This window comes from Ruegeria atlantica (genome assembly GCF_013033965.1).
Classification (GTDB): Bacteria; Pseudomonadota; Alphaproteobacteria; order Rhodobacterales; family Rhodobacteraceae; genus Ruegeria; species Ruegeria atlantica_D.
Genome location: NZ_WQFE01000001.1, coordinates 741,016 through 796,987 on the forward strand (window position 1 = coordinate 741,016; position 55,972 = coordinate 796,987).

Sequence of the window (55,972 nt, forward strand, 5' to 3'; positions counted from 1 at the left end):
GAGAAGATACTGCGTAGATATCGACAACGGTGATGGTCGCAACCAGTGGGGTTGCCTTCAATTGCAGGATGGTTTCACCACCCAGCGTGGGCAATACGTTTCGAATTGCCTGCGGCAACCAGATGCGTCGGAACATCGTCAGCCTTGGCATTCCAAATGATTTGGCTGCCTCAAGCTGCCCCTTGGCAACCCCCTTGAAGGCACCACGCATGACCTCACCCTCGTAGCCGGCATAAGACAGCGTCAGAGCCAGCACCGCATAGGGCCAGGCCTGACGAAGGTAGGGCCAGAGCTCGGATGAGCGTATCCACGGGAATTGGGGGAAGAGCGATCCAAGCCCATAATACAACAACCAAAGTTGCAGCAGCAGCGGCGTGCCACGGATGATGGTACAAAATGCCTTTGCAGGTGCGGCAAGATACCAGGGACCGACCGCCTGTGCCAATCCAAGCGGTACTGCGAGAAGGAAACCGAGAACGACTGTGACGACAAGCAGCCAGATTGTCGTCCAGATGCCCTGAAGGGCCAGCGGGCCGTATTTCGGTATCCAGTCCCACTGCAGCGATACTGCACACCAGATAACGATCCCGGTGAAGATCAGCATCATCACGATGCGATGAGGCTGCATCAATGATTTGAAATCGATCATCTGCTCCCTCCCTTCAGAGAGGGTTGGCCGCGACGGGCCCATTTCTCAATCCGTGCGAAAATACCGCCAGAAAAGAGCGTGACCATGAGATAGAGAAAACCCGCCGCCAGAAAGAAAGTGAAATAGGCGCGCGTACTACTGGCGGCCTGTCGCGTTTCCAATGTCAGCTCGTTGAAACCTACGACTGCAAGCAGTGCCGTGTCTTTGGTCGCAATCAGCCACAGGTTAGCCAAACCGGGTACGGCGAAGCTCATCATGGCCGGAATTGTGACACGCCGCATGGTCATAAAGGCGGGCATCCCAAAAGACTTAGCGGCCTCGATTTGACCGGGTGGAACCGCCTGAATGGCACCGCGAAGAACCTCGGTCGCATATGCGCCCTGAACAATGCCCAGCACCCATATGCCTGCGCCAACGCCACTAACCTCGACGCGACCACCACCCATGGCGGCAGAAATTTTGTTGATAATATCCGATCCCACGTAATACAGGATCAGGATCAGGACCAGTTCCGGCACGGCCCGGATCACCGTCGTATAAATGGCGAGAAGATCGCGCGTGACCTTCCCGCCATAAAGTTTGCCATAGGCTCCGAACAGTCCGATCACCAGACCGAGCGCATAAGCGCCAAAGGCGATCTGCAGCGAGTGGGACAATCCGCGCAGCAAATTGCCGCCCCATCCCGGCGGCGAGAGCGACAGAAGCTCTGCGCTCTGCGCCAATCCAAGTGAATCCAGAAGTCCGGTCACAACAGCGGCTTAGTAGATGCTGGCCGAGAAATAATTCGAAGTGATCTTCTCGTGCGTGCCATCGGCAAGAATTGCGGCGATGCCTTTGTTCAACGCCTCGAGCAAATCATCCTGCCCTTTGCGGACACCCGCACCAACACCCCGGCCCAGAATGACCGGATCATCGGCAACAGCGCCTTTGATTTCGCAACAGGCCCCAGCGTCTGAGTTCACAAAGTCAGCCATGGCAATACTGTCGGCCTGAGTGGCATCAATTCGGCCCGCGAACAGGTCCTGATTGGCCTCATCTTGGGTTTGGTAGACACGCAGTTCGGAATCCTTGAAGTATTCCTGCGCATAGGCCTGGTGGATGGTCGAGGCCTGAATGCCAACAACTTTGCCAGCCAGCGACTCTGGGGTCGCTTCAATATCCATCGACTTGTCTGCGACGATGACGGCGGGGGTGTTGTAGTAAGGATCACTGAAATCAATAGTTTTCAGCCGCTCTTCGGTGATCGACATCGAGGCCATGATTGCGTCGATCTGCTGCCCGGTCAGCGACGGGATGATACCGTCCCAGGCCACCGGCGTGATAACGCAGTCAAGTTCCGCAGCGGCGCATACGGCATTGATAACATCGATCTCCCAGCCAACCCAGGTGCCTGAGCTGTCCAGCGAAGCGAATGGCGGATAGGGCTCGGCAGCGATGCCGATCTTGACTTCTTCGGCACTTACGACACCAGCCGAAAAGATGGCGGCGGCAAGCCCCGATGCGAGTAGTTTCTTGACGTTCATTTTGTTACTCCCTTTTGGTTCGTTATGTTGTTTTTGCTGGATCAGGCGACCGAACTGAGGAACTGTTTCAATCGCTCTGATTTTGGATTACCGAAGACCTCGGCAGGTGGACCCTGCTCTTCAATGCGGCCCTCGAAGAGATAGACAACGTGGTTGGCAACTTCGCGCGCAAATTTCATTTCATGGGTGACAAGCAGCATGGTGCGCCCTTCTGCAGCAAGATCGCGGATCACGGTCAAAACTTCGCCAACCAGTTCGGGATCAAGCGCCGAGGTGGGTTCATCAAAAAGCATGACGGACGGATCTACCGCAAGCGCGCGTGCAATGGCCGCGCGCTGTTGCTGACCGCCTGAGAGATAGGCGGGATAGGTATCAGCCTTATCGCCGAGCCCCACCCTTTCCAGGAGTTCATGCGCCCGCGCAATGGCCTCTGTCTTTGGCACCTTCAGGACATGCACCGGTACTTCAATCACATTTTCCAAAAGCGTGCGGTGTGTCCACAGATTGAACTGCTGGAAAACCATGGCCAGACGCGTGCGGATACGTTCGATCTGTCGCCGGTTGGACGGGCTACCGTCGGCGTGCATTTCAACTAGTTCGCCACCGATGGTGATCTTTCCCGAATTCGGCGTTTCCAGGAAGTTGATACAGCGCAGCATGGTGGATTTTCCAGAGCCTGACCCCCCGATAATGGCAACAACATCCCCCTTGTTTGCTGTCAGGGATACGCCTTTCAAAACCTCCAGCGTGCCAAAGGACTTGTGCAGATCCTCAACCTTGATCGCCTCGTCGGGCGTTGTTGTTTCGGGTGTGGGTGAAACGGCTTTGGCTGTGTCCATATCCAAGATTCTTCTGATTTCAGCTTGCAGTAAGCCCCGAATCTCGCAATTATGCAAGTGTATAATAACTCCGTGCCATGGATGACACTGACGTGCAGGACGACAGCCGCAAATTCAAACGTGAGTCTGCCGAGTTTCGCCGCGAGGCGCTGATTCTGGCAACTTTGGACCTGATCGCCGAGATGGGCGTTCGGGGTGCCACGGTGCGCGAGATCGCAGCCCGCGCGAACGTGACCCAAGGTTTGATCCGGCACTATTTCTCATCCAAGGACGAACTGGTTCAGGCGGCGTATGAACACCACATGAATACGCTGACGGACCAGACAGCGGCGTCGTCAGGATCGGGAAGCGCGGTTTCTCAGTTGACCAACTTCGTCGACGCATCTCTGCGACCGCCAATCGTCGATCCAAGCGCCGTGGCGTTGTGGGCGGGTTTCCTGAACAAGGTGCAGCATGACCCGAAAATGCAGCGCATTCACCAGCGAACCTATGACTATTTTCGGGATCACCTCGAGAAGCTGATCGTCGCCGCATTGCAGGAAACCGGGCGTTCGGTTGATGTGTCAGAGGCAATGCAACTGGCCATCGCCTGCAACGCGGTGATCGACGGCCTGTGGCTTGAAGGGGGCGCGCTTCCGGATGCGTTTTCCGAAGGTCAGCTGGCGCGGATCGGTTTGGATTCCGTCAGCGCTATCGTCGGGATTCCATTGACCAAAGAGGTGGAGCAGTCATGAAGACCACATCGGTGACAGAACGGTTGGCGGGCTTGGGTGGCGCCAAATGGGGCGTACATCTGAAAGCCCGCGACCTTATCAAGGCCGGAGCGGACATCGTCGAAATGACGATAGGAGAACCGGACGTGCCGGTGCCGGACGCGCTGGTCGAAGCCACCGTTGCCTCATTGCGGGCTCAGCGGACAGGGTACTCCAACGGGCGCGGTGAAGCAGGGCTGCTTGACGCGCTTGCTGCGCGCTATTCTGCCTCTCGCGGGCGGGTTTTCGAGCCCGGGAATTTTCTGTGCTTTCCCGGCACGCAAACCGCCCTGTTCGCAGCCATGGCCGGGGTCGCCGAGGCGGGCGACGAAGTTCTGGTCGGCGATCCGATGTACGCGACCTATGAAGGTGTTGTTCGTGCGTCCGGGGCCGAGATGGTGCCCGTACCGCTGCGGCCCGAGAAAGGGTTTCGCATGCAGGCCGAAGATATCGCGGCCCGCATCACTCCGCGCAGCCGCGCCATTCTTCTGACAACACCGCATAACCCGACGGGCGCGATCCTGACCGCCGCGGATATTGCCGAGATCGGGCAACTGGCGATTGCGCGTGACTTGTGGATCATCTCGGACGAGGTTTATGAAGAACTGATCTTTGACGGTGCCCGATTTGTTTCACCATTGGCAGATCCGGAACTGGCGGATCGTGTCATTGGCGTTTCATCCATCTCGAAATCTCATGCCGCTCCGGGGTTCCGCAGTGGCTGGTGTGTCGGGCCCGCCGCGTTCTGCGAAGCGCTGCTGCCCTATTCCGAGACCATGCTTTTTGGCAATCAACCGTTCATCGCGGACATGACCGAAAAGGCGATCCGTGACGGGTCCGAGGTTGCCCCCGGGATGGCCGCCCGATTCTCTGGTCGCGCGACCCTGTTGGCCGATCGTCTTGAAGCCGAAACGGATCTGAAAGTTCACCGGCCCGAGGCGGGAATGTTCGCACTCATCAATGTCTCTGCCACCGGGCTGGATGGCGAAGCCTATGCCTGGGATCTGCTCCAGGCCGGGGTGGCCGTCATGCCGGGATCCGCCTTTGGTGACAGCTTGAAGGACTGGGTGCGGGTCGCTTTGACGATCAATGACACGGATTTTGGTACTGCGGTTTCCCGTATCATCGATCATGCCAACAGCAAATCACGCGAGGTCGCATGAGAGGTATGACAATTGGCGAAGCTCTGGTTGCCGGGCTGCACCAGCGGGATGTGACCTGCGTCTTCGGAATTCCGGGCGTTCACACGGTGGAACTGTACCGAGGGCTTGCCGTTTCGGGCATACGACATGTGACGCCCAGACACGAACAGGGGGCGGGTTTCATGGCCGATGGCTATGCCCGTGTGTCGGGTAAACCAGGTGTGGCCTTTGTGATCACCGGTCCCGGATTGACCAATACGCTGACGCCGATGGCGCAGGCCCGCGCTGATTCAGTTCCAATGCTTGTGGTGTCCGGTGTCAATAAAACCGCATCACTCGGCAAGGGCTTGGGGCATCTGCATGAATTGCCTGACCAACTGGGGCTGGCAAAAACTGTTGCGCTGGCGTCCGAACAAGTCTCGGACACAAACGCTCTGGGCCCGGTCTTAGACCGCGTTTTTCACAGCCTCACAAATGGTCGCCCCGGGCCGGTGCATATCGAGGTTCCGTTGGATATCGCAGCGGCTGAATATCAGGAAACACCCGCTGCGACGCGCGATCCAGAACCACCTGTTGACCCGGTACTGATCACACAAGCCGCCAAGCAACTGACTGAAGCAAAAAATGTTGTCATTTTGGCAGGTGGTGGCGCAAAACGAGTTGAGGCCGGACTGCAAGCTCTGGCCGCAACGCTGGATGCGCCGGTGGTGCAAACCGTCAATGCGCGCGGCCTGATGCACGGGCATCCTCTGACGGTACCGGCCAGCCCAAGCCTGAATGCGGTACGTGCGCTGATAGAAGGTGCCGATTGCATATTGGCCTTGGGAACCGAGCTGGGGCCCACCGACTATGATATGTATGCGACCGGCCGAATTGCGGAAATGTCGAACATGATCCGAGTGGATCGGTGCAGCGATCAACTGACACGACATAAGGTAGCGCACACCATTCAAGGTGACGCTAACGTGGTTGTGCGGGCGCTGATTGAGGCTTTGCCGCATGAGGCAAAGCAAAGCGGTGGTGCGAAACGTGCCAGCAAAACGTGCGCCGCCGTCTGGGAGGAAATTGGTCCCGACTATCGCCATCAAGTAGAAATCCTGAATGCAATACGCGCGGCGGCCCCGAATGCGCTGGTGGTCGGAGACTCCACCCAACCAATTTATGCCGGCAATCTTTTCTACGACCACGACCGGGCCGGAGGTTGGTTCAACGCAGCAACGGGCTATGGCGCGCTCGGCTATGGGATACCTGCAGCCATCGGCGCATCGATCGCCGATCCAACCGCACGGGTGATATGTATTACTGGCGACGGAGGCGCGCAATTTTCATCGCCTGAGATCATGGCGGCGGTAGACGAAAAACTGCCGATTACCTTCGTGATCTGGAACAATCACGGGTACCGGGAAATTGCCACGTCGATGCAGGATGTGGGCGTGGCCGTCATCGGATGTGATCCTTCGCCCCCCGATTTTGCTGCAATGGCAAAGTCCTTTGGTATTCCATTCACCACGGTTCCACCCGAACCGCAGACCATCGCGCAGGCGTTGCGCAAAACTGTCGCCCGGGGCGGGCCGGCAATGATCGAAGTCACCGCTGCGCCATTCGAACCTCAGAAAGATTGAAACATGTCAGACCCAACCTTTGAATTTTCCCGCGCCATCACCCGACGCCCGGCCCCAACCATTGCTGGTGGATTGCGCGCAGAAGATATCGGCAACCCAGATTTCGACGGGATGGTGGCGGCGCATAAAGCTTACGTAGCAGCACTAAAAAGCACCGGAGCTGAGGTGATTGAACTTGATCCCCTCGACGCATTCCCTGACGCACAGTTTGTCGAAGATACGGCCCTTTGCCTGCCTCAAGGTGCAGTGCTGATGCGGCCTGGTGCACCTTCGCGAATGGGTGAAGTGGCCGAAATGGCACCGACACTTCAAACACGCTATGAAACGGTCCTCGAAATCAAAGGTCCGGGCCATATTGAAGGCGGAGATATCCTTGTGACTGGTCGCGAAATTCTCGTGGGTCGGTCTGACCGCACAGATGCAAAAGGTGTCGCCGAACTCGCTAAGATCACTTCGGACTGGGGCCACAAATTGCGCGAGGTGTTCACCCCTGAAGGTGTATTGCACTTCAAGACAGATTGTTCCTTGATGGATGCCGAGACAATCCTGTCGACCCGCCGATTGGATGCATCGGGTTGCTTTGAAGGCTACCGGGTATTGTATGTAGCCGACGGCGAAGAAGCAGCCGCCAACGCAATCCGCTTCAACAATTTGGTGTTGATGGCCGCTGGGTTCCCGCGCACAGCTGAGATGTTGGATCAGGAAGGGTACTCGGTCGTTGAAATCGACAATACCGACTGTGCAAAGCTGGACGGTGGCATGTCATGTCTTTCGTTAAGGTTTTGAAGCGTTTGTCGCAGACTTTTGGCCATTGGGGTTCTTATAGCTAATAAACAGTTGAACCGTCCAAATTAGTTCCACTGACCAGACATCCGTAGATCACGCGGCAATCGACATATTGGGCTCATCGCGGACCTCGGAAGCAGCACAGCATGCTGTGATAAAATTTTCCGGTCAACGTCGGGTTGTCGTTGTGGGCGGGCATGGCGGATCGGAGAATCAACCATGGAAACCCCAAACTTACCTGCCATTCGTGCTCTTCGCCCAGCCTGGAACAAAGGACGCATCGTTGGCCAGAAGCGACCGCTGAAACCAAAGCATGTCTGGGCAATCCGAGTTCGCCTCGAGCTTGCCGAAAACCATCGCGATCTTGCGCTCTTCAACATGGCAATCGACAGTAAGCTCCGCGGCTGCGATCTGGTGAAGATGAAGGTCGCCGATGTTATGGCATCGGGTCAGATTAAGGAACGGGCTTCGGTCCTTCAAAGCAAGACGCAGAAACCCGTGCGCTTTGAGATATCAGAAGGCACACGTGCCTCTGTTGAGAAGTGGATGGAAGATGAGCTGATGGTCGGTTCGGAATACCTTTGGCCCGGCCGATTTCATGAACGCCTGCACATCTCGACACGCCAATATGCACGGATTGTCCGCGATTGGGTCACGTCGATCGGCCTCGAAGCAAGCGCCTACGGAACCCATTCAATGAGGAGAACCAAGGTCACTCAGATCTACAAGAAGACCGGAAACCTACGCGCTGTTCAGCTTCTGCTTGGCCATACTAAGATGGACAGTACAGTCCGGTATCTCGGCGTCGAACTTGAGGATGCCTTGGCCATCGCCGAAGCGATTGAGATTTAACGCTCACGGGTCGCTCTCGCGGGCGGCCCAAACCAGCCGTTCATCGCGAGATAAGTTGCCGCATTGCAGCTTCCCCAAAGCGGAAGTCGATCGATTGCGCAGCATTTCCAACATTAACGTACACTCATCGGACAAAACGAACTCGTGCAAGCGCAGCTTCAACTATTGCCACGCGACCTTACTTGCTCCGGGTTCGGCGCTTTTGCACCTGTTAATCGCCACCACTTCGGCGCTTCGCAACGTCTGACAGACCCCGGGCCAGCAGGTCGAATACGATCCGGATACGACGGCTGGTCTGTAACTCCCGATGGGTGACCAGCCAGATTGGAAACTCAAGCGAAGGGAAATCCGGCAAGACCTTCTCTATGCCAGATTCAGCCTCGCCCAACGTTTCGGGCTGCATAGAGACGCCGTAGCCCGCTTTCACCAATTCCCATGCGACGACACCGCTCTCGCTCGACATCACGAAGCTCTCTGCGCGAACGGGCACGCCCATGTTGTGCAGTGGGGCCATTAGCCGCTCGGGGTCGGCATTGCCGACGAAATCGAGTGCAGCCACATCGCGCGGTGTCCGTGGGCGGCTTGCACGATCGAGATAGTCGGTCGCGGCATAGAGAGTGGCGCGAAAGTCGCCCAAGTGCCGTGCGATCAGGTCCGGCTGATCTGGGCGGACGTGGCGTATCGCGATGTCCGCCTCGCGCTGCGTCAAATTCTGCATTTCACTCGACGCAAGAATGCGGACGCGGATGCCCGGCGCCATCTGTCTCAACGGCTTGAGAACGGCCGGCAGGATCGCTGCTGACAAGAGGTCCGTTCCCGTGACCGTGACCTCTCCGGTGACATCCTGAGATTTACCGTCGGCCACCATCGAAATGAGCGTCGCAGCCTCGCCCATCGTGCGCATGTGATCAATCAGGTCGCGCCCTGCTTCCGTCAAGGTAAGACCACGGACGCTGCGTTCTACCAGCGTGACGCCAAGTGCCTCCTCCAACGCACCGATCTGCCGTCCTATCGTCGGCTGCGTTGTCTTCAGCACGCGCGCCGCGCCGCTGAACGAGCCTTCCTCCGCTGTCGCGAGGAAGGCGCGTACCTGGTTCCAATCGAAGGAAACGGCCTGCCAGTTCATTCATGAGCGTATAGCAGATGGACGAATTTAAGCAATCGACCTTTTATGAGCGCATGGATGATACCGGATGCGAAACGAGATTGGCCCGGTCTCTGCAATCGAAAGCGACACAATGCATTCCGCAGTTTCTTACGACTGGCGCATCCGCGCCGCTTCAAACCTGAAGTGCAACGCGCAAAGGAAACCGACATGACTGCCCAAGCCTTCTGGGACCGGCATGCGCCCAAGTACGCCAAGAAACCTATTGCCGATGTCACCGCCTACGAAGAAAAGCTGGAATGCGTCACTGCGCTTCTTCGATCGACCGATCGCGTTCTTGAAATCGGCTGCGGCACAGGCGGCACAGCCAGGAAGATCGCCCCTGTCGTCGCTCATGTGACCGCAACCGACCTCTCTGCCGAGATGATCCGGATCGCCCGGTCACGATCAGGTGGCGATGCCGCGGGAACACCAGAATTTCTTCAGGCGGAGGCGGCGCAACACATTCCTGGCCAACCGTTCGAGGTCGCTTGCGCGTTCAGCCTGCTTCACCTGGTGGATGACATACCGACCGTGCTGGATTCAGTATTCCACCAAATGAAACCCGGCGGTCACTTCATATCAAAGACGGTTTGTCTGAAGGACGCGCCGCGCTGGATGCGAGCCATGGTTCGTTTGCTCATGGCCCTTCGGATCGCGCCTAATGTGATCATCTTGAGTCGCGCTGAATTGACCCGGCACCTGATCCGGGCCGGGTTCGAAATCGAGCAGACGCGGTACTTCGGAAAGAACCGACTGAGCCCCTTTATCGTCGCCCGCAAGCCCGCCTGAGGCAGACCGACACCTTATTCTGAGAGACTGAAGCATGTACTTTATCAGCCGTCGCGAATGGGCGTTCCTTGCCCTCGTGTTCCTCTACTCTTTCATTCCGGCAGTCGTCGGGCTGGTCCGGCTTCCGGAACTTTTCGGCGCTCCGGCGATCATACCGCCGAACTCGCGTGCGGTGATCGATCCCCTCCCGATCACATTACATATCCTCGGCAGTTCAGTTTTCTACCTTGTGGGGGCTGTGCAGTTTCTGCCGAGCCTGAGGCGCTACCGCCCCGCCTTGCACAGGAACCTCGGGCGGATCGTGGCGGCCGCGGGATGCGTCAGCGCGCTTACCGGGCTATGGATGACCGTAGCTTACGTATTTCCCGACGCCCTGCAGGGACCATTGCTTTATGGGGCGAGGGTCACGCTTAGCCTCGCGATGATCGCCCTCATCGCATGGGCCGTCGTCGCGATCCGGTCGCGAAACGTCGCTGCGCACCGCGCTGCGATGCTGCGCGCTTATGCCATCGGCCAAGGGGCCTCAACGCAGACCGCGCTCTTTCTGGTCACGATGGGCCTCTTTGACACTGAGCCGTCGGGGTTTTCGCGAGACCTCCTGATGGTTGGGGCGTGGGCCATCAACCTTGCGATTGCGGAACTCCTGATCCCCCGCGCCTTTGCAACGCGCACATCCGGTGCCGTGATCTGAACCCAATCGTGCTCCCGGCCTGATACCGGCAAACTCCAGAAACACAGAAAGAAGACACCAAAATGAGACGGCTCGATCCCCATATTCTTCTTTCGGCCCTGTGGCTGTTCATACTGCTCAACATCATCTTTCGTGACATTCACCAGTTTGTTCTCGCGTCCCATATCGAGATGCTGCTGACAGGCCATTATAACGGCATCAAGATCACCGAAGGGCTGATGCTTCTCGGCGGTTTCCTCGTCCAGGTGCCGATTGCGATGGTGCTCTTTTCGCTCCTGCTAACCCGCAGGATCGGTCGCCCTGTCACCTTCCTTGCAGTGATCGTCACGACGGGTACGCTGCTTTCCTCGGCCCCCACCGACATGGATGACACCTTCCACCTCGCTATCGAGATCGTGGCTCTAATGGCAATTCTCTGGACTGCATGGACGTGGCCCGAGCACGAACACACCGCGCCGCAATCCGACGCAAGTTCTTCGTAAAAAACGTGTGCGCACCGCGGACACTATGAATGAGTAATAGGACTAAAGAGATGTTGGCAGAAACGCCTTTAGACGATGCGGTCGATCTTTATGACAAACTCGCACCTCGCTATGACAAACTTCATCATCGCTGGCTGCGTCATGCAGGCGGCGAGGCGCAGGCCGCCCTGGAAGGCCTGGTGCGTGCACTTGCGTTGCCGAATTCGAAATTTTTGGACGCTGGCTGCGGCACCGGCAACCTGGCACGTAGATTGATTGCCGAGGGCATGCCGCCGAATTTGATGACCCTTCTCGACCCGTCTGTGGCCATGCTTGCGCGCTGCGCCGACATTCCTGTGCCAAAGATACAAGGACGGTTGGAGTCCTTGCCGTTTGAGGATGGCACCTTCGATCTTGTGACGTGTGCTTGGGCTTTGGAAACCGTCCCCGATCCCCATCTGGCTTTGAGTGAGCTTTGCAGGGTTGTTCGAGCCGGCGGCGCGCTTTGTCTCGCGTTCTGCGCAGATGAGCCTGCCCGTGGCTTTGCCGACAGCCTAATGCGCCAAGCGCTTTTGTTTCGCGGGACTGGCCGGTTTATGTCCCGCTCCCGATTGATGCAGGCAATCGAGCGTTTCGAAAATTTTGAAGTGCGGGCAATTCCGAGCCATGGTCCGGCCTCGACCCTGCTTGCAAGGCGGTCTGGCGCAGCAACCCAGGCGCCTTTGTAGCCGGGCTTAGAGTAGAAAATAACGCCCACAGAATCACGGAGAGCATGCATGATCGGATATGTCACCCTCGGAACCAACAACTTCGAGGCCGCGCTGAAATTCTACGACGCCTTGTTTTCAAGCGTGGGCGCAAACCGCCTTTGGAAACACGGCGATATGGCCGCATGGGGGCGCTCGCGGGCCGAGCCTGCGTTATGCCTTGCTTGTCCGTTCAATGGGGAACCGGCAAGTGTTGGAAACGGGGTGATGGTCGCTTTGAAAATGACCAACAGAAAAGCCGTCGATACGCTTCACGCCAAGTGCCTCGAACTTGGCGGAACAGATGAGGGCCCCCCCGGCCCGCGCGGAGATCATGGTTTCTACGGAGGGTATTTCCGGGATCTGGATGGCAACAAACTGAATGCCTATGTCGCAGCGTGACAGCAGGCATAGAGTTGGCTGTTGAAATATCGCGTTCAGAGGACAATGAGCGACGAGCACATCGAAAGACGCCGCAATGAGATCTGAAATAAAATTCGTCCGATTGTCGGAAATCGACCCAGCCGAAATCTTGGCGCACATGTCCGACCCTCGTGTGGCCGAGCATATGCCGCTTCTGAAATTTACTTGGAATGCCGAGACAGTGGCGCGGTTTGTCGCCAAAAAGGAAGAGTGTTGGCGCCGTGATGGACTTGGACATTGGGCATTTTTGTCCGATGACCGATATGTCGGCTGGGGTGGATTTCAAAAAGAAGGAGTCGAGTGGGATTTCGGACTGGTCTTGCGGCCCGACACGTTTGGCCTCGGGCCGCGCATCTCGCGAAAGGCGATCGACTTTGCTATTTCCGATGAACGCATCCCGTATGTGACCTTCCTTTTACCACCGTCACGCACGAACCTGCGGGCACTCGACAGACTTGGTGCTTGGCGGGTTGGCGAAGTCGATTATGACGGCGCGACCTTCCTCAAATTTCAACTTGCGACAGAGTGACAGCATTGTCCGATTTCTGGTACATAGCCAGCTCCAGAGTGTGTTGTAACTCGCGGCCCTTAGCCGACATTCAGCACGGCACAGATTTTCTGCGGGCGCAGCCCGCTTTGCTGCCATTCGCTGCAAATGTAAAATCCCGACTTCTGCGAATTCACAGGATGCGGACTTTGCTACCGTTGCCAATAAAAGCAAACAAATGAAACTGGCCTGCCCGAAGATAGGCCAGCAGCGGATTCTTTGTGTTAGCTTAGCAATTTCCAACTGGTCCGCCAGGACCAATCTTTTCTGTGTATTAGGAATTCTGCTGAGCCCTGCTCTGTGCCAGGCGATAGCTTTCTCCGTTCATCTCCAGAATGCTGACATGGTGGGTCAGCCGGTCGAGCAAGGCACCGGTGAGGCGCGGCGAACCGGCGTTAACCTGATGCCTTTCCTCAAAACCTTGACCCGCCAGCGCAATAAAATTGACCCGCGTATTGCCAGATTGATTGCACACCGCGCAACAAACACGTTTGGCAGAAAGGTATCACAAGATGAAAAAGGTGATGGTTGCATCCGCTACAGCGTTCGCTCTTGTCGCAAGTGCTGGAATGTCCATAGCTGCGCCGTCGCGTGACAGCCTCAGCGGGTTTCTTCAGAATGTCCGCAGTGCCGCGCAAAGCAATGGCTCCAAAGCCGTCACCGCCAAGCATGCGATTACTGAGTTGACTGCAACCTCAGGACCAACGCTCTGGGTTGAGATCGATGGGAAACGCGACAGCTATGATGTCGGTGAAGGCGAGATGACGACGAACAGCGGCAGTCTGCAATATGGCGCGAATTTGCTTTTGGGTGAGGTCGCAGGCGGACAGCTGTTTGGCGGCCTGGAGTTTGGCATCGGTAGCCTGTCCTCGAATGTCGGGACCAACTGGGCGAGCGCCAATATCTCGGCCGACGCTTACGATGCCACCCTTAGCGCGCTATGGGTGGCAGACAGTCTGCTCTATTTCGACGGCCAGCTTCGCTACGGGTATTTCGACGGCCAGATACGCCCCAACGGCGGGGCCGCCGTGGATGCCAACGGCAGTGGGTATGAGATATCTGTTGAAGTGGGCAAATCGTTCATACTGCCGAACGAATGGACACTCACCCCGCAAATGCAATTTATGTACAGCGATATCGGCATGGACGATGTCCCTGACCGGGTCGATGGTGGTTGGATCGGTTCCCTTGTAGATGGTGACACGGTGACGACCCGGGTCGGGCTGCGCGCAGAACATGCCCTTGCAAACAATTCGATGCTGCATGGTCAAATCGATTATTACCATACCTTCAACAACGCAACCTCGCTGGTGTTTGGGCAAAACACTGTATTCACCGAGCGAGGTCAGAACACTGCCGCCCTGACTTTAGGCGGTAATGTCCCTCTGTCCGACTACTCGCAACTCTATGCCGAGATCACCAGTGAAACCGGATTGGGAAGCAGTTCGGATGACTACAGCTTTGGCTGGAGTATCGGTTTCGAGCTTCAGTTCTAAAGCGAAATAGGGTTCTGGCCTGAGCTTGATGTCTTTTCTCATAACCTCGACGAGACAGCGCAATAAATCCGGGCCGCGGATAGCCAGATTGGTTTCACACACAGCGTATCAAGCACGCTTAACTGAAAGGAACCAGGAAAATGGAAAAGACACTGATCACATCCGTCACCGCATTCGCCCTTATTCTGAACGCTGGAACGTCGATGGCTGGACCGCGGAATGGCCATGGCCCCCGCGCACAGGCCCATGATGTTCGCTCAACGGTTTCGCAAGCATTCCATTCTGACGGGAAGGGCAACATGATTGACGTAAAACCCCACGCTTCAATAACGCAATTGCAGGGTACGACGTCGACTGCAGGAAGTTCCGGGGCACCTTCAATAGTGTCTAAAGAATGCTCGGACCTTTGGGCAAATGGGAACAAAGGAACAGAATGTGACATCACTATTGACGTGCATTACGTCGACGTGCCTGAGTTCAGCTTTGATCGAACAAACCTTAGAAACGTTTTGGACATTGATGCTGGTACAGTGGTCAAACACATGGTGCGCTAAGCCAGCGATGTCACAAGTGACCCAGCAGTGTGAACGATCTCAACGGACGTGCCCGGTTCAAAAACGTTTTGCTTCTACCCTGAATCGAAAAGAGTACCTGCGCTAGCTTGATGTGTTTTCTCAAAACTATGACGTGCTAACGCAATAATTCTGGGCTGCAGATTGCCAGATTGGTTTCACACACAGCGTATCAAATACGCTCAAACGAAAGGAACCAGGAAAATGAAAAAGACACTGATTACATCCGTCACCGCGTTCGCCCTTATTCTGAGTGCTGGAATGTCCTCGGCACACCCATCGATTGGCCATGGCCACAACGGGCACGCGCAGCATCTTAGCCCGGCAACTTCGCCAACCGACAACTTCGCTGATACGACCGCCGATTATCACCAAGCCAATAAAGTGCCTGCCAATGCAGCAACCGGTGAACAGCCAACTACTCTGTCGTCAAAAGGACCCGGCGGTAGTTATCAGTGGTCTAGAGACTACAGTGTATTTCAATAGGTGTTCTGGCCTGAGATTCTCTGAATCTCGGGCGCAGAAACTGTCGAGTTGAACACCCACACAGCTTATCAACACGCTCAACCGAAAGGGACCAAGATATGAAAAAGACACTGATTACATCCGTCACCGCGTTCGCCATCATTCTGAGTGCTGGAATGTCCATGGCGGGTCCGTTGAGTGAAAACACTCAACAAACCACCAATGTTGCCAGTTCCGGCTTTCATGTGAACGTAGAGCTGTCGAACTCCGACAACTGCGACTCTTGCTCGGACGCTTGGTCCTAGACGTGCAATAGCTTAACAAGGGTGCCTGAAAGGACGTTTAGCTGACAGGCACCTTAGCCCGCTCGAACACTCCCCGGGGATTGGCCTGTCCAGTTTTTGTAGGCATTGGTAAACGCGGCCTGATCAGAATACCCGAGCGCAAATGCAATCTCTGAAAGACTGAGCTTGGGATCATCAAGATACTGCTCTGCAAGCCTGTGTCGTGTATCCTTTAACAGCTGTTTGTAGGTCGTTCCTTCTTTCGAAAGCTTGCGCCCAAGTGTGCTGACACTCATCCCAAGCGTATTCGCAATTTCATCCTGTGTCGGTGCGCTAAAAGACAGTCGCGACGTTATCTCGCCCAGCACCAAAGAGCTTGTTTCACCGATGGCTGGGGGCAGGTCCTTCATCAAGTTTTGCACATGTGTTTCAAGGTGCAACAGCAATGCCGGGTCCGTATCTTTGATCGGAATGTCCATCACTGCCTTGTCGAACAGGATACCTGGAACGCGTTGGCTCTGTTTGACCTTGACCGACAAGGCATCCGAGATCTGAGAGTGCTTTTCTTCGGTCACTTCATGCGGAAACCGTATCTCCAGGACAGGCAAAGGCGCCTCGGCTGCAATTTGAAAACTGGTCAAGAATGCGGAAATCCGAAACTCGTTGTGAGCGCCATCAGCACGCATCAGTTGGGCTGCAGAGTCTATCTCCAAGAACATGCCGCGCTCTTCTTCATAGAACGACAATTTGGCAAAGCCGCGCGCCAAGCGCGCATAACTCACGGCCTTTTCGATTGCCTCGCCAACCGTCGGCGAGTTCAAGACAACATAGCTAAGAAGGGTAGTTTTTCTGGGGTTGAATGTCTTGCCCGCCGAAATCGCAAACAAAGGATCTCTGGTCTCTTCCATGGCAAGCTCCAAAAGGCGGAGCTCATTGCGGACATCAACAAAATTCGGGGGTGTTTGGTGAAGATCAACGGGTAAATTGGCCAATCTCAGCAGCGCAATAATATCCGAGCCGCGGTTGTCCAGAAGCCTGGCGATGTGATGCACCCCGAAACCCGGAACCTTCCAGGATTGGCTGTCAGAATTCACTTGGTTCTCTTTCATGCCGCAATTCCGCCCGAGACTGATGCGCCTTTTGCAATCCGCGCTTTGTTGTTTCCGAAAATATTAAACTGGGAGCCTCAGCCGTGCCAAGCAGCATCAGCGCGACCCGACGGGAAATGACAAAACCTGAGCTCTTCTCACAATACCCAAAGTCGCAGTGTTCCTAGGTTGGAGATGTAACCGCAACGCAAAGAAATCAAAAATGGAGAGCATCAGTTTTGCAGACGGATTTAGCCACACCAATCTAAACGCTATGGGTGTTCTCCATCTTGGAAGGACAAGCTAACCGGCGTCAACTTGAAGGCTTTTCTCAAAAGCTTGACGTGCCACCACAATAAACCAGAACCGCAAATTGCCAAGTTGGTTCCATCTTCAGCGTATCAGACACGCTCAACCGAGAGGGACCACGACATGAAAAAGACACTGATTACATGCATCACCGCATTTGCCATTATCCTGAGCGCTGGAACATCCACGGCTGGTCCGTTGCGCGAACATGGCCAACGCGGTTTTGCGCCCAAAGTTCACTCATCAGCTTCGCAAAAAATCAATCGCGCTGATGGGATAGCCAATACCTTTCAAGCCACGCAATCGTCTGGCTTTAGCTTCGACATGCCGTCAGAGCGCCATTTGGGTCAAAACAACCGGTACTCTCCTCAACAGTATCCCGCAATAAATCCGAATTGGAGCTGGGACTTGTCCAATGTTGGTTTGACCGGAACTGATACTGCTGGATACGCATTCGAAAACGGCACGCACCTGAATTGGGGACCAACTCAGGAGGGCCTGCTGCCAGGTCAAGTTGAAGAAGATGGTCGATACCTCCTTGGCGCCTTGTTTCTGGTTGCAGCAGGGTACGGGGCTGAGGTTGTGGGTACGATTGAGGGCATATATGACATTCTTTGTTTGGATGGCAGAATCGGCCCAGTCGAGTGCTACGAAATCTACAACGGCGGCTAGAGTTGGAGGTATTATCGGTAAATACTCCACTGCAAAACAGAAAGGCCACCCTGTATTAGGGTTGGCCTAACTCCAGTTCCAAACGAAAGCCTGTCCGACGGGATCTGTTGCAACCAGAAACAAGGCGCCCACAATGGCACATCGAGGCCAGCGGGGGCGTCTACACCTTCGGAACCATCTTCTAGTCAGTGTCATGCCGATATTTCGTGTTTCGAGAACGTCGGTTTTCCTTACTTTGCACTCAATATTCGAATACTCTGCTGAGATTGACCAAAAAAAGCAAATACCTCAAACCACTCGCACAGATTGACTAACATTGGTTTGCTTCACTTTATTTTTCGATCAGGGATTCGAAGCAGCTCGACGTGATCGCACCATCTCGTTGGCAGGCTAACCTTTCTTAGATGGGAACGGCCCAAAGGAGACATCCACCACCAGGTCGAGATGCTGCGGCGCGGCCCTTCGATCCGGGCATTCGCTGCGAACGCGAAACTTGAAACCGATCGAACTCACAAAACGCGGACAAAGTCCGAATTCGCTGCGGTTGCTCGAACGACAGCTGCTGGCGGGTTGCGACGACAACGCCCTGCTGGTCGGGCGGGAAAGGTACTTGCACTGCGATTACAAAATTCTTTGCTACCCGTCGCGAATGGGGACCAACGTACATCGGTCATCGTTGGGTGATAATTCCGGTTCTCAAAATGTGGTTCTGGGTGCAACTTTCCTTAGCCAAATAGACTATTTTAGTCGTGTAATAAAACTTTCAAACTCCGCGTCTGAGATTGTTGCGCATTCGCTTGGGCTTGGAAATTGCTCCTCTTCAACAGATTCTCTGAACGCCGAAAGTGCGACTCGGCGGTGGTGATTTATCTGTTCATACAGTGAATCGAGATCGCCAAAGGCACGCGCATGGCGCGGGCTTTCGGGTTGCTCCCCGCATACGTCATTTTGAAAAAGGTAGATAATGTCTGCACTGGGGCCCGATCCGAGTGAGGACGTTATCAGAGATGTGCGGGCGGAAATCTCAGCCATTACTCGGTCACAGATAACTTCAGCCTCTACCGAAAAAGCTCCGGCATCTTCCATTGTGCGGAACGCATTCCAAAGCGCGATAGCCTCGTCCGCAGTTTTACCAACGGCACGCAGGCCGCCCCGCCAGGTGGATTTGCGAGGAACCAGGCCAAGATGACACATCACGGGGATATCTTCGCGCGCTAAAAGTTCAACAATGTGCGGCCCTCTTGCCGTGTAGATGCTGTCGGCACCATCCTTCATGGCCGCAAACGCGGCGGTCAGCACGTCCCTTTCCGTCGCAAAGTCCGGAAGACCAAGTGCAGCTGTGAAGAACAATTCAGGCGCGCCTTGACGCACGGCGGGCGTGTTGTGGGCATTGCCCATAATCAAATCAATTCCGGCATCTTTCGCGGCTGCTGCCTCTTCGGTTGTATTCGCCGTCGTCTGAACCAGCTTGCGGATACCCTTAAGCGCACGAAGGTCGGAAGCGGTGTAGTTTCTAAGTGAGAACTTCGCGTCCCAGTCGTAGATCCGTTTCATGGCATCACCCGATATCGATAAAGACATCTCCGTCTTCGACCTTAACGGGGTAGGTTTTCAGGTTCACACAGACGGGTGAGCGCTTTGCCTCGCCGGTGCGATAATCGAATTGGCCGTTGTGCATGGGGCATTCGATCAGATGATCGATGACCAGACCGTCTTCCAGATGCACTTCTTCATGGGTGCACAGGCCGTCGGTGCAGTAAAATTCGTCCTCGGGGCTTCGGTAGATGGCAAAGGTACGATCGCCATTGTCGTAACGGATTAGATCTTCGGTTTCGATGTCATCGCAAGCGCAGGCGCGGGTCCAGTTCGTCATGGGCTTTCCTGTATTCCGGGGATTGGGTCACTCGGCCGCTATGGCTGTTGGCCGAGTGTATTCTGGGCTGGGGTTAGCGTCCTTGGGCAGCAGCGGCTTGCGGTCGACAAAGTAGAACGGATCGCGCCGCTGGATCAGAATGGCCGGGAGCATTTCGCGAAATGCGGTCATTGTTCCCGCGTAAGCTGGTGGGCAATCGACTTTTATTTCTTCGTGCAGGGCCGGGAGATTGTAGAACGGCACCATGGGATACATGTGATGTTCCACATGGTAGTTCATGTTCGAATACACGAAGCGGAAGAACCAGTTCATGTAGACGGTTCGCGAGTTCAATCGGTGATCCGGGACGTCTTCTGCCAAACCGGCATGCTGCAGAGATGCCAGCAAGTGATGCAGCCACGAACCATAAAACGTCGGTCCGCCGATCAGCACAATGGGCAGCCATGATTGCAGCACCATTGCCAAAGCAAATGTCATCGCGAGGATTGCGAGGTGAACACGCGACGCCAAGAACGCCTTAGAACGGTCGGCTTCGATGAGGAAGGTTTTCTGATCTTTAGTCAAACGACCAGCCGACAACCAAAACATCTTCTTCAATTCATTCCAGCCAGATTGCAGATGCAGCATGTTCCATAAGATGTTGAGTGGATGCGGAGGCCGTGGAAACGCAATCTCGGGGTCTTTTCCGACGATCACCGTGTCCGTGTGATGGCGTGTATGGCTCCACCGCCAAAGATAGGGGTTTTTCAGCGACATAAATGAGGCCAGCTGATAGGCTGCAGTGTTCAGCCAAGGCGTTTTGAATACAGTCCCATGGCAGCATTCATGCCAACGGCTGTCGGCACAGGATCCATAAAACACCCCGTAGAGGATGACAGACGGCACTGCCCACCACGTACCCCAGGTCAGAATGACCAGAGCACCGGTTGCCAACACAAATCCCAGCCAGATCCCGTAGTCGATCAGGGCCGGAGCATCGCGGCGCTTCATCAGTTCCTTCATCCGTTTCCGGGGGACTGGAGTAGAATACCACTGTTTAGGTGCAAAGCTTGGACCGCTGTCCCGGCCCGTCAGCGAATAATCCCGCCAAGGAATGGTATTGTCCTGCAGCACATCAGGTTCCTTTTCTACATTGCTGTTGCCGAGCAGAACCGAGGAGCGCCTGAATCGTCAAACCTGTCGTGATATTTTCTATCATTTCTCTCAGAATATTCTGTAAAATAGATGATACGTTTTATCATGGAGCGTGCTATGGCCCGTGTCACACTCAAAGACGTCGCAGAAAAGGCGGGGGTAGGCGTCGCAACAGTAGACCGCGTTCTGAATGCGCGTGCGCCGGTTTCTGCGGCGACAACTGCGCGGGTTCTTTCAGCGGCAGAAGCGTTGGGGTATCGCTCGGCAGGATTGTTGCGGCGCCGAGTTGAGGAGATGGCTCCAGCTAAACGGTTGGGCTTTATTCTTCAAAAGGAAAGCAAGTGGTTTTATCGCGAATTGGCAATCGAGTTGCAGCAAAAAGCAGAGCAGTTGCGCAGTATCCGGGCAAATGTTGTGGTCCGGTATGTAGAAAGTCTGTCGCCGTCCGAGCTTGCAACTGCGATTGACGAAATGCACGGCAAGGTAGACGCCATAGGCTTGGTTGCGATTGATCATCCGGAGATCAATCGTGCGATCGCCAGCGCCGATGTCCCTGTCATTGCATTGCTCTCGCCCCTGTCATCGCCTCACGTTACTGCCTATGTCGGGATCGACAGTCGAAAAGCGGGGCGGACGGCAGGTTGGGCGATGGCGCGTCTTGATCGAACCGAAGGCGTGGTTGGCATCCTTATCGGGTCGCACAGGTATCTGGGGCACGAAGCGCTTGAGAGTGGGTTCAGAAGCTACATGCGCGAATTTGCACCGCAGAAACCTCTTCGAGACTCTGTGGTGTATCTGGATGACGCCGCGGTCGCATATGAAGCGACAGCAGAATTGCTGCGGGCCAACAAAGACCTCTCCGGCATCTATCATTGCGGAGGCGGGGTGACTGGAGCCTTGAAAGCGCTGCGCGAGGCAGGGCAATCGCGGGAAGTTGTCTACATCTGCCATGAACGGACACCAGTTACCGAAGCCGCGCTTGCCGATGGCAGCATCGATTTGGTGATTAACAACCCGCTGGATCAGGTTGCAGATCGCGTGACACAGATGATGTCTCGGTGTCTGACCGGAAAACCAATTCAGGAACAGGTTGGAGTTATTCCGTTCGGTCTCTGCACATCTGAAAACCTGTGAGCATCAACCGAAGGTGGCGCCGTTGATGTTTTCACGGGTGATGACTTCAACTGGAACGACCTCAGCCTGATGGGGCCGGTTTTCCAGTGTCGCGATCAGGGTCTGAACGGCTTGTTCAGCGATCCGTTGCATATTCTGATGAATGACAAGATCCATTGATCCGTCCAGCAGGTAGTTTCTCGTCTTCGGCGTAAGGTTGTGGCCGATCAGCATGATTTCTCCCGTCAAATCGCGATCAGCCAGAGCCGCAACAATGCCTTCGTTGCCACCGCCAACGTTATAAATGCCCAGCAGCCCGGGATGTTCGTCCAGCATCTGGCCCACCACCACGCGATTTTCCTGCACATCATCGTGGCCGATATAGGTGCCCACAACGCGGAGGTGGCTAAAATCCCTTCGCAAGGCTGACCGAAACCCCATCTCGCGATCCGAATGGTTGCGATATAGTTGCTCGCCGGAAATCACGCCGACGGTTCCGGATTGCCGTAGCATTCGACCCATAAAATAGGCCGCTGTTCGTCCTGCGGCCATGTTGTCCGTCCCGACAAATTGGCCCAGAACAGGGCTGATCAGATCGGAGACGACAGGTATGCAGGGAATATTCAAACCGTGCAGCTCTTCAACTGCGTCGCGAACCCGCGGATCATCCAAAGCCTGAAAGCCAACTGCATCAATTCCCTGCCCGGCGCAGGCTCTTAGTTTTCGAGCCAACACTGATGGTTCCAATTTCGTGGAAAAGACACACTCGACAGTGGCGCGGCCATTGGTGAAAACATTCTGAAAACAGTTGCCCAGAAATTCTGTCGATGGTCCGGCTTCCTCTGGTAGAAATATCTTCAGCCGCCAGGGTCGCGCAGGCTGGTCCAATTGAGCGCCGGATTCGATCGCGTGCTTGGCCTGCAAAACCCGCTGGCGGGTCTCAGGCTTTACGTTTGATCTGTTGTTCAAAACCCGGTCAACCGTAGCGGTGCCGACCCCCGCAATCCTCGCAATCTCGGAGACACGTGCCTTCTTTGGGATTATTACAGCTTCATCGCTCATAAGCCTCTGCTAACATCATTCCCGATCAAAATCATCCTCAAATAAACCTCTAAGAACATCAAAAACCATCATTCCCGTCATTTGATGCAATTTTTCTTGCCGCCGAATTGTAAGGGGGCTTATCCCAACGTCATGCAACGGGATCGAGTCCCGTTCAGGGAGGATAACATGACCTACACAGCTAAATTACTGGCCGGGGTAACCGGCCTATTAATGACGGCCAGTACAGCACTGGCGGCGGACTTCACCTTTAAATATGGTAATGAGCAGCCGGAAACCTCAATCCGTTCGCAGTCCATGGACTGGTTCAAGACTGAACTTGAAAAACGTACGGACGGTCGCATCGAAGTCGAGAATTTCTTTGGTGCCGCGCTTGGTAATGAGCGTGAAATGATGGATCAGGTGACGGCCGGTTTGCTGCAAGGCACGCGTGGCGGTTTCTTTGCCGACGCGTCCGGGGCATTCAACCTGTACCAGTTGCCGTTCCTCGTCGCGAATTGGGATGAGATGGAATGTCTGGTCGGTTCGGACTTCACCAAGGGCGTTCAGGCCCGTGCTGAGGCGAACGGATATCACATCCCTGCCACCGGTATCAGCCAAGGATTCCGGGCCTATACCAACAACGTTCAGCCAATAACATCGGTTGCTGATCTGCAAGGTCTGCGCATTCGCGAACCTCAATCTGATCTGATGATCGCCACGGGCACAGCCATCGGGTCGGTTCCGGTCGCCATGCCGTTTTCAGAGGCATATCAGGCATTCAAACAGGGCGTGATTGACGGGCAGCATAACCCGCCGCAAAATATCTGGGACTTCAATATTCACGAAGTGCAAAAGTATCTGACGCTGTCGAACCATATGACAGGCCCCGATCCTTTGATCGTCAACAAGGCGTGGTATGATGGTTTGCCCGAAGACCTTCAGGCCACCTTTGACGAGGTTGCGGTCGAAGCGATGGCGATGTCGGACAAGCTGTATCGCGATGCTGAAACGAACATCGTCGGCGAACTCGGCAAGCACATGGAGATCAACGAACTGACGCCCGAAGCCCTGACGGGTTTCCAGGAAGCCGTTGCGCCGGTCTATCAACAGATGATCGACGCGGGTCATTTCACGATGGATGATATCGACGCAGCCCGTGCTGCAGCGGCGTCCTGCGGCTGATCTGAAACGGCAATTCCGGGCGCTCTTACTTGCGCCCGGATTCGCTTCTTAACGGAACCGGTTTATGGATACGCTCTCTGCAATTGACCGTGTACTGACGCGCGTTATCGAAGCGCTGATGGTCGTGCTGTTTGGGGTGTTTTTGGTGATTGTCGTCACCAAAGTCCTGATGCGCCCCTTTGACATGGCGATCTACGGCGTCGACGAACAGGTCAAGATCGCGTTTCTTTGCACCTCGGCCTTGGGCGGTGCCGTGGCGATTACGAAGCGTGAGCATATCGCGATCACATTCTTCATCGACATGATGCCCTACTACGTCAAAATGGCCTTCTACGTGGCAGGGCTTGTCCTTGTCGGAGTGATGAACGCGGCATTGGTCTGGCTGTCCATCGATTGGATCGCGGGGCCAGGCAAAAACATGTGGCAACCCTTCGGGATGCCTCAGGCTTATGTGTTCATCATTGTTCCGATCTCCTGTTCGATTGCCGTGTTCTATTGCTTTGTTCGTGTGGTTCTGACTCTGGGCGGTCGGGATTCCATCGATGTTCTCTGGATGCCGGAGGACTGACATGTTGATCCTGTTTGCCACGCTTGGAATATTGTTGGTCTGCGGAGTTCCAATTGCCTATTCTCTGGGGCTGGCGTCACTGGCGTATTTCCTGATCGAGGCTCCTGCGGCGACCGGGTTCGTTGTTCAGCGTTTCTTCTCCGGCATCAATAATTATCCGCTGGTTTCACTGCCCTTCTTCATCCTGATGGGCTTGGTGATGAATTCCGGAGGCATCACGCGGCGCCTGCTAGACCTGTCCATGTTCTTCGTCGGCCGCCTTAAGGGCGGGCTGGGATTGGTTAACGTGGTCGGCTCGATGATCTTCGGCGGTATCTCGGGTTCTTCTGCCTCGGATACTGCTTCAATCGGGTCTGTTCTGATCCCTGAGATGGAAAAGCGCGGATACCCCAAGAGCTTTGCGGCGGGGATCACAGTTGCCTCATCCACAATGGGCATGATCATTCCGCCGTCTGTTCCGATGATCATCTACGCTGTTGCCGCTGAAGAAAGCATTGGTCGCCTGTTTCTGGGCGGGATCATTCCCGGCATCATGGTTGGCCTGCTGCAGCTGATCGTCGTGTGGTTGTTGGCCAAGAAGAACGATTACCCGACCGAAGATGTACCGTTCACGTTGGCCGAGGCAGGGCGACAGGCGCGGCGTTCGGCTGCCGTGGCGTTGATGCCAATCCTGATCGTGGGGTCGGTTGTATTCGGTTTCGTTACTCCGACCGAGACAGCCGGAGCGGCGGTGGTTTACGGTCTGATCATCGGCTTATTCATCGTCGGCTTCGGCGTTCTCAAAGATTTGCCGGGGGCCATGCGCCACGCGATCATCATGTCCGCCAAGATCATGATGATCATCGCGTTCAGTCAGGTGTTCATCACTGTACTGGCGCTGGAACGTGTACCCAATCAACTGGCCGATTTCGTTTCGGGCCTCGGACTTGGCCCGGTCGCCTTCATGGTTCTGACAGCCATTTTGATCCTGATGGCGGGTACGTTCATCGACGTTAGTCCCGCCATTCTATTACTGACACCGGTTTTGTTGCCGGTCGCTGAAAAGCTGGGCGTGTCTGGTGTGCATTTTGGTGTGGTGATGGTCTCGGGACTCGCGGTTGGTGCATGCACACCGCCAGTAGGAAATTGCCTGAATGTCTGCGCTGCAATCTGCCGTATGCCGATCGGAAAGATTTTCGTCGGTGCCGCGCCGTTCCTGCTGGCAAATGTGGTGGTGCTGATTTTGATCGCGATCTTCCCGCAACTGGTCCTTTGGATACCGGACGCGGTCATGGGTCCGTAGCCACACGGAATTGGGCAGCGGGGTGTCTTCCGGACCTGCCCGGCCTTGGTCAGCCAAAGCCTGAAATCCCCGCACACACCGACGCCTCGGAAGATGGGGCGCCAAACCTCAACTCCGGCCGGGCCGGACGACACATTAGGAAGACAATTATGCAACGTGCAGGTGTCATTGGATTAGGGGATATGGGCAGCGGGCTGGCGAAGAACCTGATCAAAAACGGGTTCGAAACCACCGGGTTTGATCTGAGTGAAGCGCGCCTGAAGGCGCTGGCTGAAATGGGCGGAACGCCTGCAGCAAGTGTTGCAGATGTAGGGGCCAACGCGGATGCAGTCTATGTCATGGTCATGAACGGCGATCAGGCCAAGGCTGTCATTCTTGGTGAAAACGGTCTGGTCCGTCACATGGCGCAGGGCGGCGCGGTCATTCTGACCGCCACGATCAAACCGCGTGAGGCCCGCGAGATTGGCGAGGCCATGGTCGGTTCGGGCATCCACCTGATCGACAGCCCTGTCTCTGGCGGCTTTCCGGGTGCGCAGGGCGGTACACTAACCATGATGGCCGCAGCCCCTGATGCCGTACTGGACGAATTCCAACCAGTGATGGAGGCGGTCTCGGCCACTATTCACCGCGTAGGGGACGGGCCCGGCCAAGGTCAGACCGTAAAAGCATGTCTGCAGACTCTGATCGGTTCAATCTTTTCGGCAACATTTGAGGCGTCGGTTCTTGCCGCCAAGGCGGGCGTGAAGGGCGAAAACCTGTTCAAGGTCTTTTCGACCTCTGGCGCGGGATGCGGATGCACCAACACGGCGCTGGAGAACATCATCGACCGTAAATTCGAAAACACTGGCTCGGGCATCGGCACCATGCACAAGGACCTGACCATCTCACTGGATCTGGCCGAAGAGCTCGGCGTTCCAATGCATACTGCTTCATCTGCCATGCAGATTTTCCATGCTGGCAAAACCAAATTCCCCGATGGCGACAACTGGGCCTGCACCCGCGTGATCGAAGACATTGTCGGCGCTGAGTTGCATCGCTGAGAAAGGACAAGAACATGAAGCTTGGCGTTATCTGTGATGGCATCAGTCGCGACCTGAAACACGCGGTCGATGTGATGGATGAGTTTGACCTCGAATATGCCGAACTGCAATTTGTCGGCGATACGGAGGTTGGCGATCACTCTGCGGATGAGATCAGGGAAATTGACGCGCTGCTTCGGGATCGGGGCAAGCCTGTATCCTGTCTGTCGCGCCACATCTTCGCGGGAATGACCGGGGCGAACAAACCAGGGGACGACCTGCACAGCAAGCATATGGATTCTCTGAAGCGCGTGATCGACATGGCACATGTGGTCGGCAGCCCATTGGTTCGCATTATGACCCCCAAGAAAGAGCAAATCCTTTGGGGGTATGGAGGTGCCGAAAAGTGGAACGTCGCCAAGGGTGCATGGGACGCTATGCTGCCCCTGATTGCACCGGCGATTGACGTTGCCAAGGACGGCGGAGTGACTTTGGTCGTCGAAACGGGCAACGGGACCATGGTGAATTCGAACTACACCGCCCGTAAGCTGATCGATGATCTGGATGCCAAAGACACGTTAAAGGTACTTTGGGACCCGGCCAACAATTGCTGGTGTCACGAACAAGCGTTTCCTGCTGGGTATGACGAAGTGAAAGAAGGCTATCTCGGGCACATCCACATCAAGGACGTTCAAGTCGATACGCCCCGCGCGACATTGACGGTCAAACAAATGGGCGAAGGCCAACTGGCCGATCAGTTTCAGCCGATGGCGGATGCTCTGAAAACCGACGCCTATGATGGGGTGATATCATTCGAAAGTGTCTACCACCCCGGTAACGGAAATTTCGAAGACGGTTTCCGCCGCTGTATTGATCGCTTCAAAGAGCATTTTGGTTGAACCTCTGGCGAGACCAAAACGGCCAATCGATGTTCCTCCCAATACATCGTTCGACCGAAACACAGACCCGTCGTTAGGCGGGTCTGTTTTGGGTTTCAGGTGAAAACCGAAAAACGGTCAAAAGATCTGACTCTGCGTGACGACTGAGGAGATGTAGCATTATTTGCCAAAAACATTTCTCTTTCGGCAATCGTGCCGCGGTATAACTATGGCAGCTTAGGCGGACCGCACCGTAGCGTGGAGATAGTCTGGTCAACATCAGCAAGGGGTAATCGTTGCGCAGACCCATGGCAGCAATCAGAGCTTTGAAGTCATTCGTGCGCGGCGCAGCATTTGTCAAAATGGGCTCAGTGCTGACCTCGGAGCCAGCGCAGCATCCGTTCTGATCTAGTCAGATCGTGACGTAGTGGACGGCCCGAAGCGGACTTTGCCTATGACGCCAGACGCTGCGATGCAACATCACCAAACCAGACTTTCGCTGCAATGCCAAACGTAGTGATGGGCAGGTTTTGACCATTTACGAGCCATCAAATTTTTGCTGCGTTCGTTCGCCAACCACAGGATTGCAACAGCAAACACAACCGCCAGAACAACGCACAGCAAGATTGCCTAATTCCCGCCCCAACAGGAGTAGGCGGCGGTAACCGTGCCACCGCCTAATCCAGCTCAAGTGTTTCTGGCTCTTCCCAGATCCCCATGCTATGCAGCCGCCCCAGCCAGACACCGCTGCGCGTCCGCCATGAGCTTCGCCAGAATATCGCCGGCGGGTGCCGCAGAACTGATCAGACCGACGCCCTCGCCTGCAAAGGCGGTTGCAACATCAATATCCCCGGTTTCCTGAGCTGCCGCCCATTTTGCGGCTTCAACGCCCGCTTCCAGCTTCAAGGCGTCTTCTGAGCCGTGCCATTTCTGAATGAACGGGTTGCGCAGAACGCGGCCATTGTACCGGCCGGGCCAGTCGTAACCACGGACCACGTCCACCACCCGGGTGCGGATAGTGTCATCACCTGTTGCGGCCATCGCGCGCTTAAGAACACGCGGATGCACCAACGCCTCGTGCGAGGCCCAGAACCGCGTGCCGATTACCACCCCATCTGCCCCAAGCATAAGGGCCGCAGCCAGGCCTCGCCCGTCCGTGATACCACCAGCAGCACATAGCAGCGCCGAGGTGTTCTGGCGCGCAATCTCATCAGCGATCTCGGGAACCAGAGCAAAGGTCCCACGTGCCTCGCCATGGCCGCCAGCTTCCGCCCCCTGGGCGACAATGATGTCCGCGCCGCAATCCAGCGCCTGCCGCGCATCGCGCAGGGTCTGGACCTGGCAGATCAGCGGCACACCGGCGTCCTTGATCGCTGGAGCGAATGGTGCCGGATTGCCAAATGACAGAAACAGCGCAGCTGGATTACGCGCCAGCACCCGGCCGAGCAGGTGCGGCCGCTCCGCGAGCTTCCAGGTGATCAGCCCGCAGCCTACACGGGCACCCGCAGCGATATCGAACTGTTGGCCGATCCAGGCGGCATCACCGTAGGCGCCCCCGATCATGCCCAAACCACCGGCGCGGGAGACGGCGCTGGCCAGTGCGCCGCCCGCAGCAAATGCCATTGGTGCCTGGATCACCGGGCAGGTGATCCCCAACGCCTTTATCAGCCGCGTCTTCATTGCGTCTGCTTTCGATACTCTTGCACTGGCAGGCCGCCAACGCCCCAGTCTTCCAACGGGACTTCGTCAATTACCACAAAGGTTGTGGCCGGGTTCTTGTCCAGTACGTTATGCAGAAGGTCTGTGACCCCGACTATCAGCTGCGCTTTTTGATCTGCACTCGGGCCGGTGCCGTCTGGGCCGCCTTCGCGGGTAACTTTGATATTTACATATGGCATCGGTCAGTCCTTTCGCGGAACATAGGAAAACACTTTTGCTACGATGCGCCATTCTGTGCCGTAGCGAACAAGGGTCAGCAGGTCATGGAAATCCCGCCCCATCATGGTCATCCGGGCGCTGACACGGGCTAGCCTGTCGCTGGCAAATGCGATCTCCAGAATCTTCTCCTCGCGCGGGTCACCACGCCTGGCTGGTGGTACACGCCCGTCCACGCGGCCCATATAGGTCTCGAGATCCAGATTCAGTTCATCGCCTTCTGTGGCACAGACATAAGCCAACTGCGGATGGAACACTCTGCGCAACATGGTGCTATCGGCCTGGTGGAGGCCTTCGAAATAGACCTCCATCAGTTCGCCGACCTTTTTGTGGTCGGCGGGTGTCATTGGATCAACCCCTCGGCACGCATCGCGGCCTGGGCAGACGGACGGGCAGCACTGCGGCTTACAAATGCCGCCAGCCGGGGCCAACGAGACAGGTCAATGCCGGTGAAGTTCGCCCAGTTCGAAACTACGAATAGGTAAGCGTCAGCTACCGAGAACTGGTTCGAAACCAACCACTCTCGGCCATCCTCCAGCTGCGCTTCGATCAGGTCGAACTTGCCCGCAACAGCGGTGCGCGCCGCATCTTTGTCAGCCTCGGACGTGCCGTCTCGGAACAGCGGGCCGAAGGCCTTGTGCAACTCGGTGCCAATCCAGTTGAGCTGTTCCTGCATCCTGGCCCGTGCCAATGTGCCGATCGCCGGGGAAAGACCCGCTTCGGGATGACTGTCCGCGATGTACTGAAGAATTGCGGCTCCTTCCGTGAGGACACTTCCATCGTCCAAACCCAGAGCCGGAACGTATCCTTTGGGGTTGATCGTATGATAGTCAGCACCGCTTTCAGTTTGGCCTGCCGCAGTGTCCACGGCTTCGATTTCAAACGGGCGGCCGGTTTCATATAGGGCGATATGGCTGGCCAGCGGGCACGCGCCGGGCTTGTAGTAGAGTTTCATGACAGTCTCCTGTGTTGAGCGATGTCATCTGACTACCCGGCAATATGATTGATTGATAATATTATGTTCTCACTATAATGATTAGAAAAACAGATCATGTTGAGAGTCCATGAAACACGACCAACTCATTGCACTGGAGGCCATAGTCTCAACCGGTACCTTTCGCGGTGCGGCTGAGCGACTAAACAAATCACAATCCGCCATCAGCCACACCATCCGCCAATTGGAAGAGGAGCTGGAGCTGGAACTGTTCAGCCGCGAAACCTACCGGCCCTCGCTCACACCGGCCGGCGAGATCTTCTATCGAGAAGCCTCTCGGGTGCTGCGGCAGATGCAAGGGCTCAGAAGCACCGCCGCTCGGTTGCGCGCCCGAGAAGAGCCTGAATTGAATATTGCGGTCAGTGCCACTGTGGATCTTGATACTTTTCTGCCAGCGCTTGCCGACACCGGTCGGCGTCATCCCGCAACACATCTTCGGCTGCGTATGGAGATGATGGGCGGCCCGATCGCACGGCTAATGGAGGGTAAAGCGGATATTGCGCTTGCATCTCTTGACGGGGTGCCTCTGGACGACGTGGAGGCAGAGCCGGTTGCGGAGGTTACCATCCGGCCAGTGGCCAGCCCCGATCTGAATCTGCCGACCGGTCCGCGTGCAATATCGGCAACTGAGATGCAAAGCCATGTGCAGGTGATTACGGCGGGCACAGGCGGCACCGCGCATGAACAGAGCCGTGATCTGCTGCCAGGGGGTCTGAAATGGACCGTATCCGATCTCACGGCCAAGAAAAAAGTGATCCTCGCCGGCCTTGGCTGGGGCGGCTTGCCCGATCATATGACGGAGGAGGAGCGGCGGTCAGGGATATTGCTTTCCCTGAATCTGGAAGGGTTCCCATTGCGCCGGACCATGATCTTCAAGATGAGGCGCAGGGACCAGGCAATAGGCGTTGTTGCCGATGAGCTTTGGAACAAAATCGGGCGGCCAATTCGGCCTGAAGCAAGAGTTCCCGAGGACAGCTGATCCTCTGCAACTGAGGTGATCCGCTATCATATTCAGGCAAAAGACGCTTCCCCAGAAGACGCGGTCGGCCCTAACCGGTCATTGAGCATTGCCATCCGATGCTGCGACGCGGCCCGTCGAACTTGCCATTCGCTGCGAGGGCAACAGCGGTGGCTTGCTGAACCAGCGCAAGTGGATATCCAGAAACGCATTCTCCACGCATAACAGCGCCGGAATTTCAGCCTAACCATAGCTTGGGGCCTGTAGTACAATTTAGGTCACTTCGGATCCCGACAACCGAACAGCCCCGGTGCGATCATGTCATTCAAGTGAATTGTCGACGGCATTCGCAAGTATCCGCGATCACTTGTGCTCCGCTGTAATTAATTCTTGAAACTGAGATACGGTTTGTTGTGGAACACCGGCTGCTTCAAAGATCGCAGCAGCAAAGCTCACTGGCGCTGTTCCAGGAGCAGTGACAACTCGACCAGACGAAACCGCCGACGCACTTTGAACGTAGTGCGAAGCTCCTTCGTACCCCACGGCGTTCTTGATCAAAAATTCCTTGTTGTTCGAAGTATGCGGATTCGCGTTGAGCAATCCAGATCTGGCCAGGGCCAAGGTGCCACCACAAATTCCTCCTATGGGAACGCCTTTATCATATTGAGCCACAAGCAAGTCCGATATGTCCGGTGCGGCATCAGAATCCCACACGGTACCGCCAATGACAGCGACTACATCCGGTTGCCAATCGACCAGATCGCTCAATCCATTGGGAACCACAACGGTTATTCCACCCATCGAGCTCAATTGCCCGGCAGTAGGTGAGAAGTACTCAACGTCGAGTCCATAAAAGGAGCCGCCGATTCCACCTATCATGGCGTACTCCCAGTCTGCGAAGTTGTTTGTAAGTATCAGTGCAACTTTCGTCATTTTGCGGTGCCCCAATTTTAAGTGTGCGTCGGAACATATGGCGAACACGCAAGGTGTGCAACCTTACTTGGTGACCACGTCTCAAGGCCATTGGCAGTGGATATTGTCGCCTTGGACCCGTCGACAACCCATAGAGACCTTTTATCCGAATCGAAGGACTTAGACGTCTACGCTTATCTACTCAGTGCTGTAATATTTGCGCCGCGCCTCTTGCTCTATCGCGAGTCTGAGTTCTAGATCGGCCAGTCGCCGCATCTCGATTTTTCGATCAGGGCCAAAGACAGTCTCAGCTAGTTTTTTGCGCTGTGTTTCCACAGCTTTCTTTAGCTCGATTTCGCGCGGGACTACCCCTTCTTTCGCCATAATTCTGAACCCTGCTCCGACGGTCCCGTTGCCGAATTCCGGCTTCAACGGTTGGCCCGCACCGGGCAAATCATCCAATTGCCCTTCGCTCCTGGCTTTTGCAATCTGGCGCTCTGCCAAGTCAGACCATTTCATAGTGCGTTCCTCAGTTGCGATTTGAAGCCAAGTGCAGCTCTAGCGCTGTCCCAGTGTATTGTCAACTGAGTTGACATATTTAGCATCGATAGCTATCTCTCGTTCAACGAAAACTGGAGTCGAAAAAATGACATCGGGTAAAAACGCATGCTCGCCAGCGGAGCTTCTTTACGCTGGTGTGCAGCTCACTCGGCCGCTTTTGCGCAATATCACAGCTCGCGTGGAGGCGGACTTGATGGGTACGGGTGTCAGCGTCGGCCAAAGGGCAATCCTTGAAGTTTTGCTCGCGGTCGGGCAGGCGACGGCACCGGAAATCACAAGGTTGATCGATGTTTCGAGGCAGTTTGTTGGGCGAGAGCTCAAGACAATGCTGGAGACCGGAATGGTCACAGCGACGCCAAATCCAGAACATCGCCGGGCACACAATTACGCACTGAGCGCCAAGAGCAAGAAGGTGATCGAGACTATCAGGGAACGCGAAAAAGCGGAGTTTCGGAGTTTCGCTAACCAGTTTTCCGACGCTGAAATCGCCGCCTACTTCAAGATACAAAAGGCGCTCAACGACAGCTTGTCGTCCGCCCCTGAGAATGTGGTTGGTGCCGATTGATCAACTCTTATCAGCGCTCTGCATCTCACGTGCAAGCTTCGGGTCCGGACTTTATGTCGAATCCATGAAACATCTCGCCAAGCGATTTGTGTCGATCACGTCAGAAGCAGATTGGACCCACCTGATTTCACTATCGGCGCACGACGCAATTCGTGCCTCCTGGCGTACCGATTTCTATTCCGCGCCAGCAGCTGTGACTTTCAATTGGCGCACAAAAAAACCTGGACCAAGAATGGGCGCTGAATATTTAGTTCACAGCCAATGACATACTAACAAATGTCCTGATGAGTGCTGAATTCTCTTTACAAACCGACCGCCGGTCTACATATACAGACCAATGGTCTGTTTTGATGGATTCGGAAATCCACTAAAGCCTGACCGCCCTCTCGCCTCGTGAGTACTTAAAACAAAACCGCCGACCGTTCCACGACACCCGTTTCGCGGACGCTTTAGCTGTGCCTGAAATCGAAAGCTTGAAACATGCATTATGATACCATCCGTGCCCCACGCAGTATTTTAGAGTTCTGCGCCCGTCAGTTCCGTCGAATTTGGCGACATTCAGGAGGTATTCGAAAGAGCAATAGATCAGGAGCAAGCCCCAACAATACAACGCCATTGTCCGACCACATGCGCCGAGACATTGGATTGGTCGAGCGTGGTCCCGATGATCGTTCGCACTGGTGGCTGTATTGAGGTGCTCAGCTATGGGATTGTGTATCTTCGCAACCTACAGCTTCAGATTCGCCTTTATCAACTCTGCGCATGCAAGCGGCGAGGCATCTTCTGTATTCACCGATAAGTCATATGTCATCCCATCGTGAACACGCTCGTACTGCCACCTGGAAAGCCCGAGCGTCCGATCGCCCCGCTTTCGTTCCCGTTCCTCCAGCACGCCCAGCGAGGCAAACACTCCAACCATGTAAAAGTTATACGGCTCCAGTAAGCTTTGGTATTCAGCCACTGCATTCGCAGACCCTGCTTCCGTGTTACCAAACAAAACTTCGTCAACAATCAAATTGTTCCCGGCACTCGCCATTGCAGCAACTGAACGGCGCATCCCGGAGAGTGCGCGACTTGCCGCTGGTCCGACACGCGCGAAGGTCACTGCATTCCCGTCCACCACACGCTTTTCAAAGCTCAACCCATCTGGATCACCAGCAAGCCGGTCGGGCAACATTGCCAGAAAGGCATCCATTTCGATGTGAAGGAACGGTTGTTTCGTAATGTTCTGAAGCGCTTTTGCGATAGAACTTTTACCGACGCTCCCCACTCCGTTTAAGAGAATTACTGTCGCCATTGGTCTCGTGACTGGTTGATTGTTGCCAAGGTCCGTTATTTGGCTGAGGGAAGGATTGGAGGCACAGTTGCCATCGTAACGTCCACCGCTTCCGGCCATCCAAAGTCTGTTGTCCCATCCGGCAGGCCCAGAATTCGGTCAACTGTAAGAAACTGCATGTCGATGGCCGCCTGTAGTTTTTGCGCGGCATGATCAGCAGTGTCAGTTCCTCTTGCGTCAATTGCTCTCAACAGCGCAAAGTCCAGGAAGCCGCTCACGAATAAAATTAGTTCTGCGGCCGTCTCGGCATCCGTAACGGTGAAGCTACCTTCGTCACAGCCTTTTTTAATTATTTTGGTCAAAATCGGCATGGCATCTTCGCAGACCCTTCGCTTGAAGCGTTCATGCAGAATAATGTTCTTTTCCTGGTTCATTACCCGGAAAAACTCGACCTGACCTGAATATTCGTGTTCGCGCAAATAGTTCGCCCGCAGGTGGAGGAAGCTGTGTAGCAGATCAATGGCAGGCGACGTTTCATCTGAAGCCACAACCGACATATGTGAGAAAACGCCCTCAGCCATTCCATCCAATACACCGAACAGTAGCTCATCCTTGGATTTGAAGTGGTGATAGAAGCCACCTTTCGAAACACCGGCCAAATCAAGCACATCCTGCACGGTCGTATCTTCGAAACCTTTCGAAAAGAACAACATTTGCGCGCACCCCAGTAACTGCGCGCGCCGCGCCTCTGGCTGCATATTTTTCCGCTTCGTAGGTTTCATACACTTTTTCCTTGCAAACCGACCGGCGGTCTGCAATTACAGACCTGCGGTCGGTTTATATTCCGACTCATCTGGCAGGACAATGAAATTCACCTGCCGCCCCGAATTAAATGATGCGCTGATGCAGCCCAAGACCGCAAGCTACAACGCTTCGCGCGCCCAGTTGAGTTGTGTCCACTACACAGGATCGAATGCCATGAATGCTCTTGTCTGCGGGGATATTTCAATATCCGAGCTACGCCAAACGTCGCGGCTGGCTGGTATCCGGGATTTGCTCGAACTTCTGGTCAGGCTTTCTCTGGGCAGGGACGAAGCCCGGCAATCTTTGTCGCGAACACGTCCGCACGTTTGGTTCGTAAATCCGTATTCCATCAATTGATCCAATCCTCTCTGGAGAGAAACATGTTGGACAATGTAAGAGCGCTATCCACGATTTATTGTGCAGCCGACAGCATGTCAGCAATCGCTTTGACAGATTTGCATGAGCCCGGGAATGTCGCCGAAGCAATGCAATTGGTGACCGTGCCCGTGCCAAGGCCCTCGCGCCACCATGTCGCAATTCAGCTGGTCGCTTCATCACTGCATGTCGATGAAATTTATGCGGCTCAGGGCACCGCTCTTGGTCGTTTCTTCGGACCTAAACGCGCTTCTGCAAATTCCCCCTACATCATGGGGACTTCAGTTTCCGGGATCATTGTTGCAACTGGTCAGGACGCGACCCGGTTCAATGTTGGAGACGAAGTTGTCGTGATCCCCAATGCGCTTGGTGAATCTGGTTCATGGGCAACGTACCGATGCGTGTCACAGGACTATGTAATGCTCAAACCCCGGCCCCTGTCACATGTCGAAGCAGCAGCCACAATGCTATCGGGTTGCGTTGCATGGGGCGCGATCAATTCCGCACGCGTGGAAAAAGGTGACCATTGCCTCGTTGTTGGGGCATCGGGCGCTGTCGGATCCATGATGGTCCAGTTCCTCAAATCAAAGGGCGCAATCGTGACAGGGGTTTGCAGCGGCGCGAATGCTGATCTGGTACGCGCGCTGGGAGCAGATCACACAATCGACTACACAGTCGCCGATTTTGGTTCTCAGGGCAAAAACACCTACGACAGGGTCTTTGATATGGTAGGCGGTCGGGACATCGAGGCCGCAGCGCACCGCGTTTTGAAACGCAAAGGTCGGTTCATCACTATCGTTGGCCCTGTTCGACACATTGGTGAACGCAAGCTGTCCAGGGTCGAGCTTCTTTTGGGCGTCGGCCACGTTACTTGCCGGAGTATCGCGACACGGCTCCGCGGTCCTCGGTATTATTTTAGTGCCTCGCTGCCACGGAACAGTGCCTACGCAGCAATGTTGAGCATCGCCAAACACAACATACGCTCTCCCATTGAAGCGGAGATCCCATTCGATTTGCTGCAAATCCAGGCCGCAATCAGAACTCTGACGTCCCATCGGACAAGAGGTCGGATCGTCATCAACTTTGAGGCTGACAAACAAGCAGGCCAGGCTGCAATCGGTTTTAGACCTGAAGCACAACTCAATCGGCCATTGTTCTGGCAAAACTCACAACCCAATCAAGATACGGTAATAATATGAAAAACCTCTGGAAATCATCGGGATCGGGAAATCCTAATTCTTCGGAATCTCCTCGCAGCCAAAGCACTCCAGCTCAATGTATTGCGAACTGTGTTTGGCCCGTGCGGTCAATGGTGATCGCGCTTACCCTTGGCGTCGCGCTGAGCGGGTGTGCAGCAAACATGGCCGCAAAAGGCAGTGATGGTCCAGACCTGAGCGTCGTCAGCCAGGAGGCCACCCGGATGGATGTCGAACGGCAGTTGGGGTCGCCTGAGCAGCTTCAGCAACAAGCCAATGGTGATTGGGTGGCCGTCTATGACGTCGAACCCAGAACGAAACCGAACCTCGCTCGGGCGGCAGGCCACGGAACGCTGGACCTCTTTACCTTCGGGCTCTGGGAGGTTGTCGGTGGGCCTTTGGAAGTGGCCCATGCGCGGCGGGTTCGCGTCACTGCACGATATGACAACGCGGGAAAACTGCTGCAACTGACCAGCAAGCCCAAACCCATCCTTTGATCTGAGGGTTGGATCACCGCCGACCTGCAACAGGCCGGCGTTACATCCAACACCCCGACGAACAGCAAGCCATCCCCGTTGAACCATAGTGCAGGTCCAGCGAGCAGATACCCCTGTCCACACAAAAAAGAGAACGTACTAAAAATGAAGACTATAACATTGATCACACTGGCGGCTATGGCTCCCACAATGTGTTTGGCAGACGAAAGATGGACCGGATTCAATGCTGGTTTGCAGCTATCCACGGTTGATGTTTCCCAAGACGAAAACGACAACGGAAACGCAGCGTTGGGCCTCCACGCCGGATATCTTCATAATTTTGACGGCTATGTAGTTGGCGGTGAACTGACTTATGATGCGGGCGCTGAGCTTGTGTCCGACAACAAAACCAAAAAGGTCGATACGATACGCCTGAAGTTCAAAGGCGGACACGTATTTGGCCGGACTTATCTCTACGGCGTCATTGGATATGCGAACATCGATGGAGGTTCCATCAGTGAAGATGGCTACTCTGCTGGCGTCGGCGTTACGTATCGCGCAACGGACAGAGTTCTGGTCGGCCTTGAATACCTGCGAGACACATATGACACGTCAGGTGACGACATCACAGCTGACTCTGTCGCGCTTCGGGTGTCTTACAAGTTTTGAAAGAAGTCATTTGAGATTTTGACTCTGGCAGAGGGCCGTCAAATAGCCCTCCATCCAAAAACTTCAATATCCGGGAGCCATCAGGTGACTGAAATACCGACGCTTGAGACTGAACGGTTGCTACTTCGACCACCGAAAATGGAAGACTGGCCCGACTATCTTGCGCCTATGACGTCTGAGCGCTCAAAGTTCATGGGAGGCCCGGTCTCAGAGCGCATGGCCTGGGGGATATTCTGTCATGACGTAGCTCAGTGGAGCCTCATGGAACACGGGGCGCTGATGATGGTGCACCGCACGACAGGGGCGTGCCTGGGGCAGGTTGGCATCAATTCTGGACCGCTTTTCCCAGAACACGAATTGGGCTGGTTTGTCTATGCTGATGCCGAAGGAAAAGGCTATGCCTTTGAAGCTGCACGAACGCTGCGAGATTGGGCCAGTACATGGAATGTAACCCAGTCGCTCGTCAGTTACATCGACCCGGACAACATCCGTTCCTGCCGCCTTGCTGAGCGGCTTGGAGGAGTTTTGGATGCAAATGCCGAACGAGATGACCCCAACGATCTCGTCTACAGGTACCATTGAGCGGCGCAGACAACTCGCCGGACCATTCGAGCGTGGGTCACCTTCATCAGTCGCCCGATCAGACCGTCATCCCCAACATCACAAGTTTGAGTATCCCAATGATAAAAAACGTGACCTCCATCGCTACTTTTATGTTCGCTCTGTGCACCACCGCTTTACATGCTGAAACTGACGATGGAAGCATGTTTGCCAAGGATGTAGGAGCCATGATTGGCTTGGCGGAGGCATGTGACGTTGAACCCTCTGAGTATCTTTCTGCGGTCGAGGCTGATGTCTCAAAGCAATTTCCACAAGAAGTTGAGGCGACCAAGGTTGTTGGGAGAATGGCGACAGTAAGGGACAAAGGTCTTTGCGACAGAGCTCCTGAAATACTTAAGGAATTTGATCTGTACATTGCCGATAGAGGCTAAAATCCAAGCAAGTAACATCGCAGTGCAGCTTTCGTATTCCTGTCATTTGTGGGTCTTGCAGCAATCTCGAGATGCAGATGACGACGGTTTTGGAAAAACCAGCACTCGCCATGGATCAATAGGCATCGCTTCGTTCGTAACTGGAAATCACCCCTAATAGTTCTTGTACGAACTGGTCTACAAGGTCTGCAGCCTCTCCTGCTGGGGGATGCAGGAGGAAAACTTCGTGAAAGATGTCCAGCTCGATCGGAACGGCCACCAAATTTCGATTTTCAAAATGCGACGCCGTAATGGGATCGACGATAGAAATACCAACGTTTTTTTCTACCAATTCACAATTGGTGGCAAAAAACTGCGTGTGTATCAACGGTGCCCAATCGAAACCGGCAAGAGCAAAAGCCGCAGATAATTGTCGGCTGGTGGAGTGATCGTTGAACAAAGCCACAATTTTTTCCTGCGCCATTTCTTCAACAGACAAAACTTCCCGTGTTGCCAAATGATGCCCGGTGGGAACAACACATACGCATCGCAGACGAATTTCGCGATAAACATTTCCTGAGGGTTCCACCGGAGGTTCAACCAACGCAATGTCATATTGTTGAGAGGGAAACAGGCTGCGGACCATGTGGGAACTTCGGGTTTGAATATCGAATTTCACATCAGGCTTGGTTGCATGCATACGGGCAATCGCCTGGGGTAGTACCGTCAGACCATAGCCCGGAAGGGTCGCAATCGTGATCGCGCCAAATTTTCCTTGGCGGATCTGGTTGGCGACCTGATTGGCAAGATCCAGATCGCCCAACAATCGATCAGTGACCTCGTAGAAATAGGTCGCTTCCACTGTTGGGTGCAACCGCCCGGATCGACGATCGAAAAGCGAAAAGCCCAATTGATGTTCAAGATTTGCGATCATGGTACTGACACCGGGCTGAGACATATTGAGCACCTCAGCAGCCTTTGAAACTGTCTTGTGCAGCATGATCATTTTAAAGCATTGAAGCTGCTTCAAATTCATCGCGTCCCTCGGATTGGCGTCAAGTATGTATTTCAATATCGTATACTAAACGCAAAACATATTATTATTTTTATATAGTCAGCTTCGCTACGCTTCCCGGCAACACGCATCAATTCAAGGGGAGCTGATCATGATCAACACATTCAAACTCACACTGTCGGGCCTGGCTTTTGCCATTGGCTCAAGTGCTGCATATGCAGGCGATGTCACAATAAACCTTGGCTTCGCTGCCCCGGAAGATAGCGCCTATGGCGTTCTCGCCACAAAATTCGAAGAACTGGCCGAAGAGTATTCTGGTGGTTCCATTGACGTAAAAGTCCGGTGCTGCACTCAACTTGCCACGGAAGACGAGGCTTTTAAAGCCATGCAATTGGGCACAGTGGACATGTACATCATGACCCACAACAATATCTCACCCCACTTTGCGCCAATGGAAGCGTTTGTGCTGCCGTACATCTTTCAGAGCACGGATCATGCCTACAATGTTCTGGACGGGGAGGTCGGCGCCGGAATCGCCGAGCAGATCAAACAAAAAACTTCACTGGAACTGCTGACATTCGGATATGTCGAGTACCGCGATTTCTACAACACCGAACGGCCCATCAACAGCATAGATGACATTCAGGGTATTCGCGTGCGTGTGCCACAGAACAACGTGATGATCAAAACCCATGAGGCGTTTGGATCCGTGCCGCTGCCGATTGCCTGGTCAGAAACCCTGGCCGCATTGCAGACAGGCGCTGTTTCAGCCGGCGACAGTGGCGCATCCTTTGTGAAGTCGCAAAAGTTCTACGAAATTGCCGAGAATTTGGCGGTCCTGGAGCATTTTGCTTTTTTCACACCCATGCTGGCCAGCAGCCGCGCCATGGGAAAGCTTGACGAAGCCCAGCAAGATGCCATTCGTCGTGCTGCACGCGATGCTGGTCAACATCAGCGCGCAGAAATGGCGCGGCAACTGGAAGAAGCGCGCGAGTTTCTGGCCGCGGACGGCGGCATGACCATCACCTTCCCGGACAAAGAAGGCTTTATTGCAGCAGGCATCGAAGTTCAGGACGCGTTCATTGAAGAAGGTGCTGACGAGGCGACCAAAACGCTGATCCTCGACATTCGCAAAGCTGCTGAGTGAGATCCTCCCTGGTCGGCGCTGCCGATCGACTGGGGCGCGTTGGGAGAGAACGCGCCCCTCCCTTTCCCAATGAGTGGAGCAGAAAATGCTACTCAGTTTTTTCCGCGCGCTTGAATCGCGATTTGAAGAGATCTTCTGTTTAACCGGCCTTTCGGTCATGGCCACATGCATCTTCGCTCAGGTGGTCCTGCGCGTATTCTTTGAATCCGCCTTTCACGGAGCTGAGGAAATCGCCGTCTATGGCATGGTAACCGCCATTTATCTGGGGTGTTCGTTGGCCATTCGCGAGCGCGCACATATCCGTATTACCTTCCTCGTCGAAAAGCTTCCCCATAAGGGGCAGGTGTTCTGCATCGTCTTGGCGGATTTGCTGTGGATGGCTTTTATCCTGCTTTTGCTCAAGGAAAGCATCACCTGGATCCAATTGCTGGTTCAGTTTGACTACATTTCGCCCGCATTGGGCATCAATCAGAAGTTTCCCCAATCCATCGTTCCACTTGCGCTCTGCCTGATGATCGGGCGCATGGCGCAAGTCTACTACCGATGGATTGTCCGGGATCATGCAGAAGGACTTCCGCTATGAATGGTCCAATGTGGATGGCGACAGTCTTCCTGCTGACAATCGTAATTGGCGTGCCAATTCCTTTTGCCGCGGGTATTGCAACCGTCGTCGGGCTCTATATCGCCGACATCCCTCTCGCTCTGTTGGCACAGAGTGCCTACAACGCATTTGAACCCTTTCCGCTGACCACAATTCCGCTTTTTGTTTTGGCGGGTCAGCTCATGGAAAAGGGCGGCATGTCCGAAAAGCTGATCCAGATCGCGCAACGGATGATAGGAGCGTATAAGGGTGGCATCGGTCTGGTGACGGTCGTCGCCTGCATGTTTTTCTCGGCGCTCTCCGGGTCCGGCCCGGCAACAACTGCCGCCATCGGCTCGATCACCATTCCAACGATGTTGAAAGAGAAGTACCGCCCGCGCTTTGCCGGTGCTGTGGCTGCGGCTGCCGGTGCGATGGGTAGCATGATCCCGCCAAGCAACCTGCTGATCATATACGGTCTCGTCACGGACGAGAGTATTCCGCGTCTGTTTCTGGCCGGGATCGTGCCTGGGCTGTTTCTCGGCTTCCTTCTCTGCGTTGTAACTTATGGCATCGCCAAAAAGAATGACTACGGTGGCACCGGTGAACGGTTCACGCTTGTCCCACTCCTGTGGGCGCTTTGGGAAGGCAAATGGGCCATTGGAGCACCGGTCTTTATTCTGGGTGGCATCTATGCTGGCTTCTTCACACCCTCAGAAGCCGCTGCGGCCGCAGTCTTCTATGGTCTCTTTGTCGGACTCTTCATCTATCGCGGCCTGACCTGGCGCGGTGTCTACGAATCCCTGCGGTTTACAGCGATCCTCGCCGGCTCGATCCTGTTCATTCTGGGCTCAACCAAAGCCTTTGGGCAACTGGTCACGATCTTTGATATCCCCGACATGGTGGGCGCGGCGTTTTCGGGGATTATCGATTACCCATGGCTGGTGATGCTGTTGATCGGGATCGTTTACATCTTTGTTGGAATGTGGCTGGAATCCATCCCGCAAATCATCATCTTTACGGCGGTCATGCTGCCGATCGCGACCCAGATCGGAGTAGATCCGATTGTCTTTGGTGTCTTTACGGTGATGACCTGCGAGGTGGGGTTCCTGACACCGCCAATCGGGGTGAACCTGTTCGTGGCCTCCAAACTGACGAAGACCTCCGTCGAGGATATCTCAGTGGGCGTTATTCCACTGTTAGTCCCTTATCTCTTCATCATCGTTCTTCTCGCCTTCTGGGGAGACTGGGTGACCTGGTTGCCCGATCTCGTCATGGGTCCGTCGCTGGAATAGGAGCAATCAATGAGCAACAACCATGACCTTCCGTTCCTGCGCGGCATGTCGGAACCAGCGACCTTCATGAGCGTACCGTTCTCTTCGGATCTGAAAACGCGCAAGGCAGCAGTATTGGGCATCCCCTTCGATTGTGGCCAACACCCAACACGCATCGGGGCCCGTGGCGGGCCCCGAGCAATCCGTGCGCAATCATCTCTGGTAAGACGATATCAGCCTCCTTTCGCGGATTTTGATCCGCTGAATGAATTGGCGGTAGCCGATATGGGAGACGTGGCTGTGACCTCCGCCAAGCTGGAGGACGCGATGCATATGATTGAGGCGGCGTTGGTGCATGTCTTTGGAAGTGCGACTGTGCCGATCACCTTGGGGGGGGACGGGGCTGTAACGTTGCCGCAACTCCGCGCTGCCCGCGAATTTTTCCCGGATCTGGTCGTTGTACACTTGGATGCCCATGCGGATGCAAGTGTTGGTGAGGGGCCCTTTTTTGATGACCGCTACAACACCGCAACCACCTTTACGCGCGCTGCGGAAGAGCAGCTGATCGATACCACCTGTTCGTTCCATATCGGCGCGCGCGGCACGTTACCGCTGCAAGGCACGTATGCGCACGCTATAGAATTGGGATACAAGCTGATCACAACAGACACGATGTTCGAGCGTGGTATTCCAAACATCGCGGAGGAAATTCACCGAACCGTTGGCCACAGGCCAGTCTATCTGTGCTTTGACATGGACTTCTTCGACCCATCCTGCGCGCCCGGTGTTTGTACACCTACCTGGGGTGGTCCAACGGCGCGCGAAGGATTGTCCATGTTACGCGCCTTGACCGGGTTGAACATCGTTGCCGTGGACATCAACACCGTTAGCCCGGATCACGATGTGGGCGGTATGACCGCGTTTTTGGCTGGAACAATTGCAATGGAATGCGCGACGCTGATCGCTTTGAAAATGCGTGCTGACGCATCGGGCGAAGAGCCTGCTGCGGCAGAACACCCAAGCTAAAGCGGACTTAGCATTGACCCTATTTGACATCACCCTGCTGGCCGCTGCCGCGTTTTTCGCCGGCATTGTCAATTCGATTGCGGGCGGTGGCAGTTTCCTGACCTTCCCCGCACTGGTCTTTACCGGCGTGCCCACAATTGCCGCAAACGCCACAAGTGCCGTGGCGGTATTCCCCGGATACCTGAGCGGCGCTCTGGGCTTTCTCAGGGAGCTTCGGGAATTCCCGCTTCGCCACCTGATCGTGCTGCTTGGCCTCTCGCTCCTGGGCGGCGTATTGGGGGCGCTCTTGCTTTTGGTGACGCCGGCAAGCGTTTTTGCCGCCGTGGTGCCCTGGCTTCTGGGCTTCGCAACGCTTGTATTTGCATTGGGCAACCGAGTGTCGGCCTGGGCGGAGCGCAGAATTCGTGCCGAAGGACCTACCGGAAACTTTGCAACGCTGCTGGTCTGCGTCTATGGCGGCTATTTCAACGGCGGCCTGGGTATCGTGCTACTCGCGCTGTTCTCTGCCCTGGGGCTGCGCGATATCAATCTGATGAACGGGCTCAAGAATGGCATGTCCTTTGTACTTTCAGGCGCGTCAGTCATAACTTTTGCATTGGCAGGTATCGTTTATTGGCCCCAAGCCGTCCTAATGATGGTTGCCGCAACCTTTGGCGGTTATAGCGGCGCCATCGTCGCGCGGCGCCTTTCAGCAAGCGCTGTGCGGGCAATCGTTGTATGCATCGGTGTCGCCATGACAATCGTATTTGCGATCAGAGCTGCTTGAACGGCCCTTAGCTGCCGTTGATCGGTGGGTTTCGTCGCTGTGGCGCGGCCCGTCAAAGGAGACATTCGCTGCAACTAAAAGCTCGGGTGCTTAGCGAACTAACAGTCTTCAGACAAAAGCAATAGCATTACCGCCAGGCGAACGACTTCGGGGCTAGTCTTGAAGTAGCGAAAAGGCGAACGTCTAGTCATCAAAACAGACCAAAATGCCCCCTGCCCGGCTCACGGATTTCTTCCGATAGTGCCCTCTAGCGTCCTCTGGCGTGCTCCATCGCGCAATACGGAAAGATAACTTGACCAGCTCCGAAGGCAGAGGCCAGAGGTTCGATTCCTCTAAGGCCCACCTCCCTGTCTCGAGGACACTCCCGCAGCCCACATGCCGCAGGGGTCTTATTTCTTGGGCTTCGTGTTGCCTGCATCCTTGATGCTGTTCGACCCAATTCGTGTGCTCTTGCAACACTAGTTTCTCGACCTGTGTGGTCAATAGCTTCGGGCGCTCATCATCATCCATGCCGGCATAGATCCTCACCCGCGCCATGTAGAGATATCTCTCATGGTGCAGCGTCTCGCAGGATGATTGGTATTTCGGCCAGTTCTGTCCGGTACATCCCAAATTCCTGGAAGCCTTCAAGGAACAGCACAACAGCCCCCCAAGATTCAAGACCGACCGCATCTGTTGGCCTGACAAGGGAAGAAACCGGGTTCAGCGCCGCCACAATGATCTGCGTAGACTTCAGAAGTCGGTCAAGCTTTTGCGCCTTGATGCTGCCCTGATCGTACCAGCCGATCTGGTCTTAGAGGCGTGGATATCCGCTGTTTTCACTGGGAAAATCGGGGGTCGAGCCGGGTACTGCGTTCATGTCGTTCTCGGATTGGTCGAAACTCTCTGCAACCAGTGCCTAGCACAGAACCCCAATCCAAAGAAGCATCGGGCGCAGGTAGCTTCATGTGCGAATGTCCCAGACATCGACGCGTCGCCCCGCCAAACGACGGAGCGCGACCACAGCGACAAGCAGGAACGCAACCATGTGCAACAGCGCGGTGGTGAACGGTTCGATCAAAAAGGCAATCGGGCTGCTGCGTCGCCGTGCAAACCACAAACCGCATGCCCTCTGGACGTATACCAACGGCAACCACACGGCGAGCAACCAGACAAAGACGGTTCGTTCCATATCCAATTCGGTCACCAACAAGAGCGCGCTGGCAGCCGCCATGGCAGGCATGAAGACGCTCAGAAAAACAAAATTCGGATAAGTGATCCAGCAATAGGCGCGTGCGTCACCGGCTCGCGGCATATGCAAAGGGATGTTCTGCCAATGGCCCAGGCACCACCGGCGGCGCTGAACCAAAAGATGCCGCATGTTGTCGGGCGCGTCAGTCCAGGCCACCGCACCAGCCACGTGAATGGTGGCGTGACCCAGCGCCGCAAGACGCAAAGTGGCATCAACATCTTCAGTGACCGTGTCAGCGAAAAATCCGCCAGTGTCGACCAGTGGTGCCCGCCGCCAAAGCGATGCAGCACCCGGCGCTACAGAGATGCCGCGTACCATGCCCTGTCCGCAGCGTTCAAAGTTCAATGCACCATCATATTCCACGCCTTGTATCTCGGAAAAAAGCGACCTGCTGAACGGCACGGACACGTCAAAGGCAACGATATCCTGATGCGTGGCGATGGCTGTCGGGTGATCCAGCGCCAGGACAGCGCGCCAAAGACTATCCACATCGACATGCGTATCCGCGTCAAGCGTCAACACGTAGGGCGTCGTCGCCGCTTCAAGCCCCGCATTTAACGCCGCGGTCTTGCCCCGATTGTCGGGAAAGGAGATGACACATGCACCCGTGCAACCCTCTAGTTTGTTGCGCGCAATGGTTAGGGTCTCATCGCGCGACCCGTCATCCACAAACACCACTGACGCCCCGTAACCAGCGCAGTTCAGGAGAGCATCCATGCGCACGGCAAGCCCGGGCGCTTCGTCCAATGCCGGGACTATGATCGTCACTTCAGCCAAGTCCACATCAGACAGCGACACGTCCTCGACCCGGCGTGCGGAAAAAAGCGACAGCACAAAGACAACAAACAATCGGGCCAGTGCTGCACAGACAAAAAACAGAAACATAAAGGTTGCCATGTTGACAAATCCTGGGTCAAACACTCTACTTTTGTAGAAACACTTTTTATTTTTGACCAGCATTTAACGAGACGCGATATGTCTTGGCCGCTTTGTACCTCAATTGTTTTATCTGCCGCTCTGCTGTGCAGCGTCTGGGCAGGTCCGGGCAAAGCGCAAGTCGAGATATCGGGTGACCTGGCCTGTTACCTTAGCGCGGAACAGGACGTAGGATCTGACCCGCAATCCGGGCTCGCCTTCGACGTCACGCTGGACTGCCCCACTGGCAAACCACCTGCATCGCAGGACCCTGTGACCCTGTTTTCAGGCACCGCAGGCATTCAACTGATCGTCGGCGCAAGCTTGACCGACCCGATAAATGACGCACCATTGGCCGATTTCGACTTTCCAATCCGCATCGTGATGTTGGCCCCCGGTGGTCAAGACGCGTGGCGGCTGACCGCACCGCCAAGCGCGCAGGGGCTCTACCAATCCGCAGTCTTCCGACTTTGGACAACTCAGGCCCTCGCCGATTGTGTGTCGGGCCGTGATGGGTGCAACAAATACGGCTACATTCTACTCTGGGATCAGAGGCTCGACACCGACCTTCTGATCGTGGCGTTGCAATGAGTCGGATTTTCGTCAGCTACGCGCGCGAAGACACGCCAGCCTCTGCCGACATTGCCGATTGGCTCAGCAACAATGGCTGGGCGGACGAGGTGTTTATCGACACCGACCCCGAGCATGGCATTTCAGGCGGACATGCCTGGCGCGACGCTCTGCGTAGTGCCGCTGAACGCTGCGAGGCGGTTCTGGTTCTATTGTCGCGCAGTTGGCTCGACTCGCCAGTCTGCTGGACCGAGTTCCGCCTGGCCGCGACGTTTCGCAAGGCGATCATTCCCGTTAAGCTCGAAGCGGACATGAGCTTCGACGACATGCCGGGCGAGATCAAGGACTGGTATCAGATCATCGACCGCAGCCTTGCGTCCGATGCCGAGTTTTATCAGCGTCTGCGCCGCGCGCTGACCGAAGCGGGGGCCGGGCCGGCCTCTTTTCCGCTGCAGGCCGATGCTCACCCCTACCCTGGTTTGCGGTCGCTCAAAGAAAGCGATGCCGCGCTGTTCTTTGGTCGCGATCCCGAAGTTTTGCAGACCATCGAATGCATTCGGCAGATCCGTGCCATGGGCCAAAAGCGGATCCTGGTGATCCTTGGCGGCAGTGGCACGGGCAAGTCATCGCTATTGCGTGCAGGCATATGGCCTCGCATCAATCGCGATGATCGGAATTACCTAGCCCTGCCGACCGTCCGGCCCGGCATCGCCGCATTGTCAGGGGACGAGGCGTTTTGGCGGTCGCTGGCATTAGCGATGTCCGACAAACGTTGGGCCACCCATCTGGACCCCTCCATGCCAACCACATCTCGCGGGGTCGCGGAGACCGTTGGAACCATTGGCATCGTGCAAGTGGTCGAACACTTCCGGCGAGCTGCGATGAAGACTCTGCTCCAAAAGGGCGAGCAGCCGTCGATCGTCCTGCCCATCGACCAGGCCGAAGAGCTGCTCAACAGCGATGATCAACAGGAAGCGGACCAGTTCCTCGCCCTTGTAGGCAGCCTGCTTGACGCCGATCCACACACCATTCTTGTTCTGTCCCTGCGCTCGGACATGCTGGCCCACCTGCAAGCCGACGAACGTATCCCGCAGAACGAAGTGCAGTTGTTCAACCTGTCCCCAATGCCGCCTTCCTCGCTACCGCAGGTCATCTCCGGTCCCGCCGAACGTTTGGGGATCGAGGTTGAAGCAGGACTTGTTCCTCGCCTGCTGGAGGATGCGCGGGGGGCTGATGCTCTGCCTCTGCTCGCCCTGACATTGCAGAATTTATATAACGAGCGGCGCCATGCCGACCGACTGACGGTGGACGATTACGAACATATCGGCGGCGTGCGCAAAGCGATTGAGGAAACAGCGAACCGTGCCCGCGCCGCCGCCATCGAACAGGGTGTCGCGGCAAGCGACTATTCCGACATCCTGCGCCAGGTCTTCATCCCTTACCTCGTCCGCATCAACGAGGCCGAAGAACCCGCGCGTCGTACTGCGCTGTGGAGCGATTTTCAGACCGAAAAGGCACGAACCGTCGTGTCGAGCCTTGTTGACCAGCGACTGCTGGTGTCGGATACACACGCGCAGACCCGCACGGTCGAAATCGCGCACGAGGCCGTTCTGCGCGAATGGCCTGAAATCGTTCAGCACGTGGGCAATCACAGGGATTTCCTCAAATGGCTCGATCAGGTCAATGACCTGCGTGCAGCCTATGCCGCAAAGCGCGGTGACCTTCTGGCGGGCCGTGCACTGGTCATAGCACTCGATTTTCGCGACAGTTTTGGCGACATGCTGTCGCCCGCTCTGCTCGACTATGTCAACACATCTAACGCAGTCGCCGAAAAGCAGCGCTTTGCTGCGGTTCGCGAGGCCGAGGCAAAGGCCCGGTCCGCTCGCCGCACCACGCGCATGTTCGCCGGCCTCACCGCCCTGTTGCTGATCGCCGCCATCGGGGCGGGCGTTGCCACATTTCAAGCGCGCGATTCGGCCCGGATCGCCGAGCAACGGCAGCAGGACGCGGAAAGCGCACGCAAAGAAGCAGAAATTGCGGAGGTAATGGCGCAAAATGCGGCGCGCGATGCTCAGGCCAGTGAGGCTGCAGCCCAAGAATCGCAAAAACGGGCTCAAACTGCGCTTATACGCGCCCAGAACGAAGAACAGCGCGCTTTGCGTGAAACGAACCGTAGCGAATCTCTGCGCATTGCGGCCATCGCGAATGACATCCACCAGCGCGAAGACACGGCCGCTGCGCGCCTTGTCGCGTGGATGGCCCTGCCTCATGACCCCGCGCTACAGGACCGCCCGATCACGAACGAGGCGGCCACCGCGCTTTATCAGGACCCAACACGCAAAATCTTCAAGGGATTGGAAAACGTCGCCACTGTCTATGCGCCCGATGGATCCGATCTGCTCGCCACCTCGCTCAAGGATGGACGCGTGCGCCTTTTCAACGTCATCACCGAACTGCCTGTACTCGACACGCAAATCCGCAATTGGGCGGGTTTCGAAACCAACTATGCCTACGGCAACGAGCGCCTTGAAGACCCCGAAACGCTGATATTCACTCAACGCCTCCCATTTCCCGAATTCATCGCGGACGAAACACACCTGATCCTGTTTCACGGCGACGGAACGATAGACATCCACCGCCGCTCCGACGGCGCACGGGTGCGACAAGTGAGCTATGACAACACGATCAGCCAGGTGTTTCTGTCCAGCACCGGCAACCGCCTTCTGATGCAGGCGATTGACAGTACATTGACGGTCGTTCACCTATTCGAAGATACACCGCCCGTCGTGCTGGTCCGAACAGAGCAAGCCGAAGAAGAGTCTGACTTTGACGTTCTGAATGTGACGGGGCTGATGGACGACCCCGGCCTGGGCGACACGGTGTGGCTTCAGGAATCCTCTTTCCAAGGCTACCCCTACTACTCATTTTTTAACAAAGTCACAGGCGTCGAAGGGCCCGGCGTTTCGCTAGGAAACACCGATGTTTTTGCCGTTGGACCCAGTTTGCCCGGACGTGTCTTTGGTTGCGGCACGAATAACGACGCAATTGTGTTCAACTGGCAGGAATACGCTTCGGAACCACAGCAATCATTCAACAACGTAGTACTGGCGGGATTGTACCATTTCTTAGAAGTTGAAAATGAAATGCGGCTCATCGACGATGGCGCGCTTGCGGAGCACATTGATGAAGACTGGTTCGGCTCCAGTGATTGTGCGGTCAGCGGTGACGGAACGGTGGCCGTGGTCAACTCATTTGAGCGCATCGCGCTCTATGATATGCGCACCGGCGAACCGAACGATGTCACAGGCCGATACTCGCCCTTTGTCACAACATCGCAAATTTCCAACTATGCATCGTTCGCGCGCCGCAGCACCAGCCGCCATGGGCCGGTGGGCATCAGCCATGATGGTAGCGTCATCTATGGCATTACGGGCTCGGTCCAGCGCAAGGAAGGCGAGTTGGTCTTTCACGACGTGGCGACTGGCCAACTGCTGTCCCGGATCGAAACACGCCATGGCATCAACGCATATGACGTCGACCGCACTGCAAGCACCGCAGCCATCTTGAGCTGGGATGGCACGGTGTCCATTTGGGACGTGATCAGTGGTGCACGTCTCTTTACCTTCCAAACCGAGACACTGGATGAAGAGACGGGCGGCTATCGCGAGTTCTACATCAACCTCGACCCCAGCGGTCGCAGCGTCACCATATCCTACGATGATTTCGTCAACCCTGAGGACAGCTTCCAGATCGAGCGACAGCGCACAGAGCACATCTACCGAATACGTCCCTCCGACGCGACACCCATCCGCGCCGACACCGCATTTCGCGTGACCCATGTGCTGGGCAGTGACGGCGGTATTGTTCTGGGCACTGCCAAGGGTGAGCTGCAGCGGCGCGCCACCAACGGCCGGGTCATCACTACCTATCCCGCGCATAAAAAAGCGGTCGCGTTCCTCGAAGCGGGCACAAACGGCAACCTGATCTCGGCGGGGTGGGATGGGCGGCTTGTTTCGGTGAATGCCATGACACTCGAAGAAAACGCATCGAGTGAAGCGCATCCGCTGGGCATCTCCGCACTTGATGTCGCGCCGGACAAGTCACGGATCGCGACCGCCTCGTTTGCCGGACAGGTGGCGCTTTGGGATAGCGCGTTGCAAGGTCCCCCAACCCGCTTTGTAACCGGCTCCGCGGCGGTTTCTGACGTGGTCTTTATCCACGACAGCAGGCATATCGTGACCGGAGACGCCGATGGTGTCATCAAATTGTGGAACGTCGAAACTGGTACGGAACTTGCGACACTCGATCAGTTCGATGCACCGGTATGGGCAATGGCGCGGATCCCCGGACAAAACGTAGTCGTCGCCACCGGTGGCTATGGCACGACACGTGCCTGGTCGGTGACCGAAGGCAGTGCAGAACCCATTTGGACGCTCGCAACAAATGATCGCGTCCGCTCTATGGCAACGACGCCGGATGGCGTGGTGTTGGCCCTAGGTCTGTCAGACGGACGCGTGCTGCTAATGCCCAATCCGGACAGGGCAAATGCTGCCGAGCAAAGCAACTACATCGAACTCACCGGACACCGGGGGCCGATCGTTTCCATGATATTCCTTGGCGATGGCACCCTGTTCGCCACTGGCTCAGCAGACCGCACAACACGTATCTGGGATGTCGAAACCGCCCGTCAGATTGCTATGTACGATGGTGCAGGGTCCACCCTTTTGTCCGTCGATGCCGGCACGAGCGGCGTAATTGCCGCAACGTTGTTTTCCGAAAACCTGGTCGAGGCTCGGCGCCTGTCCACGTCTTCGCTCCGCGACAAGATCGGAGTTTTCAACGAGATCGCCGCCACAGGTCAGGTGATCCCGAGGGACATCTGCAACCAATACCAGTTGTGGTCTTTCCCACTGGCCAGCAAGGTTTGTGCAACAAGCGACTGACGCAGCCTTCGGGCCCAGGCGAAGGCTAAACGATGTCACCCTAGGGTTTCACCAGTTCCTAGACCTTGGGGTCCTTTGCGGAACGGGGCGAAATGACACTCTATAGGCCCGACTGGCTCGAAGCTGTGAGATCGGACAAATTCTGGAACATTTGTGAACGAGGGTTGTCTTCAGAAGGGTTCTCCCTGAGATTTCGGCGCGAATTACGCGGCGGAGGTTACTTTGACAGGGAATATTGCTGAAGATTGGGGCTTGTCCTTTTCTGATCTGATGTTTCTGGCGGATCAGCCGGAAGATATGCGGCTGGAAATTGCCCTTCAGCTTTGCCATTTGCAAAGAACAGGGCGATTTGTTGAAGACTGGTCACGCGTTCCAGCCGAAGTGGTTTCTTATGTCGCCGGTCAAGTCGAGCGGCCTGTGGATGTTCCTACCAGTTTGTTTGATGATCGCAGGTCGCGGCGCTATCGGATACGTGTTGCTGAGCATTTAGGGTTCTCCCGGTCCAGGCAAACTGATTTGGTAGAGTTCGAAACCTGGCTGCTCAATGATGTCGTTCAGCGGGGCGGTTCTGTCTCCGAGATGACCGAATTGGGGGCCGAGTGGTTTTTAGACCGCAATCTGGTCTCGCCCTCGGAACAAGCAATTGAGCGGATCATACGCTCTGCTCGTCAGCACTTTCAGGGCCGCTACCTCACATCGGTTGCTGCGCGGTTGTCAAATTCAGCAGCCATTGAACTGGAAGCCAGCCTTGCAGACCCACGCGGGCGCACTGGGTTTCAGCGCTTGAAGGGTGACGTTGGGGCCGCGACACTTGAAAACGTGCTGGACGCAGCGGATCGGCTGGCTTTCATTCAGAAGCTTGATTTGCCTGATGATATGACCGGAGCCACTGATCCATCCTGGATCAAGTTGTTTGCGCGCCGGACCGAAGGAGAAACCGCATCCGAGATGCGCCGGCACAATCGGGAAAAGCGCCTTGGTTTGTTGGCTGTGTATCTGATGACGCGAAGGGCGGAATTGCTGGACGGGCTGGTGGATTTGCTGCTTGAGATCGTCCACCGCATCGGCACACGGTCCAAACGCAAGGTCATCGGCAAGATCGCGGCTGACATCGAGAAAGTGCACGGGAAAGAGCGACTGTTGGTTGATATCGCGACAGCGGCAATGATGGCTCCGAATGGCCGGGTTGCCGAGGTTATCTTCCCGGTTGCGGGGGCAGCGAAGCTGAAAGCCATCATCGATGAACACAAGGCCAAAGGCACATTGGATGTCCGGATTCAGACCGTCATGCGTGGGTCCTATGCCAGCCACTATCGCCGAATGCTGCCATCCTTGCTGTCTGTCTTGAAGTTCCGGTCAAACAATGAGGTTTGGCGGCCGATCATGGATGCTTTGTCTTTGATTGTCCGCCTGAATGAAGAAGGCCGACGCTATGTTCCGGTCACTCTGGCTCCGGAAGGGTCCATTCCGCGCAAATGGCGAAGCACCGTTTTGGACAACCGAGGACGCCTGAATGTTATCTCTTATGAGCTCTGTATTTTGACGCAATTGCGGGACCGCATTCGGGCCAAAGAAATCTGGGTCGAAGGATCAGATCGCTACCGCAATCCGGATGATGATCTGCCGAAGGATTTTCCCGAACGGCGCAATGCTTATTATGCTGGTCTGAACCTCACGCAGGATGCTCGCGCCTTTTCTAACTCAGTACGTGAGCAACTTGAGCAGGAGCTACGTCAGTTGAACGCGACGTTGCCCGGCAATGACAAGGTTCGATTGCGATGGTCGGGTGAGAACCGGATCTGCATCACGCCCTTTGATCCCGCCTCAGAGCCGAAAGGTCTGGCAGGTCTTAAAGCAGAGGTTGGGCGGCGTTGGCCAATGACCGGCCTGCTCGATACGCTGAAAGAAACGGCGCTGGACACCGGCTTTCTGGATATTTTTGAGACCTCAGCTACTCGCGAGGCCCTGCCACCGGAGGTGCGGGATCAACGTCTGCTGCTTTCTCTGTATGGTCTGGGCACAAATGCGGGCTTGAAGCGTGTTGCGGCTGGTACGCCAGGTATCAGTCATGACGAGCTGCTGCATATCCGGCGACGATACATTGACCCGTCCTCACTACGGGCAGCCTGCAGCCGGGTCGCGGATGCGACGCTGGCTATTCGGAACCCTGCCATCTGGGGCGAAGCGGGAACAGCCTGTGCGTCAGATTCCACCAAGTTTGGGGCTTGGGACCGGAACCTGATGACGGAATGGCACGCGCGCTACGGTGGGCGGGGCGTTATGATTTACTGGCACGTCGAACGCCAGGCCACCTGTATCTATTCTCAGTTGAAGCGTTGCTCATCCTCCGAGGTAGCGTCAATGATCGAAGGTGTCTTGCGGCATTGCACGGATATGGAGATCCAACGCCAATATGTAGATAGCCACGGGCAGAGCGCCATCGGTTTTGCTTTCTGCCATCTTCTTGGCTTTGAGCTGGCACCGCGCCTGAAGGCGATTGCGAGCCAGAAACTTGCCGTGCCAAGTACAAGTATCCGGGCTCAATTGCCCAATCTTCTTCCCATCCTGTCCGGGACGATCGACTGGGCCGAAATTGAGCGGCAATATGATGAGATGGTCAAGTATGCCGCAGCCATGCAGCACGGCACCGCTGATCCAGAAGCCATCCTGCGGCGGTTTGCCCGTTCGGATGTGATGCACCCAACGTACAAGGCGCTTGCTGAACTGGGTCGCGCGATCAAGACGATCTTCCTGTGTCGTTATCTGCGCTCTGAGGCTTTCCGCCGCGAAATCCATGAAGGACTGAATGTAGTTGAGAACTGGAACAGCGCTAACGGGTTCGTCTTTTTTGGTAAGGGCGGCGAA

The 55,972-nt window shown here is 55.6% G+C and carries 57 protein-coding genes and 1 pseudogene (2 of these 58 running past the window's edge); 37 read left to right on the plus strand and 21 right to left on the minus strand.

Annotated features, from left to right (window positions below):
- The 4 genes in view from GOW16_RS03595 to GOW16_RS03610 are tightly spaced (at most 41 nt apart) and all read right to left on the minus strand, a layout consistent with a single transcriptional unit that may run on beyond the window.
- Positions 1–649, minus strand: partial view of an ABC transporter permease gene (locus GOW16_RS03595; protein WP_170410296.1) — the 5' portion only. The gene continues 149 nt to the left of window position 1, outside the view; the window shows 649 of its 798 coding nt (coding positions 1–649); its start codon is at positions 647–649; the stop codon falls past the left edge of the window.
- On the minus strand, positions 646–1,398 hold the full coding sequence (locus GOW16_RS03600) for an ABC transporter permease (protein ID WP_170410299.1): 753 nt from the start codon (positions 1,396–1,398) through the stop codon (positions 646–648). Before GOW16_RS03600 ends, GOW16_RS03595 begins: the two co-directional genes overlap by 4 nt.
- 9 nt (positions 1,399–1,407) lie before the next feature.
- Positions 1,408–2,172 carry a transporter substrate-binding domain-containing protein gene (locus GOW16_RS03605; protein ID WP_170410302.1) on the minus strand — a complete coding sequence of 255 codons (765 nt, stop codon included), beginning with the start codon at positions 2,170–2,172 and terminating at the stop codon, positions 1,408–1,410.
- Positions 2,173–2,213: 41 nt separating this feature from the next.
- The gene (locus GOW16_RS03610; RefSeq protein ID WP_170410306.1) at positions 2,214–3,011 is read right to left on the minus strand and encodes an ABC transporter ATP-binding protein; all 798 of its coding nucleotides are present in this window, start codon (positions 3,009–3,011) and stop codon (positions 2,214–2,216) included.
- Between the two features lie 77 nt (positions 3,012–3,088).
- Between GOW16_RS03610 and GOW16_RS03615 the strand changes: the two genes are divergently transcribed.
- The 5 genes from GOW16_RS03615 to GOW16_RS03635 all read left to right on the plus strand — a co-directional run bounded on the left by GOW16_RS03615 (position 3,089) and on the right by GOW16_RS03635 (position 8,165).
- Complete coding sequence (locus GOW16_RS03615) at positions 3,089–3,745, plus strand: TetR/AcrR family transcriptional regulator (RefSeq protein WP_217354476.1); 657 nt, start codon at positions 3,089–3,091, stop codon at positions 3,743–3,745.
- Positions 3,742–4,926, plus strand: a complete 1,185-nt coding sequence (locus GOW16_RS03620) for a pyridoxal phosphate-dependent aminotransferase (protein ID WP_170410309.1) — start codon at positions 3,742–3,744, stop codon at positions 4,924–4,926. The genes GOW16_RS03615 and GOW16_RS03620 overlap by 4 nt, the downstream gene beginning before the upstream one ends.
- Positions 4,923–6,527 carry a 5-guanidino-2-oxopentanoate decarboxylase gene (locus GOW16_RS03625; RefSeq protein WP_170410312.1) on the plus strand — a complete coding sequence of 535 codons (1,605 nt, stop codon included), beginning with the start codon at positions 4,923–4,925 and terminating at the stop codon, positions 6,525–6,527. The genes GOW16_RS03620 and GOW16_RS03625 overlap by 4 nt, the downstream gene beginning before the upstream one ends.
- Positions 6,528–6,530: 3 nt before the next feature.
- Positions 6,531–7,313 (plus strand): dimethylarginine dimethylaminohydrolase family protein, encoded by a 783-nt coding sequence (locus GOW16_RS03630; protein ID WP_170410315.1) that lies wholly within the window; start codon positions 6,531–6,533, stop codon positions 7,311–7,313.
- 219 nt (positions 7,314–7,532) lie between these two features.
- Entirely contained in the window at positions 7,533–8,165 is a 633-nt protein-coding gene (locus GOW16_RS03635; RefSeq protein ID WP_170410318.1) for a tyrosine-type recombinase/integrase, read from the plus strand.
- A 211-nt stretch (positions 8,166–8,376) separates the two neighbouring features.
- Here the strand turns inward: GOW16_RS03635 and GOW16_RS03640 are convergent, their stop codons facing one another.
- Positions 8,377–9,291 carry a LysR family transcriptional regulator gene (locus GOW16_RS03640; protein WP_170410321.1) on the minus strand — a complete coding sequence of 305 codons (915 nt, stop codon included), beginning with the start codon at positions 9,289–9,291 and terminating at the stop codon, positions 8,377–8,379.
- A 189-nt stretch (positions 9,292–9,480) separates the two neighbouring features.
- Here GOW16_RS03640 and GOW16_RS03645 point away from each other — a divergent pair, with 189 nt between their 5' ends.
- The 6 genes from GOW16_RS03645 to GOW16_RS03670 all read left to right on the plus strand — a co-directional run bounded on the left by GOW16_RS03645 (position 9,481) and on the right by GOW16_RS03670 (position 12,951).
- Complete coding sequence (locus tag GOW16_RS03645; protein WP_170410324.1) at positions 9,481–10,101, plus strand: class I SAM-dependent DNA methyltransferase; 621 nt, start codon at positions 9,481–9,483, stop codon at positions 10,099–10,101.
- 34 nt (positions 10,102–10,135) lie between these two features.
- Positions 10,136–10,792 (plus strand): DUF2306 domain-containing protein, encoded by a 657-nt coding sequence (locus tag GOW16_RS03650; RefSeq protein ID WP_170410326.1) that lies wholly within the window; start codon positions 10,136–10,138, stop codon positions 10,790–10,792.
- 62 nt (positions 10,793–10,854) lie between these two features.
- On the plus strand, positions 10,855–11,274 hold the full coding sequence (locus GOW16_RS03655; RefSeq protein WP_170410329.1) for a DUF6326 family protein: 420 nt from the start codon (positions 10,855–10,857) through the stop codon (positions 11,272–11,274).
- Positions 11,275–11,303: 29 nt separating this feature from the next.
- On the plus strand, positions 11,304–11,981 hold the full coding sequence (locus tag GOW16_RS03660) for a methyltransferase domain-containing protein (RefSeq protein WP_254429666.1): 678 nt from the start codon (positions 11,304–11,306) through the stop codon (positions 11,979–11,981).
- 48 nt (positions 11,982–12,029) lie between these two features.
- Positions 12,030–12,401, plus strand: a complete 372-nt coding sequence (locus GOW16_RS03665) for a VOC family protein (RefSeq protein ID WP_170410333.1) — start codon at positions 12,030–12,032, stop codon at positions 12,399–12,401.
- Between the two features lie 76 nt (positions 12,402–12,477).
- Positions 12,478–12,951 carry a GNAT family N-acetyltransferase gene (locus tag GOW16_RS03670; protein ID WP_170410345.1) on the plus strand — a complete coding sequence of 158 codons (474 nt, stop codon included), beginning with the start codon at positions 12,478–12,480 and terminating at the stop codon, positions 12,949–12,951.
- Positions 12,952–13,243: 292 nt separating this feature from the next.
- Here GOW16_RS03670 and GOW16_RS22660 read toward each other — a convergent pair.
- A pseudogene (locus GOW16_RS22660) lies at positions 13,244–13,360 on the minus strand (ATP-binding protein); the annotation flags it as partial.
- A gap of 178 nt (positions 13,361–13,538) precedes the next feature.
- Between GOW16_RS22660 and GOW16_RS03680 the strand changes: the two are divergent.
- The 4 genes from GOW16_RS03680 to GOW16_RS03695 all read left to right on the plus strand — a co-directional run bounded on the left by GOW16_RS03680 (position 13,539) and on the right by GOW16_RS03695 (position 15,807).
- Positions 13,539–14,465, plus strand: coding sequence for an autotransporter outer membrane beta-barrel domain-containing protein (locus GOW16_RS03680; protein ID WP_254429686.1), 927 nt, complete (start codon positions 13,539–13,541; stop codon positions 14,463–14,465).
- A gap of 140 nt (positions 14,466–14,605) precedes the next feature.
- Positions 14,606–15,019: a hypothetical protein gene (locus GOW16_RS03685; RefSeq protein WP_170410351.1), complete on the plus strand. Its 414-nt coding sequence runs from the start codon at positions 14,606–14,608 to the stop codon at positions 15,017–15,019.
- 222 nt (positions 15,020–15,241) lie between these two features.
- Positions 15,242–15,523 (plus strand): hypothetical protein, encoded by a 282-nt coding sequence (locus tag GOW16_RS03690; protein ID WP_170410353.1) that lies wholly within the window; start codon positions 15,242–15,244, stop codon positions 15,521–15,523.
- A 98-nt stretch (positions 15,524–15,621) separates the two neighbouring features.
- Positions 15,622–15,807: a hypothetical protein gene (locus tag GOW16_RS03695; RefSeq protein WP_170410355.1), complete on the plus strand. Its 186-nt coding sequence runs from the start codon at positions 15,622–15,624 to the stop codon at positions 15,805–15,807.
- A gap of 53 nt (positions 15,808–15,860) precedes the next feature.
- Here the strand turns inward: GOW16_RS03695 and GOW16_RS03700 are convergent, their stop codons facing one another.
- A complete protein-coding gene (locus tag GOW16_RS03700) occupies positions 15,861–16,895 on the minus strand; it encodes an AraC family transcriptional regulator (RefSeq protein ID WP_170410356.1) in 1,035 nt (344 codons plus the stop codon).
- A gap of 411 nt (positions 16,896–17,306) precedes the next feature.
- On the opposite strand from GOW16_RS03700, the gene GOW16_RS03705 reads away from it, so the two are divergent.
- The gene (locus GOW16_RS03705; protein ID WP_170410358.1) at positions 17,307–17,855 is read left to right on the plus strand and encodes a hypothetical protein; all 549 of its coding nucleotides are present in this window, start codon (positions 17,307–17,309) and stop codon (positions 17,853–17,855) included.
- A gap of 738 nt (positions 17,856–18,593) precedes the next feature.
- On the opposite strand, the gene GOW16_RS03710 is transcribed toward GOW16_RS03705, so the two are convergent.
- From GOW16_RS03710 to GOW16_RS03720, 3 genes are read right to left on the minus strand one after another with little or no spacing between them, the layout of a single operon-like run.
- The gene (locus tag GOW16_RS03710; protein ID WP_170410360.1) at positions 18,594–19,409 is read right to left on the minus strand and encodes a 3-methyl-2-oxobutanoate hydroxymethyltransferase; all 816 of its coding nucleotides are present in this window, start codon (positions 19,407–19,409) and stop codon (positions 18,594–18,596) included.
- 4 nt (positions 19,410–19,413) lie between these two features.
- Positions 19,414–19,728: a MocE family 2Fe-2S type ferredoxin gene (locus GOW16_RS03715; protein ID WP_170410362.1), complete on the minus strand. Its 315-nt coding sequence runs from the start codon at positions 19,726–19,728 to the stop codon at positions 19,414–19,416.
- A gap of 27 nt (positions 19,729–19,755) precedes the next feature.
- Positions 19,756–20,730: a fatty acid desaturase gene (locus GOW16_RS03720; RefSeq protein ID WP_217354477.1), complete on the minus strand. Its 975-nt coding sequence runs from the start codon at positions 20,728–20,730 to the stop codon at positions 19,756–19,758.
- A 249-nt stretch (positions 20,731–20,979) separates the two neighbouring features.
- Here GOW16_RS03720 and GOW16_RS03725 point away from each other — a divergent pair, with 249 nt between their 5' ends.
- Positions 20,980–21,996, plus strand: coding sequence for a LacI family DNA-binding transcriptional regulator (locus GOW16_RS03725; RefSeq protein ID WP_170410368.1), 1,017 nt, complete (start codon positions 20,980–20,982; stop codon positions 21,994–21,996).
- Between the two features lie 3 nt (positions 21,997–21,999).
- Here the strand turns inward: GOW16_RS03725 and GOW16_RS03730 are convergent, their stop codons facing one another.
- Complete coding sequence (locus GOW16_RS03730; protein ID WP_170410371.1) at positions 22,000–23,037, minus strand: LacI family DNA-binding transcriptional regulator; 1,038 nt, start codon at positions 23,035–23,037, stop codon at positions 22,000–22,002.
- A 168-nt stretch (positions 23,038–23,205) separates the two neighbouring features.
- Here GOW16_RS03730 and GOW16_RS03735 point away from each other — a divergent pair, with 168 nt between their 5' ends.
- The 5 genes from GOW16_RS03735 (at position 23,206) to GOW16_RS03755 (ending at position 27,969) form a co-directional block, all read left to right on the plus strand.
- Positions 23,206–24,201: a TRAP transporter substrate-binding protein gene (locus GOW16_RS03735; protein WP_170410375.1), complete on the plus strand. Its 996-nt coding sequence runs from the start codon at positions 23,206–23,208 to the stop codon at positions 24,199–24,201.
- Between the two features lie 64 nt (positions 24,202–24,265).
- Entirely contained in the window at positions 24,266–24,769 is a 504-nt protein-coding gene (locus tag GOW16_RS03740; RefSeq protein ID WP_170410378.1) for a TRAP transporter small permease, read from the plus strand.
- A gap of 1 nt (position 24,770) precedes the next feature.
- Complete coding sequence (locus GOW16_RS03745) at positions 24,771–26,051, plus strand: TRAP transporter large permease (RefSeq protein WP_170410381.1); 1,281 nt, start codon at positions 24,771–24,773, stop codon at positions 26,049–26,051.
- A 149-nt stretch (positions 26,052–26,200) separates the two neighbouring features.
- Entirely contained in the window at positions 26,201–27,091 is an 891-nt protein-coding gene (locus GOW16_RS03750) for an NAD(P)-dependent oxidoreductase (protein ID WP_170410384.1), read from the plus strand.
- A 14-nt stretch (positions 27,092–27,105) separates the two neighbouring features.
- Positions 27,106–27,969, plus strand: coding sequence for a sugar phosphate isomerase/epimerase family protein (locus tag GOW16_RS03755; protein ID WP_170410387.1), 864 nt, complete (start codon positions 27,106–27,108; stop codon positions 27,967–27,969).
- Between the two features lie 699 nt (positions 27,970–28,668).
- On the opposite strand, the gene GOW16_RS03760 is transcribed toward GOW16_RS03755, so the two are convergent.
- Genes GOW16_RS03760 through gstA form a run of 4 tightly spaced genes read right to left on the minus strand, consistent with a single transcriptional unit; the run spans position 28,669 to position 30,838 of the window.
- A complete protein-coding gene (locus GOW16_RS03760) occupies positions 28,669–29,628 on the minus strand; it encodes an NAD(P)H-dependent flavin oxidoreductase (RefSeq protein WP_170410390.1) in 960 nt (319 codons plus the stop codon).
- The gene (locus GOW16_RS03765; RefSeq protein ID WP_170410393.1) at positions 29,625–29,846 is read right to left on the minus strand and encodes a tautomerase family protein; all 222 of its coding nucleotides are present in this window, start codon (positions 29,844–29,846) and stop codon (positions 29,625–29,627) included. Before GOW16_RS03765 ends, GOW16_RS03760 begins: the two co-directional genes overlap by 4 nt.
- A gap of 3 nt (positions 29,847–29,849) precedes the next feature.
- Positions 29,850–30,230: a nuclear transport factor 2 family protein gene (locus GOW16_RS03770; RefSeq protein WP_170410396.1), complete on the minus strand. Its 381-nt coding sequence runs from the start codon at positions 30,228–30,230 to the stop codon at positions 29,850–29,852.
- Complete coding sequence (gene gstA, locus GOW16_RS03775) at positions 30,227–30,838, minus strand: glutathione transferase GstA (protein ID WP_170410398.1); 612 nt, start codon at positions 30,836–30,838, stop codon at positions 30,227–30,229. Before gstA ends, GOW16_RS03770 begins: the two co-directional genes overlap by 4 nt.
- Before the next feature lie 109 nt (positions 30,839–30,947).
- Between gstA and GOW16_RS03780 the strand changes: the two genes are divergently transcribed.
- The gene (locus GOW16_RS03780) at positions 30,948–31,856 is read left to right on the plus strand and encodes a LysR family transcriptional regulator (RefSeq protein ID WP_170410401.1); all 909 of its coding nucleotides are present in this window, start codon (positions 30,948–30,950) and stop codon (positions 31,854–31,856) included.
- Between the two features lie 342 nt (positions 31,857–32,198).
- On the opposite strand, the gene GOW16_RS03785 is transcribed toward GOW16_RS03780, so the two are convergent.
- Both GOW16_RS03785 and GOW16_RS03790 read right to left on the minus strand, forming a co-directional pair.
- Positions 32,199–32,768 (minus strand): DJ-1/PfpI family protein, encoded by a 570-nt coding sequence (locus tag GOW16_RS03785; RefSeq protein ID WP_170410403.1) that lies wholly within the window; start codon positions 32,766–32,768, stop codon positions 32,199–32,201.
- 177 nt (positions 32,769–32,945) lie between these two features.
- Positions 32,946–33,266 carry a DUF1992 domain-containing protein gene (locus GOW16_RS03790; protein ID WP_170410405.1) on the minus strand — a complete coding sequence of 107 codons (321 nt, stop codon included), beginning with the start codon at positions 33,264–33,266 and terminating at the stop codon, positions 32,946–32,948.
- 127 nt (positions 33,267–33,393) lie between these two features.
- Between GOW16_RS03790 and GOW16_RS03795 the strand changes: the two genes are divergently transcribed.
- Positions 33,394–33,873: a MarR family winged helix-turn-helix transcriptional regulator gene (locus GOW16_RS03795; RefSeq protein WP_170410407.1), complete on the plus strand. Its 480-nt coding sequence runs from the start codon at positions 33,394–33,396 to the stop codon at positions 33,871–33,873.
- 727 nt (positions 33,874–34,600) lie between these two features.
- Here the strand turns inward: GOW16_RS03795 and GOW16_RS03800 are convergent.
- Together GOW16_RS03800 and GOW16_RS03805 are read right to left on the minus strand one after the other, a co-directional pair.
- Entirely contained in the window at positions 34,601–35,170 is a 570-nt protein-coding gene (locus tag GOW16_RS03800) for a chloramphenicol phosphotransferase CPT family protein (RefSeq protein WP_170410409.1), read from the minus strand.
- Positions 35,171–35,205: 35 nt separating this feature from the next.
- Positions 35,206–35,931 carry a TetR/AcrR family transcriptional regulator gene (locus tag GOW16_RS03805; RefSeq protein ID WP_170410411.1) on the minus strand — a complete coding sequence of 242 codons (726 nt, stop codon included), beginning with the start codon at positions 35,929–35,931 and terminating at the stop codon, positions 35,206–35,208.
- 402 nt (positions 35,932–36,333) lie between these two features.
- Between GOW16_RS03805 and GOW16_RS03810 the strand changes: the two genes are divergently transcribed.
- From GOW16_RS03810 to GOW16_RS03830, 5 genes are all read left to right on the plus strand, one after another.
- Positions 36,334–37,527 carry an NAD(P)-dependent alcohol dehydrogenase gene (locus GOW16_RS03810; RefSeq protein WP_170410413.1) on the plus strand — a complete coding sequence of 398 codons (1,194 nt, stop codon included), beginning with the start codon at positions 36,334–36,336 and terminating at the stop codon, positions 37,525–37,527.
- A gap of 110 nt (positions 37,528–37,637) precedes the next feature.
- A complete protein-coding gene (locus GOW16_RS03815; protein ID WP_170410415.1) occupies positions 37,638–38,021 on the plus strand; it encodes a hypothetical protein in 384 nt (127 codons plus the stop codon).
- A gap of 144 nt (positions 38,022–38,165) precedes the next feature.
- A complete protein-coding gene (locus tag GOW16_RS03820) occupies positions 38,166–38,669 on the plus strand; it encodes an outer membrane protein (RefSeq protein ID WP_170410417.1) in 504 nt (167 codons plus the stop codon).
- Between the two features lie 84 nt (positions 38,670–38,753).
- Entirely contained in the window at positions 38,754–39,251 is a 498-nt protein-coding gene (locus GOW16_RS03825; protein ID WP_170410419.1) for a GNAT family N-acetyltransferase, read from the plus strand.
- A 98-nt stretch (positions 39,252–39,349) separates the two neighbouring features.
- Positions 39,350–39,661: a hypothetical protein gene (locus GOW16_RS03830; RefSeq protein ID WP_170410422.1), complete on the plus strand. Its 312-nt coding sequence runs from the start codon at positions 39,350–39,352 to the stop codon at positions 39,659–39,661.
- 115 nt (positions 39,662–39,776) lie between these two features.
- Here GOW16_RS03830 and GOW16_RS03835 read toward each other — a convergent pair whose 3' ends face one another.
- Positions 39,777–40,676, minus strand: coding sequence for a LysR substrate-binding domain-containing protein (locus GOW16_RS03835; protein WP_170410425.1), 900 nt, complete (start codon positions 40,674–40,676; stop codon positions 39,777–39,779).
- Between the two features lie 130 nt (positions 40,677–40,806).
- On the opposite strand from GOW16_RS03835, the gene GOW16_RS03840 reads away from it, so the two are divergent.
- The 5 genes from GOW16_RS03840 (at position 40,807) to GOW16_RS03860 (ending at position 45,448) form a co-directional block, all read left to right on the plus strand.
- Positions 40,807–41,802, plus strand: coding sequence for a TRAP transporter substrate-binding protein (locus GOW16_RS03840; RefSeq protein ID WP_170410428.1), 996 nt, complete (start codon positions 40,807–40,809; stop codon positions 41,800–41,802).
- Between the two features lie 85 nt (positions 41,803–41,887).
- Positions 41,888–42,385 (plus strand): TRAP transporter small permease, encoded by a 498-nt coding sequence (locus GOW16_RS03845; RefSeq protein ID WP_170410431.1) that lies wholly within the window; start codon positions 41,888–41,890, stop codon positions 42,383–42,385.
- Positions 42,382–43,677, plus strand: a complete 1,296-nt coding sequence (locus GOW16_RS03850; RefSeq protein ID WP_170410434.1) for a TRAP transporter large permease — start codon at positions 42,382–42,384, stop codon at positions 43,675–43,677. The genes GOW16_RS03845 and GOW16_RS03850 overlap by 4 nt, the downstream gene beginning before the upstream one ends.
- A 9-nt stretch (positions 43,678–43,686) precedes the next feature.
- A complete protein-coding gene (locus tag GOW16_RS03855) occupies positions 43,687–44,682 on the plus strand; it encodes an arginase family protein (RefSeq protein ID WP_217354478.1) in 996 nt (331 codons plus the stop codon).
- Between the two features lie 13 nt (positions 44,683–44,695).
- Positions 44,696–45,448 (plus strand): sulfite exporter TauE/SafE family protein, encoded by a 753-nt coding sequence (locus GOW16_RS03860; protein WP_170410437.1) that lies wholly within the window; start codon positions 44,696–44,698, stop codon positions 45,446–45,448.
- A 943-nt stretch (positions 45,449–46,391) separates the two neighbouring features.
- On the opposite strand, the gene GOW16_RS03865 is transcribed toward GOW16_RS03860, so the two are convergent.
- On the minus strand, positions 46,392–47,576 hold the full coding sequence (locus GOW16_RS03865; RefSeq protein WP_170410440.1) for a glycosyltransferase: 1,185 nt from the start codon (positions 47,574–47,576) through the stop codon (positions 46,392–46,394).
- 78 nt (positions 47,577–47,654) lie between these two features.
- Between GOW16_RS03865 and GOW16_RS03870 the strand changes: the two genes are divergently transcribed.
- The 3 genes from GOW16_RS03870 to GOW16_RS03880 all read left to right on the plus strand — a co-directional run.
- The gene (locus tag GOW16_RS03870) at positions 47,655–48,185 is read left to right on the plus strand and encodes a hypothetical protein (protein ID WP_170410443.1); all 531 of its coding nucleotides are present in this window, start codon (positions 47,655–47,657) and stop codon (positions 48,183–48,185) included.
- Positions 48,182–53,107, plus strand: a complete 4,926-nt coding sequence (locus GOW16_RS03875; protein WP_170410446.1) for an nSTAND1 domain-containing NTPase — start codon at positions 48,182–48,184, stop codon at positions 53,105–53,107. The genes GOW16_RS03870 and GOW16_RS03875 overlap by 4 nt, the downstream gene beginning before the upstream one ends.
- Before the next feature lie 222 nt (positions 53,108–53,329).
- Positions 53,330–55,972 carry the 5' portion of a Tn3 family transposase gene (locus GOW16_RS03880; RefSeq protein ID WP_170410449.1) on the plus strand. 246 nt of this gene lie beyond the right edge of the window, so the window shows 2,643 of its 2,889 coding nt (coding positions 1–2,643); it begins with the start codon at positions 53,330–53,332; its stop codon lies off the right edge, out of view.

Bases quoted from the DNA above. Each gene is read 5' to 3' on its own strand.
- GOW16_RS03605 (WP_170410302.1), bottom strand. From the start codon at position 2,172: ATGAACGTCAAGAAACTACTCGCATCGGGGCTTGCCGCCGCCATCTTT.
- GOW16_RS03610 (WP_170410306.1), bottom strand. From the start codon at position 3,011: ATGGACACAGCCAAAGCCGTTTCACCCACACCCGAAACAACAACGCCC.
- GOW16_RS03615 (WP_217354476.1), top strand. From the start codon at position 3,089: ATGGATGACACTGACGTGCAGGACGACAGCCGCAAATTCAAACGTGAG.
- GOW16_RS03620 (WP_170410309.1), top strand. From the start codon at position 3,742: ATGAAGACCACATCGGTGACAGAACGGTTGGCGGGCTTGGGTGGCGCC.
- GOW16_RS03625 (WP_170410312.1), top strand. From the start codon at position 4,923: ATGAGAGGTATGACAATTGGCGAAGCTCTGGTTGCCGGGCTGCACCAG.
- GOW16_RS03630 (WP_170410315.1), top strand. From the start codon at position 6,531: ATGTCAGACCCAACCTTTGAATTTTCCCGCGCCATCACCCGACGCCCG.
- GOW16_RS03635 (WP_170410318.1), top strand. From the start codon at position 7,533: ATGGAAACCCCAAACTTACCTGCCATTCGTGCTCTTCGCCCAGCCTGG.
- GOW16_RS03640 (WP_170410321.1), bottom strand. From the start codon at position 9,291: ATGAACTGGCAGGCCGTTTCCTTCGATTGGAACCAGGTACGCGCCTTC.
- GOW16_RS03645 (WP_170410324.1), top strand. From the start codon at position 9,481: ATGACTGCCCAAGCCTTCTGGGACCGGCATGCGCCCAAGTACGCCAAG.
- GOW16_RS03650 (WP_170410326.1), top strand. From the start codon at position 10,136: ATGTACTTTATCAGCCGTCGCGAATGGGCGTTCCTTGCCCTCGTGTTC.
- GOW16_RS03655 (WP_170410329.1), top strand. From the start codon at position 10,855: ATGAGACGGCTCGATCCCCATATTCTTCTTTCGGCCCTGTGGCTGTTC.
- GOW16_RS03660 (WP_254429666.1), top strand. From the start codon at position 11,304: ATGAGTAATAGGACTAAAGAGATGTTGGCAGAAACGCCTTTAGACGAT.
- GOW16_RS03665 (WP_170410333.1), top strand. From the start codon at position 12,030: ATGATCGGATATGTCACCCTCGGAACCAACAACTTCGAGGCCGCGCTG.
- GOW16_RS03670 (WP_170410345.1), top strand. From the start codon at position 12,478: ATGAGATCTGAAATAAAATTCGTCCGATTGTCGGAAATCGACCCAGCC.
- GOW16_RS03680 (WP_254429686.1), top strand. From the start codon at position 13,539: ATGTCCATAGCTGCGCCGTCGCGTGACAGCCTCAGCGGGTTTCTTCAG.
- GOW16_RS03685 (WP_170410351.1), top strand. From the start codon at position 14,606: ATGGAAAAGACACTGATCACATCCGTCACCGCATTCGCCCTTATTCTG.
- GOW16_RS03690 (WP_170410353.1), top strand. From the start codon at position 15,242: ATGAAAAAGACACTGATTACATCCGTCACCGCGTTCGCCCTTATTCTG.
- GOW16_RS03695 (WP_170410355.1), top strand. From the start codon at position 15,622: ATGAAAAAGACACTGATTACATCCGTCACCGCGTTCGCCATCATTCTG.
- GOW16_RS03700 (WP_170410356.1), bottom strand. From the start codon at position 16,895: ATGAAAGAGAACCAAGTGAATTCTGACAGCCAATCCTGGAAGGTTCCG.
- GOW16_RS03705 (WP_170410358.1), top strand. From the start codon at position 17,307: ATGAAAAAGACACTGATTACATGCATCACCGCATTTGCCATTATCCTG.
- GOW16_RS03710 (WP_170410360.1), bottom strand. From the start codon at position 19,409: ATGAAACGGATCTACGACTGGGACGCGAAGTTCTCACTTAGAAACTAC.
- GOW16_RS03715 (WP_170410362.1), bottom strand. From the start codon at position 19,728: ATGACGAACTGGACCCGCGCCTGCGCTTGCGATGACATCGAAACCGAA.
- GOW16_RS03720 (WP_217354477.1), bottom strand. From the start codon at position 20,730: ATGAAGGAACTGATGAAGCGCCGCGATGCTCCGGCCCTGATCGACTAC.
- GOW16_RS03725 (WP_170410368.1), top strand. From the start codon at position 20,980: ATGGCCCGTGTCACACTCAAAGACGTCGCAGAAAAGGCGGGGGTAGGC.
- GOW16_RS03730 (WP_170410371.1), bottom strand. From the start codon at position 23,037: ATGAGCGATGAAGCTGTAATAATCCCAAAGAAGGCACGTGTCTCCGAG.
- GOW16_RS03735 (WP_170410375.1), top strand. From the start codon at position 23,206: ATGACCTACACAGCTAAATTACTGGCCGGGGTAACCGGCCTATTAATG.
- GOW16_RS03740 (WP_170410378.1), top strand. From the start codon at position 24,266: ATGGATACGCTCTCTGCAATTGACCGTGTACTGACGCGCGTTATCGAA.
- GOW16_RS03745 (WP_170410381.1), top strand. From the start codon at position 24,771: ATGTTGATCCTGTTTGCCACGCTTGGAATATTGTTGGTCTGCGGAGTT.
- GOW16_RS03750 (WP_170410384.1), top strand. From the start codon at position 26,201: ATGCAACGTGCAGGTGTCATTGGATTAGGGGATATGGGCAGCGGGCTG.
- GOW16_RS03755 (WP_170410387.1), top strand. From the start codon at position 27,106: ATGAAGCTTGGCGTTATCTGTGATGGCATCAGTCGCGACCTGAAACAC.
- GOW16_RS03760 (WP_170410390.1), bottom strand. From the start codon at position 29,628: ATGAAGACGCGGCTGATAAAGGCGTTGGGGATCACCTGCCCGGTGATC.
- GOW16_RS03765 (WP_170410393.1), bottom strand. From the start codon at position 29,846: ATGCCATATGTAAATATCAAAGTTACCCGCGAAGGCGGCCCAGACGGC.
- GOW16_RS03770 (WP_170410396.1), bottom strand. From the start codon at position 30,230: ATGACACCCGCCGACCACAAAAAGGTCGGCGAACTGATGGAGGTCTAT.
- gstA (WP_170410398.1), bottom strand. From the start codon at position 30,838: ATGAAACTCTACTACAAGCCCGGCGCGTGCCCGCTGGCCAGCCATATC.
- GOW16_RS03780 (WP_170410401.1), top strand. From the start codon at position 30,948: ATGAAACACGACCAACTCATTGCACTGGAGGCCATAGTCTCAACCGGT.
- GOW16_RS03785 (WP_170410403.1), bottom strand. From the start codon at position 32,768: ATGACGAAAGTTGCACTGATACTTACAAACAACTTCGCAGACTGGGAG.
- GOW16_RS03790 (WP_170410405.1), bottom strand. From the start codon at position 33,266: ATGAAATGGTCTGACTTGGCAGAGCGCCAGATTGCAAAAGCCAGGAGC.
- GOW16_RS03795 (WP_170410407.1), top strand. From the start codon at position 33,394: ATGACATCGGGTAAAAACGCATGCTCGCCAGCGGAGCTTCTTTACGCT.
- GOW16_RS03800 (WP_170410409.1), bottom strand. From the start codon at position 35,170: ATGGCGACAGTAATTCTCTTAAACGGAGTGGGGAGCGTCGGTAAAAGT.
- GOW16_RS03805 (WP_170410411.1), bottom strand. From the start codon at position 35,931: ATGAAACCTACGAAGCGGAAAAATATGCAGCCAGAGGCGCGGCGCGCG.
- GOW16_RS03810 (WP_170410413.1), top strand. From the start codon at position 36,334: ATGTTGGACAATGTAAGAGCGCTATCCACGATTTATTGTGCAGCCGAC.
- GOW16_RS03815 (WP_170410415.1), top strand. From the start codon at position 37,638: ATGGTGATCGCGCTTACCCTTGGCGTCGCGCTGAGCGGGTGTGCAGCA.
- GOW16_RS03820 (WP_170410417.1), top strand. From the start codon at position 38,166: ATGAAGACTATAACATTGATCACACTGGCGGCTATGGCTCCCACAATG.
- GOW16_RS03830 (WP_170410422.1), top strand. From the start codon at position 39,350: ATGATAAAAAACGTGACCTCCATCGCTACTTTTATGTTCGCTCTGTGC.
- GOW16_RS03835 (WP_170410425.1), bottom strand. From the start codon at position 40,676: ATGAATTTGAAGCAGCTTCAATGCTTTAAAATGATCATGCTGCACAAG.
- GOW16_RS03840 (WP_170410428.1), top strand. From the start codon at position 40,807: ATGATCAACACATTCAAACTCACACTGTCGGGCCTGGCTTTTGCCATT.
- GOW16_RS03845 (WP_170410431.1), top strand. From the start codon at position 41,888: ATGCTACTCAGTTTTTTCCGCGCGCTTGAATCGCGATTTGAAGAGATC.
- GOW16_RS03850 (WP_170410434.1), top strand. From the start codon at position 42,382: ATGAATGGTCCAATGTGGATGGCGACAGTCTTCCTGCTGACAATCGTA.
- GOW16_RS03855 (WP_217354478.1), top strand. From the start codon at position 43,687: ATGAGCAACAACCATGACCTTCCGTTCCTGCGCGGCATGTCGGAACCA.
- GOW16_RS03865 (WP_170410440.1), bottom strand. From the start codon at position 47,576: ATGGCAACCTTTATGTTTCTGTTTTTTGTCTGTGCAGCACTGGCCCGA.
- GOW16_RS03870 (WP_170410443.1), top strand. From the start codon at position 47,655: ATGTCTTGGCCGCTTTGTACCTCAATTGTTTTATCTGCCGCTCTGCTG.
- GOW16_RS03875 (WP_170410446.1), top strand. From the start codon at position 48,182: ATGAGTCGGATTTTCGTCAGCTACGCGCGCGAAGACACGCCAGCCTCT.